The organism is Rhodococcus sp. NPDC055024 (assembly GCF_053608585.1).
The window spans coordinates 1-55,984 of record NZ_JBSGVT010000025.1; the positions used below are offsets into that span (position 1 = coordinate 1).

Here is a 55,984-nt window from a genome sequence, read left to right on the forward strand (position 1 = left end):
CACCCTCGCAGGTGGGAGTCGGTGTCCGTGTCGCTCTGACCTGGACAAAGTTACGCGAAGATCAACACAACACCAAATCGCCAGGTCAGAGCACTGCGGTCGGTAAACTTCACGGAACCCAGTACCTCTCGGCCAGTTCTTCGACGATCGGATCGCCTTCTTCGGCCTGATCCAAGGCTTCGAGGTCGTCGTTGATCGAAACCAACCGGGGATCGTCACCCTCAGCTTCCTGAATCGGGTGCCGACCGTCCTCGGCGAGTTGCCGCAGCAGCTTCTCCTTGACGCGAGCTTTCAACGAATCAGCCATACCGCCAGCATGTGCCCCGCCGGCCCAGTTGTCGAGGCCTACTCGTCGTCCTTCTTGCCGAAGACACGTCGTGCCGTCGGAATCAGAATGATCAGCGCGCCGAGCAGAACGATGAGCGAAAAAACCTGCATTGCCATGTCGACCTCTTACCGTCACGCCGGCGCGAGCCAGCTCCCCCACGGGGTGTTTCGAACAACCGTAAATGCAACGAGAACTCCGAGCACCACGATCGTCACGGTCGGCCGAAGCACGATCATGCGATCCCGCGTGCCTTTCCAGCGGCGCACCGTCCAACCGATCCACGCGATCACCAATACCGCGACAAACGGCGCGATCAAGATATTGCTGGACACTGCGGCACCAAGATCCAGATTAGTCAGGTCGTTGACCGCACGAAGGCCACCACACGCCGGGCACCACAATCCCGTCAACGCGTACATCGGACAAACGCCGTAACTACCCGCGCTGTGGGGATCGCGGAAATGGAGAACCGCGGCGGCCGTCACGGCCACGGCAGCGACACCGACGGGTGCGGCCAGCGCGCGTCGTCGACTTGCCACCGCTTCCAACTCCATGGCACCCACTCTAAGAGACCCCGGCACCGACTAGCTCGCGCGAACGACTACCGATCGAACCACCATGTCGTGCCAGCACTGGTGCTTCGAGTCCCAGAGCGGCCAGAGATAGTTGAGGAAGCAGGCGCCACCCAGGATCGCCATCAAGATCCAACGAAGCAGCGCCACCACCGGTCCGAGAGGTACACCGTCGGACTCCCGAATCACAGAAATCCCCAGCCACTTCTTGCCGAGCGTCTGTCCGGTGTTTCCTTGCCTGAAGACGAGATTCCACACTTCGATCAAGAAGATGGCCAGTATGCCGACGACCATGACGATCACGCCGACCGGATTGCCGCCCTCAGCGCTCATGCTGCCGTCGTCGTATGTGGTCACTTCGGATCCCGAGAACGCGATCACCGCCCCGATGATCGCGAGGATGACCCCCGGAAGCGGAACGACAAAGCCGTCGAGGATTGACGCGAGAACACGAGAGATCCACGTTGCGTACGGATAGGCGGGCGTCGGTGACTGATAACCCTGCGGCGGCATGGGCGGCATCTGCCCGTACGGCGGCGGATTCTGCGGTGGTTGGCCCGATCCCCAGTTCTGATCCGACATCGAAGTCTCCCCTGCTCAGGCATGTGTTCGCCAGAATCAGGATAAACCGCACATACGTAAGAATTGGGGACAAACGACAAGAGCCCCACATCCGGATTCCGGGTGTGGGGCTCTTGGCCGAGCTGCCTGAGAGAATCGAACTCTCGACCTTTTCATTACGAGTGAAATGCTCTACCGACTGAGCTAAGGCAGCGTGCCTTTCGGCGGTGGCGAGTCTATCTGGTCAACCCCCGGATCGCGAAAACGGGGGTCTGAAAGCGGCTCCGATGGAGGCAACCATCGCGTCGAGCGCCCACTGCAACTTGACGTTGAAGTCGACAGCCTCACGGCATTCGAGCACGGCTTCGATGCACTTGAGCAACCCCTCCGGGGACGTTCGGGCAGCCAACTCGGCGGCCTGACGAGCCATGTCGGGATGGGTCGCCGTCGACGTCGACCCCAGTGAACAGGAAAGTGCGTCCCGGTACATGCCGGCCAGGTCGATCAGCGTCCGGTCGAGGAGATCGCGGCGGGCCCGCGTGTCACGCGATTTCTGACGCGCTTCGAGGTCTTTGATCAGACCAGCCGATCCGCGCAGAGTTCCGGCCGTTCCCTTGCCGGTACCACCGCCGCCCAGCGAGACCTTGAGCTCTTCGAGTTCCTGTTCCTTGAGTTCGGCGTAGAACGCCTTGGTGTCGGCCTCGATCGACTTCACCAAGTTCTCGGCCGCCTTGTAGGCCGTCGACGCACCGATCGCGTCGGCAGCTAGCCGCAACGAACGCTGACGCTCGTCCCGCGCACTCTCGTCGGTAGCAAGACGCCGAGCCCGACCGACATGTCCACCGCTGATCGATGCCGCGATTCTCGCCCGCTCCGGATCCAGGCCGTCGCGGTCGATCAGCACCTGAGCGATCGATTCGACGGACGGCGTCACCAACGGCATGTGCCGGCACCGCGAGCGCAAGGTGACAGACATGTCTTCCGGATCGGTCGTCGGCGCACAGAGCAGGATGACCGTGCGGTCCGGTGGCTCCTCGACAACCTTCAGGAGTGCGTTGGCCGCGCCCTCGGTCAAACGATCGGCATCCTCGACCACGATGACCTGCCACCGCCCCGTCGTCGGCCGACGCGAAGCGATGTTGACTATCTCGCGCATGCCTTTGACGCTGATGCTCAGGCCGTCGGGGATGATCCGTCGTACGTCACCATGGGTTCCACCCATCGTCGTCGTACACGCATGGCACTCACCGCACCCCGGTGCACCCTCGGAGGTGCATTGCAGGGCTGCGGCGAAGCAGAGAGCAGCAACCGAACGGCCTGAGCCAGGTGGCCCCGTGAACAGCCACGCGTGAGTCATCTCCGAGCCGCTTGAATCGCCGCGAGCCGACAGTGCAGCATCACGCAGACTTTTCTCGACGTCGTGCTGACCCACCAGCCGACCGAACACACCTCGTTCGGCCACTTCAGTACTCATGCAAAAACCCTAACCGTCGGCACCGACGAAGCCTTACGAGTCCTTCTTCGCCGGAGCCTTCTTGGCAGCAGCCTTCTTTGCCGGAGCTTTTTTCGCAGCAGTCTTCTTGGCAGCGGCTTTCTTAGCCGGAGCCTTCTTGGCAGCCGCCTTCTTCTTGACCGGGCCGCGGGCCCGACGATCAGCCAGCAACTCCGACGCACGAGCATCGGAAATGGATTCGACGTCGTCGTCCTTGCGAAGGCTGGCGTTGGTCTCGCCGTCGGTGACGTACGGACCGAAACGGCCGTCCTTGATCACCATCGGCTTCTCGCTGACCGGATCGACACCCAACTCACGCAGCGGAGGCGTTGCCGACGCCTGACGCCCACGACGCTTCGGCTCGGCGTAGATCTTGAGCGCCTCGTCGAGCGTGACGGTGAACATCTGCTCTTCGTTGGCGAGCGAACGCGAGTCGGTGCCCTTCTTCAGGTACGGACCGTAACGGCCGTTCTGCGCAGTGATCTCTTCCTTTGACTCGGGGTCGACACCCACGACACGAGGAAGCGACAACAGACGAAGGGCATCTTCCAAGGTGATCGTCGCCAAGTCCATGGACTTGAGCAGCGACCCCGTCCGCGGCTTGGGGCCTGCGACCTTCTTGGCAGCCTTCTTCGCCGGCGCCTTCTTGGCCGCGGCCTTCTTCACCGCAGTCTTGGTACTGCCCGAACTGATTTCTTCCGGCTCGGGAGCGGAGACGGGAACAATGTCCGGTTCCGGCTCTGCCGGTGGCTCGGGCAGGATTTCGGTCACGTATGGACCGAAGCGGCCTTCCTTCGCGACGATCTCGTGGCCCGTCAGTGGGTCGACGCCCAGCTTGCGGCCCTCTTGAGGCGTCGAGAACAGCTTCTCGGCGTACTCGGGAGTGAGCTCGTCCGGCGGCAGGTCATCGGGAAGATTGGCCCGCTGCGAGATCAAATCGCCTTCGGGATCATCCGGATTCTGAACCATGCGCTCGAGGTACGGGCCGAAACGGCCGACGCGCACGTGAACCTCGCGGCCCTCGGCGTCGTCGAAGAGACGGATGGAGTTGACCTCGCGGGCGTCGATCTCCTCGAGGTTGACGCCGACCATCTTCTTCAGCCCGCCCTCGCGGGCGACCGAACCTTCTGCGCCTGTCTCGCCGCCGAAGTAGAAGCTGCTCAGCCAGTTGCCGCGCTGCTCACGACCGCCGGCGATCGCGTCGAGATCGTCTTCCATTCCTGCCGTGAAGTCGAAGTCGACCAGTCGGCCGAAGTGCACCTCGAGCAGTCCGATGACGGCAAACGCCACCCAGGACGGAACCAGGGCGCTGCCACGCTTGTAGACGTATCCGCGATCGAGAATGGTCTTGATGATCGACGAGTAGGTCGAAGGACGGCCGATGCCGAGTTCTTCGAGTGTCTTGATCAGGCTGGCTTCTGTGTAGCGAGCAGGCGGGTTGGTGCTGTGTCCGTCCGGATCGAGCTTGGTGGCCGTGACTTCCTGACCCTTGACCAGCACCGGAAGTCTGGATTCGGCGTCGTCGGACTGACCGCCGGCCTCTTCGTCGACGCTCTCGACGTAAGCCTTGAGGAAGCCGGCGAACACGATGGTGCGACCCGAAGCGGAGAACGTGCAGTCCTCGCCGGTGCCTGCCGTGCCGGAGATGCGAAGCGTGAGCGTCGTACCGCGGGCGTCGGCCATCTGCGAGGCGACGGTGCGCTGCCAGATGAGTTCGTACAGCTTGAACTCGTCGGAGTCGAGCTTGGAGTGCAACTGACCCGGGGTCTGGAACACGTCACCAGCGGGGCGGATCGCCTCGTGAGCTTCCTGCGCGTTCTTGACCTTGCGGGTGTACTGACGCGGGGTCGGATGAACGTATTCAGGACCGTACAACTCGGTGGCCTGCGCTCGAGCGGCAGCGATCGCCGACTCCGAGAGCGTCGTCGAGTCGGTACGCATATAAGTGATGTAGCCGTTTTCGTACAAACGCTGCGCGATACGCATGGCGCGCTCGGACGTGAAACGAAGCTTGCGTCCGGCTTCCTGCTGGAGCGTCGACGTCATGAACGGCGGGTACGGCTTGCGGGTGTACGGCTTGTCCTCGGCGGACGACACCGTGAGGTCGACGCCCTGCAACGCTTCCGCGAGACGACGCGCATAGGCCTCGTCGAGCACGGTGACCGCGCTGCCCTTGAGCTTTCCGTCAGCTCCGAAATCGCGGCCGGAAGCGACACGCGAACCGTCGACGGAGACGAGGCGTGCGCCGAAACTGCGCGGACTGGCCTCGGCACCGGCGTCGAGCGTCGCGGAAATGTCCCAGTACGACGCCGACTTGAACGCCATGCGCTCGCGTTCGCGCTGGACGATGACGCGAGTGGCAACCGACTGGACGCGGCCGGCCGAGAGCTTCGGCATGACCTTCTTCCAGAGAACCGGGCTGACCTCGTAACCGTAGAGACGGTCGAGGATGCGGCGGGTTTCCTGAGCATCGACGAGGTCGGTGTCGAGTTCGCGGGTGTCTTCGGCGGCAGCACGGATTGCCGGCTCGGTGATCTCGTGGAAGACCATTCGACGAACCGGAATCTTGGGCTTGAGGGTCTCGAGGAGATGCCAGGCGATTGCCTCGCCCTCGCGGTCGGGGTCAGTCGCGAGGAAGAGCTCGTCGGCGTCCTTCAACAGAGACTTGAGTTCGGCGACCTTGCCCTTCTTTTCCGGGCTCACGACATAGAGCGGCTCGAAGTCGTGATCGACGTTGACGCCGAGGCGGGCCCAGGACTCGCCCTTGTACTTGGCCGGAACGTCTGCTGCGCCGCGCGGCAGGTCGCGAATGTGACCGACCGATGCCTCGACGACGTAGTCCTTACCGAGGTAGGGAGCGATTTTGCGCGCCTTGGTCGGTGACTCGACGATCACGAGGCGACGAGGGTTACCGGACGCTCCCTGACCGCTGCCGTTGTCCGCTTTAGCCACCTGCTGCCCGAGCCTTCCTTTGGACGTTCACTGCCGTCGGCAGTTCTTCAGAACTAGACGTGTGGAGCAAGTTATACCCCGTGTCTCTCTTTACAGAGTGACATACCCGCAAGACATTCGTGCAGATCAGTACAGTATGGGCTCCGTCGGACACGGGGCATCGATACCGTCAGACGTGCGGCCAGGCGACCGAAGTGTCGACGTGTTTCGGCGCCTCACCGAGGTATTCGACGAGCTTTGTCAGTCTCTTCTTTCCCGACACCCGGAGTCCCGGACCCGGTGTCCGGTTACCCAGTTGGGTCGGCGCGATACCCACTCGCATCAAGGCCTGAGCGAGCGGAGCGTGCGTCTCCTTGGCATGAGGGTCGAGGCCGAACACGAACCGCTCGCCGCCTTCTTCGAGCCGGCCCGCCGCGACGGCCCAGACGCGGAGTTGACGAGAATTGGGAACCCACCCGACCGGCACCGCCTTGACAGCACCTTTGGTCCATTGAACGGACAGAGGAAGAAGGGCGGGCGTCGACTGAGTGCGGACGAGCGGGCTGCCCTCGTCACTGCGCGTCACCTCGGCCCCGAGTCCGCACTGCGCGATCAACTCGGCCACGGCCTGCGCTCTCCAGTCCCGATCCACGACGATCGAGATCCGGGCACGATCCTCCGAGGTCACGACCTGGCCCGGTCCGGCCAGCATTCCGGCAAGGTCCGTCACGGCAGGTGGAATCGACTCGGCAGAGAAAAAGGACAGTTGGCTCACAGAGTGAAACGTAAGCCACGAAGGTAGTGACGGCATAGACGACCGGCCGTGGTCGAACAGCTACGTGTATTCACTCCGGATGGAGAAGACTCTTGCTTGCACCGAAAAGATTTGTCCCCCACCGCACAGATGCGATGGGGGACAAATACTGTCCGAACTATTCGCTCAGCGAGTGAGCGGAAAAATCAGACCGCGCGAACGCCGGTAGCCTGGGGACCCTTGGTGCCCTGGCCGACCTCGAACTCCACACGCTGGTTCTCCTCGAGGGTACGGAAGCCGTTGCCCTGAATTTCGGAGTAGTGAACGAAGACGTCTGCGGAACCGTCTTCGGGAGCGATGAAGCCGAAGCCCTTTTCAGCGTTGAACCACTTCACAGTGCCCTGTGCCATGCTTTTCCTTCTCTTTCTAACACCGGATTCGGTGAACAGCCCTTACAGTCCACCGGGCCGGTTCCGACCGCTGTACGTCTTTATTTCCCCCTCAGGAAAGGCAGAGCACCGCGCCCGCAACAACGATCCTGCGAGCGTGCACTTTCTCAAGCCTACGAACACAGAAGCTGCGACCGATTGTCAGTCAACCATGTTCTCCGCGTGCACAACAGTCGAAAAAGAAACTAAAAACGTCAAAAATTCGCTACGAGAAAAACAGCCCGCGATCGCGGTTTCCCGCGTGCGCGCCGACCACCCGGTTTCACCAAGACCGTTGACGGCTGCGTATCATCAAAACTGCAGGTAGCGACAGTTTCCGATTGCCGCCACACCCCAACGCCGAGCCCGGAGAGTCACGTGAACGCACCTTCCCCGATCCCCGCCCCGGGAGGGAAGCCTGGCGAGACCTACGGGCAGATGCTGCTCGATCGCGTCGTCGCCGGGGTCAGTGGAAGCGAAAAACCACTGATGTTCACCGCGCAGTTACCTGCTCGCGTAGCCGAGTTCACCGAATGGCCGGAGTGGGTGCACCCCAGCGTCGTACGCGCGCTCGCCGAACACAGCGTCCGGTCCCCGTGGATCCACCAGAGCGAAGCTGCCGGACTCGCATACGACGGAAAACACGTGGTCGTGGCCACCGGTACCGCGTCGGGTAAGTCTCTGGCATACCAACTCCCGGTGCTGACGGCCATGGCGACCGATCCGCTCGCAACTGCCCTCTACCTCTCCCCCACCAAAGCGCTGGGCTCGGATCAACTGCGAGCAGTGCTGTCCCTCACCGACTTCGACGTCGACCTTCGCAGCACCAATGCCAGTGCGTACGACGGCGACACCTCGCAAGAACTCCGCACCTGGGCGCGCGAGAACTCGCGCTGGCTCTTCACCAACCCCGACATGATCCACATTTCACTGCTCCGGACCCATCAGCGATGGGCGCACTTCTTCCGCAACCTGAAATACGTGATCATCGACGAATGCCACTCCTACAGGGGAGTCTTCGGATCGAACGTCGCGCTCGTGATCCGGCGACTGCGAAGGATTGCAGCCCGTTACGGCGCCGAACCCACCTTCATCCTGGCCAGCGCAACCACCGCAGATCCCGGCGCGGCAGCCTCGCGACTGATCGGCGCCCACTGCACCGAGGTCACGGAAGACGGATCGCCGCACGGCCCACGTACCGTCGCACTGTGGGAACCGCCGCTGCTCGAAGCATTGACCGGCGAAAACGGTAGCCCGGTACGACGTCCGGCGGGTGCGGAAGCTGCGCGGATCATGGCCGACCTCATGATCGAGGGCGCCCGCACTCTCACCTTCGTTCGCTCCCGCCGCGGCGCCGAGCTGACCGCGATGGCCACCAAACGTCTACTCGCCGAGGTGGACCCGGACCTCGCCGAGAGAGTCGCGTCGTATCGCGCCGGATATCTGGCCGAGGACCGACGCGAACTTGAAGCTGCACTCGCCGACGGCACACTGCTGGGCGCAGCCACCACCAACGCACTGGAGCTCGGCGTCGACATCGCAGGCCTCGACGCCGTTGTCGTGGCAGGCTTCCCGGGCACCGTCGCGTCGTTCTGGCAGCAGGCCGGTCGCTCCGGGCGACGCGGTGAGGGTTCACTCGTCGTGTTGATCGCCCGCGACGATCCACTCGACACCTACCTCGTTCATCATCCGTCGGCAGTACTGGACAAACCCGTCGAGGCGACGGTGACAGATCCCGGAAATCCGTACGTTCTAGGACCACAACTTCTCTGCGCTGCAATGGAACTCCCACTTTCCGACGCCGAGGTGGACGCATTCGGGGCTCTCGAAGTTCTGACCAGACTGTCCGAGGAAGGCAAGATCCGGCGCCGAAAGCACGGGTGGTTCGTCACCGCTGATTCGAACCCCCACGGCTCTTTGGACATTCGCGGCGGCATCGGAACGCAGGTGGCCATTGTCGACGGTGAATCCGGCCGGATGCTCGGCACTGTCGACGCGGGCCGCGCCCCGGCCACAGTTCATCCCGGCGCCGTCCACATCCATCAAGGCGAAACCTACGTCGTCGACGAACTGGACCTCGACGTCGGACTCGCACTGGTACACACCGAGAATCCCGACTGGACCACCTCGGCTCGCGAAACCACCGAAATCACGATCACCGAACAACTCGAGCACAAGAACTACGGCGACATCGCCGTCGCTCTCGTCCAGGTCGAGGTGACACATCAAGTCGTCGGGTACCTACGGCGGTTGACTTCGGGTGAAGTCCTCGACTCGATCGAACTCGACATGCCCGCACACACTTTGCCCACCAGGGCAGTGATGTACACGGTCACGCCGGAACTACTCGAATCCATCGGGGTGCCGCCCGAACGGTTCCCCGGATCACTGCATGCCGCCGAACATGCAGCGATCGGACTACTGCCGCTGGTGGCGATCTGCGACCGCGGAGACATCGGCGGAGTATCGACCGCGATGCACGCGGACACCGGACTCCCGACGGTCTTCGTATACGACGGTCATGCCGGCGGCGCCGGGTTCGCCGACCGGGGGCACAGCGAACTGTCCCGATGGCTCACCGCGACGCGGGACGCCATTCTGTCCTGCGAATGCGCTCACGGCTGCCCGTCCTGCGTCTATTCACCCAAGTGCGGCAACGGAAACGATCCGCTCGACAAGGACGGCGCGGTGAAGGTTCTGACCGCCGTCATCGACACGATCAGCTGAGACACGAACGGCTGGGACACGATCAGCTGACCGGACCCGCACGAGCGTAAGCCTGCGCATCACCGATCCCGAAGCCCGACAACAACACCGGTGCGCGTATCTCGACGACGACATCCCACCCCTGGACATCGCACTCCTCGAGCACCGTACGCATCCGCTCCGCGATCACCGCCGACATCTCGCACGCCGCCTCGTCACCGCCGTCCAAGGCGCCCGCACCGCCGAGGGCCGAAAGATCAGCCGCCGACTGCGCTGTGTGCCTGGCCACCACCGCCGACCCGACATGCAGTATCCCGCCGGTCACCAGCACGATCGCCGCCAGAACGCAGCACGCCAGAACCGTGGCAACACCTTCGTCGTCACGTAGGTTCACCCCTCCTCCACTCCCGACTCCACAGCTGCCACCGCCTCGGAAGAAATGTCGATCAACGGCAGCAACGCACTCTCGGCGCTGACAACGGCCATCGCAAAGCCGTCCACGATCTCCACCGAGACAGATGCACCGTCGGGTGCGATCCGGCGGGCCGTGGTGACCGCAGACTCACGATCACCACGTGCCACCAGACGTGCAGCCTCACGAGCGGCGTCAACACACCGAACCTGCATCGACACCGCCAGGACTCCGCCGATACACAGCACGACCACGGTGACGATCGAAGCCAGGGCAATCGCGGCCTCGACCGTCACGGCGCCGTCGTCGGCTTGCCGAATACCTCTCGTGGACAACATCACACAGCCGTCTTGAGCGCCTTGTCGATGATGCCCGTCAGCGCGGAGACGATGGAATCGCCGGTGACCACGGTGCACAGGACGGCTCCGAACGCCGCGGCCGCGATGGTGCCGATCGCATACTCCGCGGTGGACATGCCGTCGTCCTCGGCAACCAACAGGGCAAATCTGGCCGACACCGACCTCAACGTCTTCGAAATCATTTCTCCCCCTTAAATCGAAACCTGTGGCAGCACTTCTGCCGCAGGAGCTTTCACACGGATCCGGCTCACAGCAGGCCGTTGCCGAGCACAGTCGTGGCAAGCCCGATCACCACCGGGACGATGCCCAAGGCGATGAAGGCGGGCAGGAAACACAGCCCGAGTGGGCCGCTGATCAACACTCCCGCCCGTTCGGCAGCGGCAGCCGCCAGATCCTCGGCCTCACCGCGACTACGCTCGGCGAGCTCGGTCATGGACGAGGACAACGACGAACCCGAACGCGCCGAACGCCGGGCCATCCTGGCCAGTGCTTCTGTATCCGGATCGAGAGCGGCTTCGCTCCACGCGGCGTCGGGATCGGCGCCGAGCGCAAGAAGGTCGGCGACGCGGCGAAGCGAATCGGCCATCGGTTTCGGCGCGGTCGACGCCATCGCAGTGATCGCGGCCGAGACGGGAAGCCCAGCGCGTAGGCAAGCTCCGAGAAGATCGAGACTTGCTGCTACCGCCAGTGGATCCGGCTTGTCCGCTACCGAAGCCTCGGATTCCGTCGTCGTGCTCGCGAGGAATATCCCTGCCACCCTGGCCGATGCACCGCCACGAGTGGGAACGACCACGAGCGCCAATGCGATCATCGCCGCCGACACCCAGTTCACGACGTCACCTTCGCCGTTATCCGATCGGTCCAGAGCAAACCAGCTGAGACACAAGCGGTTCCGATCACGAGGAGCATGCCGCCGAGCCCACCTCCGAACAGCACGCGCAACGGCGACGCACCCATCAACTGCCCGAGACCGATCCCCAGCAGCGGGAGAAAGGCCAACACCGCAGCGGTCGCCCGAGCGCCCGCCAACCCGGCCTCGGTGCGTTGACGAAAGCGTCTACGTCCCAACATGTCCGTCCGGACGGCGCCGAGTAGTTCCGCCAGAGCCAGCCCGTGTTGGTCGGCGACCCGCCAGACGGATCCGATGCGGGAGAACTCACGCTCGATACCGGAATCCGGTACCACGAAGGCCGCTGCGGCAGAACCGCCGAGACGCGCCCTCGCCCCAGCGGACCGGAACACCGCGCTCACTTCGCCGGTACATTCTTCGCCTGCAACAGAACTGGCCGCTGCAGGATGTGCGCCGACGCTCAACTCTGCGATCAGCACCTCCAAACCGGCGAGCAGCATCTTCTGTGAGAGGTCCCGGTTTTCGGCCGCCTTCGCGCGTCGGCCACGAAAGATCAGGGTCCCGGCGAGGACGACCGCCGCGCACCCGGCCGGAAGACCTCCGAGAACCCATGCGGCCGAGATCGCGAGAAATGCGGCGACGAACTCCCATGGAATCTGCCGGGAGGGCTTGTGGATACTCGGGTTGTACGTTGCGAGCCGAGCTCGTGAATCCCGCACCGGCGCAATCGAGACCGCCAACGCGAACGTCAAGAGCGAAACTGTCACGTCCCGACCTCCCGATTGCGAAGCCGGAACATCCGCTCGAGCTGCTCACGACCCGAACCGCCGTCCGGCCACGCCGGCATGATTCGTACGTATCCGTCCGCACCGCGGTCGATGACACCGATCTGTTCGAGTCGCCTCGATCCGTCGGCCAACCTGTGCACGTGCAGGATCACTTGAACCGCCGCGGCAAGTTGACTGTGCAACGCGTGGCGATCCATACCGCCGAGCGCAGCCAACGCCTCGAGCCTGGCCGGCACCTCTTCGGGCGAATTGGCGTGGACGGTGCCGGCCCCGCCGTCGTGGCCGGTGTTCATCGCCGTGAGCAGATCCGTCACCTCTGCGCCGCGAACCTCACCGACGACGATGCGATCGGGACGCATCCGCAGAGCCTGCCGAACCAGATCGCGAACCGTCACCTCTCCGACGCCCTCGACGTTGGGAGCTCTGGCCACGAGGCGGACGACGTGCGGATGCGGCGGCGCGAGTTCGGCCGCGTCCTCGACGCAGACGATTCGCTCGCGCGGGTCGACGGCACCGAGCATCGCGGACAACAACGTGGTCTTTCCCGCGCCGGTTCCGCCGATCACCAGAAAAGCCAAGCGAGAAGAGATGATGCGATTCAGGAGTTCGCGCGCATCCGGTTCCACGGCGCCGTGAGCGCACAGCGCGTCGAGGCCCTGTGTCGCCGGCCGCAGCACTCGCAGTGACACGCAGGTTCCGCCCTGGGCAACCGGTGCCAGTACGGCGTGCAGCCGCACCCCGAAGTGCCCGTCGCCGACGCCCCGCAGACGCCCGTCGACCCACGGTTGGGCGTCGTCAAGGCGTCGACCTGCCGACAGCGCCAACCGTTGCGCCAGTCGACGCACAGCTGCCTCGTCGGTGAACCGCACCGCTGACCTTTCGAGGCCGACCCCGCGGTCCACCCAGACCTGATCCGGCGCAGTCACCAGTACGTCGGCGACACCGGGTTCGTGAAGCAGGGGTTCGAGCGGCCCTGCGCCAGTCAGTTCCGTCTGGAGCACCCTGACGACCTCCAACAGGTCGGTGTCCGCCAGAACGCCGGAGGACTCGGCTCGTACGGCATCGGCAACGGTGGCTGCCGTCGGTTCGGCGACCGACGACGCCGTCAATCGCTCGCGAACGCGGTCGAGCAGTTCGGCCGTGACCAACGCACTCATGCCGCAGCCCTGCGCGGGCGTGCGACGGATTCGACGGCGTCGAGTACCGCTGTTGCCGCCAGACTCAACGGACAACCGCGGGCCAATTCGAGGCCACCGCGCTCGAGCATCGGCGCCAGCGAACGGTGGCCACGCATGACGGCCGTCAGGGGCAGGCCGAGCATGTCCGCCACATCGGCGCCGCGTAGCCCTCCCGGCGCCGGCCCACGCACGACGAGTCCGACGTTGGAGTTGTGTCGCATCACCCAGGCCCCGACCTTCTCGGCAGCGACACACGCGGCCACGGTGGCAGGAACCACGACGAGGACAAAATCCGAGATCTCCAGGACAGCCTGGCCGACTTCGCTGGGGTGACGCGGCAGGTCGCAGACCACGAGTCCACCGGATCTGCGACCTGCATCCAGCACAGCACGAACAGCGGTGACCGTCGGACCGTCGATCTCACGCCGACTGCTCGCCAGAACCCTCAAGAACTTTCCCTTTGCCGGCAACGCATCACGCAGCGCGTCCGGCGCCAGCCGCCCGCCCTCGACGGTCAGTGCACCCCAGCGCAATCCGGGGGCCGTCTCGATACCCAACAGGACGTCGGCGCCGGAACCGAGTGCGTCGACGTCCACCAGCAGCGTCGGGACGTGACGCGCCGCCGACGTCAACGCGACGGCCGCCGCTGTTGCCGAAGCTCCGCCGCCGCCACAACCACCCACCACGCTCACGACGGTGCCGTCACCCCCTACGTCGACGTGGTCGGCCAGAACTGCGACCAACGCGTTCTCCTCTTCGGGCAGAGACAGGACGCTGTCGGCTCCGATCGCTGTGGCGCTCTTCCAATCGTCGACGGTCGGTGTGCCGTCGCATACGAGGAACACTCGCGTTCGCCTCGGGGAACGAGCCAGCGCATCTCGCGCGGCCGACGCGTCCAATACGATCGCCGAAGCGCGGTTCCACTGTTGCCGGGACACGGGATGCTCAGCTTCGTCCAGACGGCGGTCCACCGCGGCAGCGACGCGTCGCACACTCGCGAGGACCTTCGCGTCGTCGACGAGAACCAGGATGCAAGCGCCGGTTTCCCGAGAATTGATCGTCGTGTTCATGACTGCAGAGCCTGAACGAGCACGGGCACCGGAAACAGTGCGGTGAACGACCCTGTGGACAACTACGAAGTTGTGGAGAAACGGGCCGCAGACAGAGGACGACCCCCGCCAATGGGGGGAGGAGGCGGGGGCCGTCTGAGTTCAGCCCCGGGGGGTCGGGCTGAACTAGTTCGAACGAATCGAACAGCAACGATCTTACACCCGACATCGGCGAGAAACGCAAGCCTGAGCTGCACTGAACTGCTGTTTTTCGCCGAAAGAGGATGCTTGCCGAGGAGCACACGAACCGCCTGTCGGACTATCCTCATTCCTGTGACCGACAAGCCTGCGAACGGACTGAATACCGGGCGGACAGCCGCTTTCTTCGATTTGGACAAAACGATCATCGCGAAGTCGAGCACCCTGGCGTTCAGCAAGCCATTCTTCGCCCAGGGTCTGATCAATCGACGCTCGGTTCTCAAGAGCAGCTATGCACAATTCCTGTTTCTACTGTCCGGCGCCGATCACGATCAGATGGAGCGCATGCGCGAGCACCTGACGGCGATGTGTGCGGGTTGGGACGTGAAGCAGGTGAAGGCCATCGTCGCGGAGACTCTGCACGACATCGTCGATCCACTCGTCTTCGCCGAGGCGGCCGATCTGATCGCAGATCACAAGCTGCGCGGACACGACGTCATCGTGGTGTCGGCTTCGGGTGAAGAGATCGTCGCACCGATCGCCCGCGCCCTCGGCGCCACCCATTCCGTCGCGACGTCGATGAGGGAAGAAGACGGCCACTACACCGGCGAGGTCGACTTCTACTGCTACGGTCCGGGCAAGGTCGAGGCGATGGAAAAACTTGCCGCGGAGTACGGCTACGACCTCGCCGCCAGTTACGCCTACTCCGACTCGGTGACCGATTTGCCCATGCTCGAGGCGGTCGGACATCCCACCGCGGTCAACCCCGATCGTGCATTGCGCAAGGAAGCAGCCGTAAACGGTTGGCCCATACTGACTTTCTCGAATCCGGTCTCACTTCGTGCGCGATTGTCGGCCCAATCCACGACGACGGTGGCCACTACTGCCGCGGTGGGAATCGCAGCTGTGGTGGCCGGTGCCATGACCTTCGGGCTACTACGCCGGAAACGCTGAAATCCAAGGCCCACAAACAAAAATTGGTACTTGCTGTGAGCCCGGACACAGGGTACAAAGGAGTTACGGAAGAACGGAAGGCCAGGAACGGCTCGGAAGAGAAGGACCGTTTCCCCAACTGAAATTCCTAGCACGGGCACTAGGGCACCCACGCGGAGCACAAGCCACTATAAGGGCAGAAGCGTTGTGGGCCTGCGAGATTCGTTCAATTTGAGCGAGGACCCCGCACAGGTTGCGGGGACGACCTCAGAAAGTGCGATCCCTCGCCGAGGCCACCCACACAACCCACCGAGCACGCTTGGTAACGAGTAGTCCGTGCTGACGGGCGGCGAAGTCGATTTATCGGCAGCGCCGCCCGTTCGTTATGTTCCGACAGGGGCAATTGTCCGGACTACCCGGTAGCTGCGTCGGCAATCGAAGTCGCTTCTCGCGCACCGGCTTCGAGCGCACCGCAGCACAGGATCACCCAGCTGCCGACGCCCGCCGGATTTCCCGAAGCGAATCCCGCCGCGCCGTCCGTGTACGCCTGCGGCCGCCGAAGCCAACTGACCTCGGGGACCCCGAGATTGTGCGGATCCAACCCCGACGAGACCGCAACCAGACGCGAGGCCGCGCGGGCGACGATGCCGTCAGCCGTGCCGAAGGGGCTCAGCGCCAAGAGTTCTCCGTGTACGACGGCTGCCAGAACCGGTGCCGGTGCAGTGGTTCCGCCGGTGACGAGTTGGGCGAGAGCGTCCAAGCGCTCCCCCACGCCGCGGTCCGACCGTGGCCGTCCCAATTGATCCGCGTCCTCGACGAGGTCTGCCGCGGCCAACAGGTGCAGCCGGGCCAAAGCCTGCAGTGGGGCGCGCTTCCACGTCGACTCCATGAGCGGAAGGCTGTCGCCGTCCAGAGCCTGAGCTACTCGCAGAGCACCCGCGAGAATCGGGTCACCGGCCATGCCCTCGGCCGGCAATTCGGTGGTGCCTCCGGCCAACGAAGCGGAGGCTCGCGCAGCGCGAACCGCGGCTTCGGCGGCAGTGGTGGGCCAACCGCGACGGTTGGTCTTGTGCCGATGAACCTCACCCAGAGCGTCGCGCGCATGATCGGCGGCGGCGCGTACGCCTGGAAGATCGACGAGGGGCTGCAAGGGGTCCGTCACGATCAACGACGGTACCCTTGCAGCCCCTCTGCGGACTTGCCTACCTACCTGTTGCGTCAGCTTCCCAGCTTGATGGACCCACCGGGAATCGCGTCGAGCAACTTGCGTGTGTAGTCCTGCTGCGGATTGCCGAACACGTCGTCGATCGGCGCCGATTCGACGATCGAGCCACGCGACATCACCAACACGTTGTCCGCGATCTGACGAACCACGGCCAGGTCGTGCGTGATGAAGAGGTACGTCAACCCGAACTCTGCCTGCAGGTCATTCAGCAGGGTCAAGATCTGATCCTGAACGAGCACGTCGAGAGCGGAGACCGCCTCGTCGCAGATCACGACCTCCGGTTGCAGTGCCAGCGCGCGCGCAATTGCGACGCGCTGACGCTGTCCGCCGGAGAGCTCGTTCGGGAACCGTCGCATGACCGACTGAGGCAGACCTACCTTGTCGAGAAGTTCCCGGACGCGAGCCTCACGCTCGGCCTTGGTCCCGACCTTGTGGGTACGCAGCGGCTCCTCGATCGTGCGGTAGATCGAGTACATCGGGTCGAGCGTGCCGTAGGGGTTCTGGAAGATCGGCTGTACTCGGCGACGGAACGCAAAGGTTTCCTTCGCGCCGAGTTTCGCCACGTCCTGACCGTCGAAGACCACGTTTCCTGCCGTGGGCTCGAGCAGGCCGAGGACCATCTGCGCGACCGTCGACTTACCGGAACCCGATTCACCGACGATCGCCGTTGTGGTTCCGCGGCGGACCTTGAAGGACACGTCGTTCACGGCTGTGAAGTCGGTGGTCTTGCGGAAACCCTTGCGCAGCTTGAACACCTTGGTCAGATGATCGACGACAAGAACGTCGTCGGTCGCCTTTCCGAAGGACTCTGCCGTACTTTCCTCGGCCTTGACCGCTTCGGCGACCTCTTCCGCCTGTTCCCGAATCTCGGCGCGCGCTACCGAAGAACTGAGTCGCTTCGACGCCAAAGACGGCGCAGCAGCAACCAGCTTCTGCGTGTACGGATGCTGCGGGCGCTTCAGAATCTCCAGTGCCGGACCGGATTCGACGATGCGCCCCTTGCTCATCACGATCAGATGCTCGGCGCGCTCAGCGGCCAAGCCCAGATCGTGAGTGATGAGCAGAACGGCGGTGCCGAGTTCCGTAGTCAGACCGTCGAGATGATCGAGGATCTGACGCTGGACGGTGACGTCGAGCGCCGACGTCGGCTCGTCCGCGATCAGCAGCTTCGGACGAGCGGACAACCCGATCGCGATGAGTGCACGCTGACGCATACCGCCCGAGAACTCGTGCGGGTACTGCCCCAACCTGCTCTCGGCTTCGGCGAGGCCGGCCTCCTCGAGTAGTTCGGCGGCCCGAACCTTGGCAGCTTTGCCCTTGGCGATCCCGTTGGCGGCCAGTGCTTCCTCGATCTGAAAGCCCACTTTCCACACGGGATTCAGATTCGACATCGGGTCCTGCGGAACCAAACCGATCTGGCTGCCCCGGATGTGGACGAAGTCCTTCTCCGAAAGCTTCGAGATGTCCTTGCCGTCGAAGATGATCTCGCCTGCCGTCACCTTGCCGGTACCGGGAAGCAGATTGATGATCGAGTGGGCGGTGGTGGACTTACCCGAGCCCGATTCGCCGACGATGGCGACCGTCTGCCCCGGGTACACCGTCAGGCTGACGCCTCGAACTGCCGGAACCGGACCGGAATTGGACTGGAACGACACCTCGAGATCACGAATCTCGAGCAACGGAGTTTCCTCCGAGGTGAGAGTTTCCTTGGTGGTCATCGTGCTCACCGCTTCCGAGACTTGGGATCGAGAGCGTCGCGCAGAGCGTCACCCATCATGATGAATCCGAGGACGGTGATCGCCAAAGCCGTTGCCGGGTAGAACAGAATGGTCGATCCCTGACGCAGCGTCACCTGAGCGTTGCTGATGTCGCCGCCCCACGAAACCTCGGTGGACGGAAGTCCGATACCGAGGAAGGACAGCGTCGCCTCGGCGACGATGTACGTGCCGAGCGAGATGGTGGCGACAACGATAATGGGCGCCAACGAGTTCGGGATGACGTGGCGGATCAGTGTCTTGAGCTTCGAGACACCCAACGCTTCCGAAGCCATGACGTAATCGTTGTTCTTCGCCGAGATCACCGCGCCACGGGCAATTCGCGCCATCTGCGGCCAACCGAAGAGTGCCAGGACGCCGACGACGGTCCAGATGGTGCGATCGGTGAACAGCTGCATCAGAACGATGGCAGCGAGGATCAGCGGGATACCGAAGAAGATGTCGGCGACGCGGGAGAGAATCGAATCGGTCCAGCCGCCGTAGAACCCGGAAAGCGCGCCGAAGATCACTCCGATCACCAGCACCGACGCCGTGACGCCGACGCCCACGAGTACGGACGCGCGAGCACCGTAGATGGTGCGCGAGTAGACGTCACAACCCTGGCGGTCGAACCCGAACCAGTGGCCGGAGGTCGGTCCCTGCATGCTGTAGGTGAGGTCGCAGAACCGCGGATCGGTACTCGTGAACAAGCCCGGAAACGCTGCGATGACGATGACCGCGACGATGATGATCGTCGAGATGATGAACAGGGGACGCTTGCGCAGATCGCGCCACGCGTCGGTCCACATACTCGTCGGCGCCTGGTCGAGTTTGACGGCGTCCGTCTCCCCCGGTGCCGCAACTTCGGGCGGTGCCACGAAATGACTTTGCCGGACGGCGCGTCCGGTCTTCACGGTCTCAGACATAGCGGATCCTCGGATCGAGCGCGGCGTACAAGAGGTCGACGAGCAGATTTGCGATCAGGTAGATCACGATGAGAATGGTGACGAACGAAACCACCGTCGGCGCCTCACCTCTGGTGACAGCCTGGTAGATCGTGCCGCCGACGCCGTTGATGTTGAAGATGCCCTCGGTGACGATGGCGCCGCCCATCAACGTAGCGAGGTCGGCACCCAGGAACGTGACCACGGGGATCAGTGAGTTGCGCAACACGTGCACGCGCACCACTCGCCCGCGGGAAAGTCCCTTGGCGGTGGCGGTGCGCACGTAGTCGGCACTCAGGTTCTCCGCCACGGATGTTCGGGTCAGTCGCAGTACGTATGCAAACGAGACCGAACCCAGAACCAGGGCGGGGAGCAGGAGATTCTTGAAGCTGGTGTTGCCACCGACCGTCGGCGGGACGATGCCCCATTTGACGCCGATGAAGAACTGAGCCAGGAAGCCGATCACGAAGATCGGGATGGCGATGAGAACGAGGCTGAACAGCAGGACGGTGCTGTCGAAGAATCCGCCCTTACGCAGGCCGGCGATGAGGCCGAAGCCGACACCGAAGACCGTCTCGACGATCAGTGCCATGAAGGCAAGTTTCATCGTGATCGGAAATGCCTGTGCCAGAACTTCACTGACAGGTCGTCCGGAGAACGACGTGCCGAAGTCCAGCGTGAAGATGCCCTTCAAGTACAGCAGGTACTGCTGATAGAAGGGGAGATCGAGGTGGTAGCGCTCCCGAAGCTGTGCTGCCACAGCCGGACTGAGCGCCTTGTCGCCCGCCAACGCGGCAATCGGATCACCGGGAAGCAGGAAGACCATGGCGTAGATCAGAAGAGTGGCCCCGAGAAAAACCGGGATCATTTGAAGCACTCGGCGACCGATGTACCAGAGCATCGGATCACCTCCTTGTCGATGATCGTGTACGTCAGCGGACAGTCCGGTGTGAACACGAGTTCGGGACGGCAGGCAGGGCGCCTGCCGCCCCGAACTCACGTTTCAGATGCGGATCGTTCTACGCGTCAGTTCTTTTCGATGTCTTCGTAGACCGGAATGCCATTCCAGCTGATGGTCACGTTGGAGACGTTCTCCGACCATCCACTGGCTGCGTTGCGGTACCACGTCGGAATTGCAGGCAGGTCCTTGAGCAGCACTTCCTGAGCCTGATCGAGCAGTTCCTGAGCCTTCGCCTTGTCCGTCTGACCGGCCGATTCGCGCAGGAGGCGGTCGAACTCGGGGTTGGAGTACTCACCGTCGTTGGAGCTGCCGCCGGTCTGGTAGTTCTGCGCCAGGAAGCCGTACTGCTGCGGGTAGTCGCCCTGCCAGCCGGAGCGGAACGCGCTCTGGATGGTGCGGTCGGTGGCTTCGGTGCGGATCTGCGCAAAGGTGGCGTACTGCTTGCCCTTTGCATCGATGCCGAGCGTGTTGCGGATGCTGTTCGCCGTGGCGTCGACCCATTCCTGGTGTCCGCCGTCCGAGTTGTATCCGATCTCGAAGCTGCCGGACCACGGCGCGATGGCGTCGGCCTTGGCCCAAGCGGCCTTGGCTGCCTCGGGGTCGAACTTCAGGTTGCCGTTACCGGTCAGCGAGTCGTTCCAACCCTCGATTGCGGGGCTGGTGAAGTCGAGAGCAGGCGTCCTGGTCTTGTTGAAGATCTGCTGCGTGATCTGATCGCGGTTGATCGCCATCGAGATCGCCTGACGGCGGAGCATGCCTTCTTCACCGCTGAAGTGCGCCAGGCGCCCCGGGATCGTGAACGTCTCGATGGTTGCCGACGGCTGGTTGACCGTGCGACCGGCAAGATCGGACTCGAAGGTCGTGACCGCGCTCGGCGGGACCTGGTCGAGGACGTCGACGTTGTTGGCGAGGAGATCGGTGTACGCCGTGTCGAGGCTGTTGTACATGATGAAGTCGACGCCGGCGTTCTTCGGCTTGCGGTTGCCGTTGTAGTCCGGGTTCACGACCGTGTCGATGCGGACGTTGTGCTGCCACGCGCCGGTGCCGTCGAGCTTGTACGGGCCGTTGCCGACCGGGTTCTCGCCGAATGCGGCCATGTCCTTGAACGCGACCTCGGGCAGCGGGTAGTACGCCGTGAATCCGAGGCGGTCGGGGAACGCCGACTCGGGCTGCTTGAGTTCGATGGTGAAGGTGGAGTCGTCCACAACCTTCAGACCCGACATCGTCTGAGCCGTCGGAACCTCGGCGGCAACTTCGTCGTAGCCCTTGATCGGATCGAAGAACGATGCCTGGATCTGAGCGTTGGTGGAGAGGGCTCCGAAGTTCCACGCGTCGACGAACGACTTCGCGGTGACGGGGGTGCCGTCCGTGAAGGTCCAACCGTCCTTGAGCTTGACGGTGAAGTTCTGACCGTCGGTGCTCTCGATGGACTCGGCGACCTCGTTCTCCGTGCCGCCGTCGGCGGTGTACGAAACGAGACCGGCGAACAGGGAGTCGAGGACGCGGCCGCCCTGGTTCTCACTCGTGTTCGTGGGGATGAGCGGGTTCTGGGGCTCGCCCGCCCAGGCGTTGACGACGCCGCTGGACGATCCGCCCGACGAATCGCCGGACGAACATGCCGTGATCAGCACTGCCGTCATTCCGAGCGCGACCGCGCCGGTCGCTATGCGTGAGATACGCAAAGGAATTCCTTCCACATCTAAGTGACCCCGAGCATGCTCGCGGCCTGCCGACAGCCGTAACTGCCGGCGTCGTGTCGCCTACAACTGAAAGTGAACGTGACTTCGAGTTGCGGTCGAATAATGGTTTGACAATAGACACATCGAACCCGAAGCGCGCACCGCACCCATTGTTGGAAAATTGGGGGTAATTGAATTCGCACACATTCGTTCGTCGGCAGAAGTGACCACCCGTCGCATCGTTTCGACCGATCGTCGCAGGACAACGGGTTGCAACGTGATGCAACGGTGCGTTTGCGCGAGCTTGTGACTACCCTCACACGGAGTCAGAAAAGTGTCGATCAAAGTGGAAAGAAGGCCGTCAGCCATGACAAGCGCAGCCGAAACAGACGTCCCCCAGGCATATCCGCCGAGCGCAGAGTTCGCTGCGGCCGCCAACGCGGGACCGGAGTTGCAGGCTGCCGCAGATACCGACCGCCTCGCTTTCTGGGCGAATCAGGCTGAGCGCCTTCACTGGCACGAGAAATGGACCGACGTCCTCGACTGGACCGACGCCCCCGTCGCCAAGTGGTTCGTCGGCGGAAAACTCAACGTCGCCTACAACTGCGTCGACCGCCACGTCCTCGCCGGCAACGGCGACCGCGTCGCCATCCACTTCGAAGGCGAACCGGGCGATTCCCGCGATCTGACCTATAACGACCTCCTCGCCGAAGTCAGCCGCGCCGCAAACACTTTCACCGACCTCGGCCTCGTCGCCGGTGACCGCGTCGCGATCTACATGCCGATGATCCCCGAAGCGATCGTCACCATGCTCGCCTGCGCCCGCCTCGGCCTGACCCACTCCGTCGTCTTCGCCGGATTCTCCGCCACCGCCCTGCGCTCACGCATCGACGACGCCCAGGCCAAGCTCGTCGTCACCGTCGACGGTCAGTGGCGACGCGGCGCAGCAGCACCCATCAAGACCGCGGTCGACGAATCCGTCGCCGGCGCCGAATCCGTGCAGAACGTGTTGGTGGTCAACCGAACCGGGATCGACGTCGACTGGACCGACGGCCGCGACCTGTGGTGGCACGAGACCGTCGCACAGGCCTCACCCGAACATCAGGCGCAGGCTTTCGACGCCGAACATCCCCTGTTCATCCTCTACACCTCCGGCACCACCGGTAAGCCCAAGGGCATCATCCACACATCCGGCGGCTACCTCACCCAAGCCTCCTACACACACCACAACGTCTTCGATCACAAAGCCGGACAAGACGTTTACTGGTGCACCGCAGACATCGGCTGGGTCACCGGACACTCCTACATCGTCTACGGCCCCCTCTCCAACGGCGTCACCCAGGTCGTCTACGAAGGCACCCCCAACTCCCCCGACGAGCACCGCCACTTCAACATCATCGAGAAGTACGGCGTCTCCATCTACTACACCGCACCCACCCTCGTGCGCACCTTCATGAAGTGGGGCCGCGAGATCCCCGACGCCCACGACCTGTCTTCCATCCGCCTCCTCGGCTCCGTCGGCGAACCCATCAACCCCGAAGCGTGGCGCTGGTTCCGCGACGTCATCGGCGGCAACAAAGCGCCCATCGTCGACACCTGGTGGCAGACCGAGACCGGCGCGATCATGATCTCCCCGCTGCCCGGTATCACCGCCACCAAGCCCGGATCCGCCATGGCGCCGCTCCCCGGCATCTCAGCCAAGATCGTCGACGACGACGCCAAGCCCCTCGGCCCCGGAGGCAACGGCTACCTCGTCCTCGACGAGCCGTGGCCCGCGATGCTCCGCGGCATCTGGGGCGACATGGACCGATACCGTGACACCTACTGGTCCCGCTACGCCGAAGAAGGCTGGTACTTCGCCGGTGACGGCGCCAAGTACGACGACGACGGCGCACTCTGGGTCCTCGGCCGCGTCGACGACGTCATGAATGTCTCCGGCCACCGCATCTCCACCTCCGAAGTGGAATCGGCACTGGTCAACCACCACGGCGTCGCAGAAGCTGCAGTCGTCGGCGCCGCAGACGAGACCACCGGACAGGGCATCGTCGCCTTCGTCATCCTGCGCGAAGGCGTCGAGAACACCGGCGACGTCCTGATCGCCGAGCTCAAGGCTCAGGTCTCCACCGACATCAGCCCCATCGCCAAGCCCCGTCAGATCACGATCGTGCCGGAACTGCCCAAAACCCGATCCGGCAAGATCATGCGCCGTCTCCTGCGCGACGTCGCCGAAGGCCGAGACCTCGGAGACACCTCAACCCTGGTCGACCCCAAGGTGTTCGACGCGATACGCGGCAAGTAGGGCCTTCGGCCCCTGTGCGCCTTTTTGGTAGTGGGAACTACCAAAAAGGCGCACAGGGGCGGAGCCCCTCTCGCAACTTCACTTCCTCTTTCGACGTCAGCCAGGACTCCTCGGCCACGCGAATATCTGCAGCAACCCGCTTGTGCAAGGACTTTCCGCGCGAGGAGAGAAACACGCGCACCTTCCGGCGGTCGTCCTCACCGACTTCGCGATAGATGAGCGCCAGCGAGACCAACTTGTCCGCGACTCGCGTCAGCGTCGGAGCCGGCGTTCCCGTTCGATCGCGCAGCTCAGCCATCGTCAGCCCCTCGGTCGAGGCCAAGGCTTCGAGCGTCATCCAGTGATCGAGAGTGAGATTCTCTGCCGCCAGCGTCTTCTCCGCCGCTGCCGCGGCCATTCGAGCTGCTCGGACCAGCGCGGTCGTCAGCGACGCATCAAGAATTCCGGAGTCACTTTTTCCCACTGATCGCTCCCCCGCTGTTGCGCAGTTCACACTTCTCGGGCAATACTTTCAAATGAAATGATAGTAACCCAGGCCAGGCCGCTGACTCCCGATTCCGGCGGCGACGCATGAGCGCTACCGGCGCGCTCGAACGCGCGCGCAGCGCGGTGTGGCGCCTGGGCATGGTGGTTCCCCTCCAGGGACCGGCCGGACTGTTCGGTCCGTCGTGCGAAGCAATCAGCGAGCTGGCCGCCCGCGACCTCAACAACTCCGGCGGCGTACTGGGACGCGAAGTCCAGATCGAAGTGATCGACGGCGGCGCTTCGCCGAGCGCCGTCGCTGCCCGCGTGCAACAACTACTCGATTCCGGCGACATCGACGCCGTCAGCGGCTGGCACATCTCCTCGGTCCGCCACGCCCTTGCGCCCGTGGTCGCCGACCGCATCCCGTACTCGTACACCTCACTCTACGAAGGCGGCGAAGTCCGACCGGGTATCTACTGCTCGGGCGAGACACCACGGCAGCAGATCGCGCCGGCACTGAAGTGGCTGCGCGACAACGTCGGAGCACGTAAGTGGTTTGTCGTGGGCGACGACTACATCTGGCCGCACAGCTCACTCGGGGCCGTCCGACAGTTCGCGACTGAACTCGACCTCACCCTGGTCGGTGGTTCGTTTGTCGACCTGGGGCGCGGCAACATGAAACAGTTGGTCGAGACCGTCTCGAACTCCGGGTGCGACGGCGTGATCATGCTCCTCGTCGGGCAGGACGCCGTCGATTTCAACCGTGCCTTCGCCCGCCGCGGGCTCGACGAGTCGATGATTCGGTTCAGCCCGTTGATGGAAGAGAACATGCTGCTCGCGAGCGGGCCTAGGGCAACCCGAAACCTGTTTGCCTCCGCCGCATACTTCCGTTCGATGGTCGACGGCAACTCCATGGACCTGCTCGGACGCTACGTTGCACTGCACGGCGCGCACGCGCCAGCACTGAACAACGCTGCCGAGTCGTGTTACGAAGGGATACATACCCTTTCGGCCCTGGCTCGACGCGCCGACAGCACACATCCGCACGACCTGGACGCCGTCGTCGAAGGCGCCGCGTACAACGGACCTCGCGGAACCGTCGAGTTTCGTGATCGTGTTGCACGGCAGAAGATTCAGCTTGCCGTTGCGGACGGACTCGACTTCTCGATCATCGCCACCCTCTGAAATCTTTCCCTGAGATTCACCTCTTGACTTCTGTGGCGCGCATCACTTAGTTTCATTTGGAATCATTTCATTTGAAAGTAACCCGTCCCGAAAGTAACCGGAGGTGCCCGATGGGCAGTGTTGGTTTGCTTTACGTGGGAGCCGTCCTCTTCGTCAACGGACTGATGCTGCTCGGCACAGTTCCCGTTCGATCCGCCTCGGTCCTCAACCTCTTCGTCGGCGCTCTTCAGTGCGTCGTCCCCACCGTCATGTTGATTCAGGCACAGGGAGATTCGAGTGCCGTCCTGGCAGCCTCGGGGCTCTACCTGTTCGGATTCACCTACCTCTACGTGGGCATCAGCAATCTCGCCGGCTTCGAACCGGAAGGAATCGGATGGTTCTCGCTGTTCGTCGCGTGCGCGGCACTGGTGTATTCCTTCCTCTCGTTCACGGTGAGCAACGATCCGGTATTCGGCGTCATCTGGCTCGCGTGGGCAGCACTCTGGACACTGTTCTTCCTGGTGCTCGGCTTGGGCCGGGAAAATCTCGGCCGCTTCACCGGTTGGGCCGCAGTCCTTCTGAGCCAGCCCACCTGCACGGTTCCCGCCTTTCTGATCCTGACCGACAACTTCCACACCACGCCTGCCGTCGCGGCCGGCTGGGCCGGAGCACTTCTGGTTCTCCTGGGTCTGGCCAAGATCCTCGCCGCCCCCAAAGCCGCAGTACCCCAATCCCGTCCAGTCTTCAACTGATCCACACAACCAAGGAGTGAAAGACAATGCGACACGGTGACATCTCCTCGAGCAACGACACAGTCGGCGTAGCAGTGGTCAATTACAAGATGCCCCGCCTGCACGATCGCGCGGGCGTCCTCGAGAACGCGCGCAAGATCGCCGACATGATGATCGGCATGAAGACCGGTCTCCCCGGAATGGATCTCGTGGTCTTCCCCGAATACTCCACGCAGGGAATCATGTACGACGAAGAGGAGATGTACGCGACAGCGGCCACCATCCCCGGTGACGAGACCGCGATCTTCTCCGCTGCATGCCGCGAAGCCGACACGTGGGGAATCTTCTCCATCACCGGCGAACAGCACGAAGATCACCCGAACAAGCCGCCGTACAACACGTTGATCCTCATCGACAACAAGGGCGAGATTGTTCAGAAGTACCGAAAGATTTTGCCCTGGTGCCCCATCGAAGGGTGGTACCCCGGTGACACCACCTACGTTTCCGAAGGTCCCAAGGGGTTGAAGATCTCGCTGATCATCTGCGACGACGGTAACTACCCGGAGATCTGGCGCGACTGCGCGATGAAGGGCGCAGAACTGATCGTCCGCTGCCAGGGATACATGTACCCCGCCAAGGACCAGCAGGTGATGATGTCGAAGGCGATGGCCTGGGCCAACAATTGTTATGTGGCAGTTGCCAATGCGGCCGGATTCGACGGCGTCTACTCCTACTTCGGACACTCGGCCATCATCGGATTCGACGGTCGAACGCTGGGCGAAACCGGTGAGGAAGAATACGGAATCCAGTACGCGCAGCTGTCCGTCTCGGCAATTCGTGATGCGCGCGAGAACGATCAGTCCCAGAACCACATCTTCAAGCTCCTCCACCGCGGCTACTCCGGCGTCCATGCAGCCGGTGACGGCGACAAGGGCGTCGCGGACTGCCCGTTCGAGTTTTACAAGCTGTGGGTCACCGACGCCCAGAAGGCTCAGGAACGCGTCGAGGCCATCACCCGAGACACTGTGGGTGTAGCGGATTGCCGCGTCGGAAACCTGCCGGTCGAGAAGACAATCGAAGCGTAAGGATCTCGCCGTGCCGTATATCACCGACATGCTCCATGACCGGAACAGTGCAGCAGCACCACCACCGGCCGAGGAACGAACCGAGCCCGCACCGGTAGGAGCCTTCGACGCACAGAAGCTCTCGAAGGCCCTCGGTTCCAAGATCGTCGGACAACAGGCCGCCGTCGACGCTGTGGTTCGCGCAATTTCGATCGCGCATGTCGGTGCCACGGATCCGACGCGGCCGCTCGCCAACATCCTTCTGGTCGGCCCCACCGGCGTCGGCAAGACGGAGTTGGTGCGGCGGGTGGCCGCGGAACTACGGTCAGGGCCCGACGATCTGTGCCGCATCGATATGAATGCTCTAGCACAAGAGCACTATGCGGCATCGTTCTCCGGGGCTCCGCCTGGATATGCCGGCAGCAAGGAGTCCTTCACACTGTTCGACAAGAACACCGTCGAGGGCGATCCGTACACCCCCGGAATCGTCCTGTTCGACGAAGTGGAGAAGGCCGACCCCACCGTGCTGCGTGCGCTCCTGCAGGTCCTCGACAACGGCGAGCTCCGGTTGGCGAACGGTCAGCAGAAGATCTCGTTCCGCAACAGCTACGTGTTCCTGACGTCGAATCTCGGTTCGGCTGCGGTGGCGGAACGTCGACGGTCCCGGCTACGACAGATCGCGGATCGCCTCCGGATCGATCGACCGCGCCACGGTCACCACCTGGTGCAGCGCGCGTTGGAGAAGTTCTTCGACCCCGAGTTCTTCAACCGCATCGACGAAACCGTGATCCTCGACGAGTTCGACGAACGGACGGCGGAGCAGGTCACTCGGCTCGAAATCGGACTGATCACAGCTCGGCTGGCCAGGAGAGGCGTCGACGTGGAGGTGGACGACAGCGCCGTCGCTCTACTGCAACGACGCGGATTCGATCCGGTGTACGGAGCGCGCGGGCTGCGCCGGACCATCCGGAACGTCCTGACTGACCCGGTGGCCGGCGCCGTTCTCGACCTGCGACCGGTCGGGACGCAGCCACTCGTCTTGCAGGCCCGGGCAGTTGGTGATCAGATACAGGTAAAGAAAGCCCCATGAGTGCTCGCTCACGTTGCGGATCGAATCCGCAACGTGGGCGACACATTTCAAACATGTCCGCGTAACGCCACCTCCCTAGGTTTGGCGCCTGCACCACAAAGTGCACATGCACAGGCACCCAGGGGAAGTGACGTCATGACAGCAGTGAACGAGCAGGTGTCCGCAGTCGCGCCGGACAGCGCGAATCCCGGCCAGAACACCGCACTGAAGGAGACGCTGGAGGACTACACCCTCCGTTTTGCGCCGCGCAGCTACCGCAAATGGGGAACCGGAGTCGTCGCGACGTCCGCACTCGGCGGAATCGCATATCTCGCAGACTTCTCGATCGGCGCCAACATCGGCATCTCGTACGGCACCGGCAACGCGCTTCTGGGCATCGCAGTGTTTGCCGTCGTCATCATGGCCACGGGCTTCCCACTCGCCTACTACGCTGCGCGATACAACATCGACCTCGATTTGATCACGCGCGGAAGCGGTTTCGGATACTACGGCTCGGTTGTCACCAACGTCATCTTCGCGACGTTCACGTTCATCTTCTTCGCCCTCGAGGGTTCCATCATGGCCCAGGGTTTGAAACTGGGGCTCGGAATCCCACTCTCGATCGGGTACGCGGTCTCGACGCTGATGGTCATCCCACTGGTCATCTACGGAATGAAGGCTCTGGCGAAGCTCCAGGTGTGGACGACGCCCTTGTGGCTCGTCATGATGGTTCTGCCGTTTCTGTATCTGCTGTTCAAACACCCTGATTCAGTGAGCGCATTCTTCGCCTTCGGCGGTGAGGACGGCGCAAACGGCAAGGGCGTCAACTTCGGTTCGGTGATGTTGGCCGCGGGCGTCTGCCTGTCACTGATCGCGCAGATCGCCGAGCAGATCGACTACTTGCGCTTCATGCCGCCCAAGACGCCGGAGAACACCCGTCGTTGGTGGGCTGCAGTAATTCTCGCCGGCCCCGGCTGGGTCATCTTCGGTGCGTTCAAGCAGATCGTCGGACTGTTCCTCGCCGTGTACATCATCGCGAACGTCGTCGACGGCTCCTCGATCGCCAACCAGCCCGTGCACCAGTTCCTCGAGATCTACCAGGACATGATGTCGCACTGGCTCGCCATGACACTGGCCGTGATCCTCGTGGTCATCAGCCAGATCAAGATCAACGTCACCAACGCGTACTCCGGCTCACTGGCCTGGACCAACTCGTTCACCCGCGTCACCAAGACCTACCCGGGGCGCATGGTCTTCGTTCTGGTCAACCTGGCGATCGCACTGATCTTGATGGAAGCCAACATGTTCGACTTCCTCAACACGATCCTCGGGTTCTACGCCAACTGCGGTATCGCCTGGGTCGTGGTCGTCGCCTCGGACATCGCGATCAACAAGTACTGGTTGAAGCTCTCCCCGAAGGTCCCCGAGTTCCGACGCGGGATGCTCTACGACGTCAATCCCGTCGGCTTCGTGTCGATGCTGCTGGCTGCGGGAGTGTCGATCCTGGTGTTCTTCGGCGCTCTCGGTTCGGCGATCAAGCCGTTCTCCCCGATCGTCGCCATCGTCATCGCGCTGGTGATGCCGCCGGTCCTGGCCGTCGCCACCAAGGGCAAGTACTACCTACGACGCACTGACGACGGCATCGATCTGCCGATGTTCGACGAGTACGGAAACCCTTCCGGCGAAACGCTTTTGTGCTGCGTCAGCGGAATCGAGTTCGAGCGTCCCGACATGCTCGCGTCGAACGTTCCCGGCCCGCACGGTGAAAAGCAGTACATCAGCTCCCTGGCATTGAGCACCGACAAGACCGGTGAGCACGTCCTGCCGGCTCAGCTTCCCTGACAACTGCTGTGCGCCTTTATTAACCGCCGGCGGTTAATAAAGGCGCACAGCAGGGCTACGCCCCTACATCATCCAGCGACTCGCCCTTCGTCTCACGCATGACCAGCAGCGCGACAAACGTCAGTGTCGCCGCTACGAGAAGGTAGATGCCGACCCAGCCGACGCCGTAGTTCTTCGCGAGGTAGACGGCGATGAACGGCGCCACCGCAGCGCCCAGGATGCTGGCGGTGTTGTACGCGATTCCCGAGCCCGTGTAGCGGACGTTGGTCGGGAAAAGTTCCGGGAGAACGGCACTCATCGGGCCGAAGGTCAGGCCCATGAGTAGCATGCCCACGATGAGGAACGCCAACATGCGGCCGTCGTTCATTCCATCCGGTTCGAGGAACACCCCGAAGGTCAAGCCGAACACCATGATAAGGCCGGTGATGATCAGGAGCGTGATCCGGCGCCCGTAACGGTCGGCGAGCCAACCCGAGACCGGCACGGCGGCAGCGAAGAACACGACTGCGATCAGCTGCAGGACAAGGAAATCGGTGTACTTGAAGCCGGCACCGGTTCCGCCGTCGGCCGCCGTCTTACCGGTTCCGTGACTGAGCACCCAGGTGGTCATGATGTAGAAGAGCGTGTACGTCGCGAGCATCACGAACGTACCGATGATCAGCTGGCGCCAACTGGTCTTGAACACCTCGGCGACCGGGGTCTTGACCTTCTCGCCGCGCTCGACCGCACGCGCGAACACCGGGGTTTCTTCGAGCTTGAGCCGTACGTACAGGCCGATCATCACCATGATTGCGCTGAGCAGGAACGGAATTCGCCAACCCCAGCTCAGGAAAGCACCCTCGAGGTCCGGGCTGGAATTGTCGTGGTTCATGAACAGCGTGATGATCAGGAACAGGCCGTTGGCCATGAAGAAGCCGATGGGGGCGCCGAGTTGCGGCCACATCGCCGCCCAGGCCCGCTTGCCTTCCTTGGCCGTCTCGGTCGCGAGTAGAGCAGCACCCGACCATTCACCGCCGAGTCCGAGACCTTGGCAGAAACGCATGAGCGCCAACAACGCCGGGGCCAATAGACCGATCTGGTGATAGGTGGGCAGCAGACCGATGAGGAAGGTCGCGATGCCCATCGTCAGCAACGAGCCGACCAGCGTTGCCTTGCGTCCGACGCGGTCCCCGAAGTGTCCGAAGAGAATCGAGCCGAGGGGGCGGGCGACAAACGCGAGTCCGAAGGTCGCCAACGATGCGAGAAGCGCGGTGGTGTCGTTACCCTTCGGGAAGAACAGGTGCGGAAACACCGATACTGCAGCGGTTGCATAGATGTAAAAGTCGTAGAACTCGATGGACGTACCCACCATGCTGGCAACCACGATTCGGCTGCGTGGCACTCCGGCGACGGTATCTACTCCACCGTCCTCGGGCTTGGGTGGGTTCTCACTGACTGACGTGCTCAAAGCATGCTCCTGCGCCGATTTTCGGAAGGTGTCCAATTGGTGGGATGCTGTCCCAATCAGTAGGAATTGAACACCCGCGGGGTTTTCCTGCGCAAATCCGACTCCGCGAATTCGGCTCAGCGGGCAATCCGCGATAAAATCTCGTAAAGGTGAGCCGGGAAGTCTGGTCGGCACGTGCATTCGATGCGTCACAACGTCGAGCACGTTCATGTCTGTTGCATCCGAATTCGGTTGCACGAACAAAGGTCGTCCCCACGCGTGATCTCCACTCTGCGTTCCGAACTGTCCCGCTATCTCCGCACCGAAACGGTGGGCGGATCGATACTCCTGATCGCCGCTGCCGTCGCTCTGATCTGGGTGAACTCGCCTTTCGGTGAGAGCTACATCGCACTACGCGACTTCCAGATCGGCCCGTCCGCACTCCATCTCGATCTCAGCCTGGGCACGTGGGCGCAAGACGGACTACTTGCCGTCTTCTTCTTCGTCGCCGGTCTCGAACTCAAACGCGAACTGGTGGTCGGCGAACTCGCGGACCGTAAAGCCGCGATGCTGCCGATCATCGCGGCGTGCGGCGGCGTCCTGGTCCCCGCGATCATCGCGGCGTCCATCGGCTTCGGCACGCCCGGCATGGACAAGGGCTGGGCCATTCCCGTCGCGACGGACATCGCTTTTGCCCTCGGCGTGCTCGCCCTCACCGGCTCGAAGATCCCAGCGAGCGCCCGACTTTTCCTGCTCAGCCTGGCCGTCGTCGACGATCTGCTCGCGATCATCCTCATCGCCGTACTGTTCACCGGTTCCCTCGCGATGCTGTGGCTGCTGACCGCGGCCGCAGCCCTGGCTGCCTACGCCTACGCCCAACACAAACGCATTACGACGCCGTTCCTCTACGTCCCGCTGGCACTACTGACCTGGTACGCGATGCACGAAGCGGGGATACACGCCACACTCGCCGGCGTCGCGCTCGGCCTACTCACCCGGGTCAGGCGTGATCCGGACGAGGAGTACGCGCCGGGCAGCCGTCTCGAGCACCGCATTCAGCCGTACTCCGCAGGCTTCTGCGTCCCCGTCTTCGCACTGTTCGCCTCCGGTGTTCCGATCAACGCCGCGGTACTCGGCGACATTTTCACCGACCCAGTGGGGCAATCGGTTGTCGTCGGTCTGCTGGTCGGCAAAACCGTCGGAATCTTCGGGATTTCCCTGCTCGCGATCAAATTGGGGATAGCTACCAAACCCAAGACACTGGAATTGAGAGACATGTTTGCCCTCTCAGTTCTCGGTGGCATCGGGTTCACCGTTAGCCTGCTTGTAGCAGACCTCGCATTGGACGGGGTCGGCGATGGCAGCGAGGCCGAGATAGCGAAGGCCGCAGTTCTCGTGACATCGTTGGTGGCATCGCTGATCGGATCAGCGCTGCTGTGGCGACGTGGACGGGTTCATGCGGCTCGAGACGACGCTTCCACCGCCATTGCCACGGACGCGAGAGAACTACCTGGAGAGGTCGACAAGTGAGCTTGACCAACGGAGAGAGCCAGCGCTTCACCGGAGATGGAGTACCGAACACGGTTTCTTCCATCCCTCTCACCGATGTGGACGCCCGCACGCCGGGCGAGGCCACCATCGGGGCCCTCGTCAAGGATGCGACCGCACAGGTCTCCACCCTCGTGCGCGCCGAGGTTGAACTCGCCAAGGCCGAGGTCACGGGCGAGGTCAAGAAGGGCCTGCAGGGCAGTGTCTTCTTCATCCTGGCCTTCACAGTTCTGCTGTTCAGCTCGTTCTTCTTCTTTTTCTTCCTGGCCGAACTGCTCGACACCTGGGTGCCGCGCTGGCTGGCGTTCCTCATCGTCTTCCTGATCATGGTGGTGACCACCGCGATTCTGGCGCTGCTCGGTTATCTGCGCGTGCGCAAGCTGAGGGCTCCGGAGAAGACGATCGAATCGCTCAAGCAGGCCAGGAACGTCATCCCCGGCAGCCATGACGACGCAAAGCCGTCCGTCGATTTCAACGCGCGCCGGTAGCGAGTCTGATCGAAAGTGGCAGCCCCAGATCCATCCACCGTCAGGTTCGACGGCCCCTGGATTCACCGGGACATTCACGCCAACGGCATCCGGTTTCACGTCGTCGAGGTAGGCGACGCGGAGCCGGATGCTCCGTTGGTGGTCCTGTTGCACGGATTCGCCGATTTCTGGTGGTCCTGGCGCCATCAGCTGACGGCGCTGTCCGAGCAGGGCTTCCGCGTCGTCGCGATGGATCTTCGTGGGTACGGCGATTCCGACAAGCCCCCTCGCGGCTACGACGGTTGGACTCTCGCCGGTGACGTAGCCGGCCTCATTCGTGCGATGGGTTACGGCAAGGCCACGCTGATCGGTCATGCCGACGGAGGTCTGGTGTGCTGGGCGACCGCCCTCCTGCATCCACGCCTGGTGAAGTCGATCGCGCTTGTCTCGTCACCACACCCGATGGCGCTCAAGCAAGCCGTCGTCCGCGACCCCTATCAGCGCCGGGCACTGTTGCCCTCGTTCCTGGCCTACCAGGTACCGCTGCGCCCGGAGCGACGGCTGACGGCAGACAAGGGCGCCGAGGTGGAGCGCCTCGTTCGCTCGAGGTCCGGCCCCACCTGGCCGCAGCAACCCGAGTTCGCGGACGTCATGAGCAAGATGCGATCCGCGATCCGGATCCCGGGCGTCGCGCATTCCACGTTGGAGTACCAGCGCTGGGCCTTCCGCAGCCAGCTCCGCCCCGAGGGGCGTCGCTTCATGAAGTTGATGGATCAGGTGCTTCGCATCCCGATTCTCCAGATCCACGGCGAACTGGACCCGTACGTCCTGACGCGCACCGTGCGCCGCGACAGGCACTGGGCACCTACCGAGAAACTCCACACCATCGCAGGCGTCGGCCATTACGCACATCAGGAAGCCCCGGAGCGCGTCAACAGCACGCTCCTGCACTTCCTGACCGACGAGCCTTCCTGACCGCTACAGAATGCAGGCGCCGGTCGGCACGGGCGTCGAGGCCGACGCGGCCGCGTTCAACTGACGCGAGACCTCCTGCGCGGTGAGGACAAATCCGGTGTCGCTGTCGTCGACGGCAGCGCCGAACACGACGCCGAGGACCCGTCCCTGATCGTCGACCATCGGTCCACCCGAGTTGCCCTGCCTGATGGATCCGCGAACGGTGTAGACCTCACGCTGGGTGGTTCCGGCCTTGTAGATGTCCGGCCCGTTCAGGTTCAGAACCTCACGAACGCGGGCTGCGCTGGCCGTGTACGGGCCACCGCCTGGGTAGCCGAGTACCAACGCGTTGTCGCCGGTCTGAGCCTGCTCCGGAGCAAACGGCAGCACCGGCGCATCCAATCCGGGAACCGCCAGAATTGCGATGTCGACGGCGGAGTCGAAGAGAACCACCTGCGCGGGCAGTGCGCCCTCCATGGTGTCCACCGTGATGCTCTCGGTTCCGGCCACCACGTGTGCGTTGGTCATGACGCGTTCGGGAGCGACGATGAATCCGGATCCCTCGAGCGCGCGCTGGCAACTCGGTGCGACACCGTTGATACGGAGGACGCTCGGACGCAACTGCGCCGCCAACGGACTGGCCAGAACGCTCGCGTCGGGCGCTTCGACCTCGGTGATGGGTGTGCGCCCGAACGGGCCGATGACATCCGGCAGACCGGAGGTGTCGAGCAATGCCGAAAACTCGGTCGGGATGCGACGCAGCCACTGCGGCGCCACTTCGTCGACACTGGCGAGTACATCCGAACCACGAACAGCGGCGGCAATGTTCGGCTGCGACGAAGAAGTGAGCGGAATCGCAAGCAACCATGCCGCGACCACGACGGCCACCGCCTGTAGACCCGCGCCGATGACGCTGTCGACGGATCGCGCAGTCGGACTGTGCATTCCGCTGCGCGCTGCGCGTCCGAGCACCATGCCGGCGACCTCGCCGATGATGACCAACACCACGATCAGCGAGATGCCCGCGAGGATGCGAAGTTTGCCTTCGGTGACGTGCACGAGCAGGTGCGGCGCCAACAGAATTCCGGCCACGGCACCGAGGATCACGCCGACAAACGCCAGCGCCGACGCCACCGCACCCTGACGCCATCCGGACGTGGCCGCGATGAGAGCGACCAGAACGATGGCGATGTCCACCCAACGGGAACCTGTCATCGCGGTACCGCCGAATCCTCGACACCTTCACCGAACTCGGACAGCGCTGTGTCCAGGTCTCTCACGTCCTCGTAGTTCCACGGAATCTCCCAGCCGGACACCGTGAACAGCGCCGCGAGGATTCCTGCTGTGAACCCCCAGACCAGCATGCCCTCGGCGCGGAACGCCGGGCCCTGGTATCCGAGGGGATGGCGAACCTGAAACCGGTTGTCCGGGTCGAGCAACGTACGCAGTGGCACCCTGGCCACCCGTCCGACCTCGCCCTCGTCCTGAATGCCCACCGTCGTCGGCTGCTCCCAGTAGCCGAGCACCGGCGTCACGTCGAAACCTGACGGCGGGATGAAGATCTCCGGCAGCACGGTGAGCGGCTGAACACCGCTCGGATCGAGTCCGGTCTCCTCCTGCGCTTCACGCAGCGCCGTGCCGATGGGACCGTCGTCGCCGGGGTCGGCTGCGCCGCCGGGGAATGCGACCTGTCCGCTGTGCTGACGCATCGTCGACGCCCGCTGGGTCAGCAAGACGTCTGCGCCATCAGGCAAGCCGCCGACGGCGAGAGGATCGGCCTCACGCGGGCCGCCGAAGAGCACCAGCACCGCGGCCGGACGCGTCACGGTGCCGCGCGGGGCACGACGCTCAAGGACCGGGTTGATCCGGTGGGGATCGGTGGGCTGCGTGCTGGCGACAGCACGCAACCACTCGGGAACCGGTGTGCTCATACGACGACTCCCAGATATTGCGCCGCAGCGGCGGCGATTTCGTCCGCACTGCGGAAAGGTTGTGGCAAGACCTTGGCGACTGTTCCATCCGCGCGCACGAGCACCGACACCGGCAGCACCGGCGGTGCGCCCACCGCGATCCGCACCTTGCCGTCACCGTCCTGGACGCCGGGCAAACGCACCGAGTAGTCGATGAGTCGCGTCAAAGCGTTCTCCTGATTCGGATCGGAATGCACCGTCAGAACGTTGATGCTGCCGTCGGCGCGCTCCGCGAATTCCTGAAGGTACGGAAGCTCTTCGGCGCACGGCGCACACCAGTACGCCCACAGGTTGAGCAGAGTCGGCTTTCCGCCCACCGCTGCGGCAAGGTCGACGGGCGCTCCGTCGGAGACGCAGTCGAGGGTGATTCCGGCGAGAGCCGAGCCGGCAGGCGCTTCGCCGGTCGGAAGCGGGCAGGGGGCCAGAGCCGCCTGGCTACGGAGTTGATCGAGCGATTCCGACGACGGCGTGAACGTCGGCGGCTGATACGCGGACGAGGACGGACCCGTCGACGTAGGCGTCGTGTCGTCCCCACCGCGGGGCCAGATCGCCACGACGAGAGCGGCGACGACCACGAGCGCAGCGAGAGACCATCTTCCGGCACTTGTCATCGGCGATCACAACCCTGCCAGGGCGAGCAGGTGGTCGGTCTCGGGGCCTTTCACCAGGGCCGCGGCCTCGGTTTTGTCGGTCGGGCCGAGACCGTACGACGGGCAGTCCTTGGCCAGAACGCACACTCCGCACGCCGGCTTGCGCGCGTGGCAGACCCGTCGGCCGTGGAAGATCACGCGATGTGAAAGCAGCGTCCATTCCTTACGTTCGATCAGTGCCCCGACGGCGTGTTCCACTTTGACGGCGTCTTCTTCCTCGGTCCATTTCCACCGCCGCACGAGCCGACCGAAGTGGGTGTCGACGGTGATTCCCGGAATGTCGAAGGCATTGCCCAGCACGACGTTCGCGGTCTTGCGTCCGATGCCGGGGAGTTTCACCAGATCTTCGAGCTTGTTCGGGACCTGACCGTCGTGGCGTTCGAGTAGCGCCTGACCTAGTCCGATCAACGACGTCGTCTTGTTCCGGTAGAAGCCGGTGGAGCGGATGTACTCCTCGAGTTCGGTCCGATCGGCTTCCGCGTATGCCTTGGCGTCGGGATAACGCGCGAACAGTGCAGGCGTGACCATGTTGACGCGGACGTCGGTGCACTGCGCCGACAGGATTGTCGCTACTGCCAACTCCAACGGTGTCGTGAAGTCGAGTTCGCAATACACGTGCGGAAATGCCACGGCGAGCTCACGATTCATCCGACGCGCCCGGCGCACCAATCCGAGGTGTGATTCTTCTTTCCGCGCACCCCCCGAACGCGGTTTCTTCCGCTGCTCTGAACTGCCTGTCGGGGTGGTCTGCACTCAGACAACTGTACGGATACGACATGAGTGGAGACTCCGTCGTGTCGATTCTGAGACCTTCGACGTGTTTACTTCCCCCTATGCAAGGACTCGCAGTAATTCTCTTTCCGCTACTGCTGATGCTCTTTGCCCTGGCGATGGAACGAGTCGAAGGGCGATTGCGTCGGCTCTCGGTTCAAGAGCACGAAGTAGAAGACTTCCTCGATCAGGCAAGTCACGACGACGTCGCCCGCCTGGCAAGCGATGGGTTTCCTCATGCTTTCGCTCGCTTCCACCGGAAGCGGAAGGGCCGTCAGTCGGAGGCTCCCGAAAGCGCCAGCCTGGGCGAAATCCGGACACAACGGGCAAGTTGACGGCCATACAAAGTAGTCATTGCGGCGGATTCCGGAAGAATTTTCGGCTCTTACGTGGCATCAATCACTCGTCGCGAGCTATCGGGACGTAGACTTCGATGCCGTACCTGTTGCATTGAACACAGATTGCATTGGACACAGTGTCTCACTCATGAGGGCTGAGCCTGTGTACGACGGTTTGTGCGCAGCGCGGGTACAAAGATAGATAGCGCAAAAATGACACCACAAACGAACAAATCCCAACAAGGAGCGCACGTGGACGACGTCCTGGCAAGAGCCGGCATCTTCCAAGGAGTCGAGCCCTCAGCGGTAGCGGCGCTGACAAAGCAGCTGCAGCCCGTCGACTTCCCCCGTGGACATGTCATCTTCAACGAAGGTGAGCCCGGTGACCGCCTGTACATCATCGTGTCCGGCAAGGTGAAGATCGGTCGACGCTCACCCGACGGTCGCGAGAACCTGCTGACGATCATGGGCCCGTCCGACATGTTCGGCGAACTGTCCATCTTCGACCCCGGCCCCCGCACCTCGACGGCTACGACCGTCACCGAGGTTCGCGCCGTGAGCATGGACCGCGACGCTCTCAAGGCATGGATCCAGCAGCGCCCCGAGATCGCCGAGCAGCTGCTGCGCGTTCTCGCCCGCCGACTGCGTCGTACCAACAACACCCTGGCCGACCTGATCTTCACGGACGTTCCCGGCCGTGTCGCCAAGGCGCTCCTGCAGCTCGCGCAGCGCTTCGGCACTCAGGAAGGTGGCGCCCTGCGCGTCACCCACGACCTCACGCAGGAAGAGATCGCCCAGCTCGTCGGCGCTTCCCGCGAGACCGTCAACAAGGCACTCGCCGATTTCGCACACCGCGGATGGCTTCGCCTCGAAGGCAAGAGCGTCCTGATCTCGGATTCCGAGCGTCTGGCCCGTCGCGCACGCTAGTTCTTCCTGTTCTACTTTTTCGGCCGCTCCCACTTCGGTGGGGGCGGCCGAAGTCGTTCCCTGGACTCCTGTTGTACCTATCGGTAAAGTTTGTACCGATAGGTACACGTCTATTGGAGAGGCCGCACCATGACCGTCCGAGCACCCATTCCGCCCTTCACCCACCAAACCGCCACCCAGAAGGTTCGACTTGCCGAGGACGGATGGAACTCGCGCGATCCACAGAAGGTATCGCTGGCTTACACGCCGGACAGTTGGTGGCGTAATCGGTCGACATTCGTCACCGGCCGATCCGAAATCGTCGAACTTCTGACCGAGAAGTGGACCCGCGAGCTGGACTACCGGTTGATCAAAGAGTTGTGGGCGCACAGCGGCGACCGCATCGCCGTGCGATTCGCGTACGAGTGGCACGATCACGACGGGCAGTGGTTCCGCTCCTACGGCAACGAGAACTGGGAATTCGACGCCGACGGCCTCATGCATCACCGTCATGCCAGCATCAACGACGTCCCCATCGAAGAGTCGGAGCGAAAGTTCTTCTGGGATTCGACCGGACCACGCCCGCACGCTCATCCGGGCCTGAGCGAGCTGGGTCTGTGATGAAAGAATGAGCACATGGCCAGACAGGTAGCTGAACGCTCCGACACGATCCCCGCGCTCGCGAACGTGTTCCGAACCTACGGGTTCGACGGAGCGAGCCTGGCCGTCATCACCGAACACACCGGATTGGGCAAAGGCAGTCTCTACAACTTCTTTCCGCGGGGAAAGGAAGAGATGGCCGAGGCGGTGCTCGACGAGATCGACGGATGGTTTCGCACCGAGGTCTTCGAACCGCTTCGAGCAGAGTCGGTTCCACCGAGGCAGCGCATCCAGAGCATGTTCGCCACCGTGAGCGACTACTTTCGGTCAGGGCAACGCATTTGCCTGTTCGGCGCATTTGCACTCGGCGAAGAACGAAACCGCTTCGGCGCCAGGGTGCGAACCTACTTCGACGAATGGACCGTCGCTCTCGAAGCGGCACTCGCCGGCACCGAAAATTCCACCGACCTTGCCGAAGAAGCCGTGGCCGGGATCCAAGGCGCGATAGTGATGTCGCGAGCACTGGGCGACGACGCCGTGTACACACGAGTGACGACGCGACTCGAAGATCGACTGGTCCAAGCCCTCTCGCCGTAACGCATACCGCACGACCACAAAGGCATTTGTGCCGCAGCATCGAGCTGGCATGCTCGAAAAGGCAGGCACAAGAGGAAAGGAACCCATGCCCTCGTCCGAGACGGTGATCGCATCCACAACTTCGGGGAAGGTCCGCGGCCGAAAGCGTGACGGGTCCTACTACTTCGGTGCGATTCCCTACGCCCGCGCACAGCGTTTCCAGAAACCGCGGCCGGTGGAACCGTTCTCCGACGTGTTCGACGCCACAGCTTTCGGAACGGTTTTCCCCCAACCACCTTCACGTCTCGAACGGATCATGGGACCGCCGCTCCCCGAACCGGAGCAGAGCGAGGACAGCTTTACCGTCACGGTGACAACCCCCTCGCTGACCGGCCGCCGCCCAGTGATGGTGTGGCTGCACGGCGGCGGCTACTCCAGTGGCGGCGGCGCCCTCCCCTGGTACGACGGCAGCGCTTTGTCAGTCGAAGGCGACGTCGTCGTGGTGTCGGTCAACTATCGCGTCGGCGTGCTCGGATACCTTCTCCTCGACGGCGTCAGTGAAGGCAATCTCGGGGTGCACGACCAAATCGCAGCGCTCGACTGGGTGCGCGAGAACATCGAGGCATTCGGCGGCGACCCAGACTCGGTCACCGTTTTCGGCCAGTCCGCCGGCGCTCATTCCATCGTGAACCTGTTGAGCAGTAACAACTCTCGAACTCATTTCCATCGAGCGATCTTGCAGAGCACCCCACGACCGGACCTCAACTTCACGCAGGCTGCGGCAATCGAGAACGGCGAGACGTTTGCCCGACTGCTCGACGGAGATCCTCGAACCGCGCCGCTCCCCCGTGTGCTCGACGCATTCCGCGGCACGGCAATCGAGTTCAGTCGACGGTCCCCCAATGTCGTTCAACCGCCTTTTGCGCCGATCTCCGGGCTTGAACCGGTGACCCGAACTTTCGATGCAGCGCCGGACGTCATCGTGGGCTACACCCGCGACGAGGGATCCGCGTTCCTGCGCAACGTGGTGGGCGCACCCGATCCCGAACGTATCGCCGAAGAAGCACTGACACAGAACATGTTTGCCGAACCAGCGATGGCGCTGGCCGACGCCTTCACCGAAGCCGGTGCGTCGGTGTACACGTATCGCTTCGACTGGACACCGTCCTACGACGTCTTCGGAGCCACCCACTGCATCGAACTGCCCTTCGTGTTGGGAACCGAACAGTCCTGGCAGGGCTCGCCGATGCTGGGCAGCAGCAACTGGCCGAGCATCGACGCGCTGGGCCGTCGTGTGCGCAGGCACTGGACGTCGTTTGCGCACACGGGAAGTCCGGACAGCAGCGAATCGTGGGAGAAGTACACAACGGCCCAACCGATCGGAATCACCTTCTCCTGAGCAACTTCGGGCGCCTACCCACCAGGAGAAATCCCGACTAGGATTGCTCTATGGACATGCCCAAGCTCCTCGACGGGCGACTCAAACTCCGCCATCTCCTGCTCGTCGACGCATTGAGCCGTCAGGGCAGCGTGGTCGGTGCCGCTGCCGCACTTCACATCACGCAACCCGTCGCGACACGAAGCCTGCATGACATCGAGTCCATCCTCGGTGTCTCGCTCTTCGACCGCGGCCCGCGCGGAATCACTCCGACCATTTTCGGTGAGGCATTCACCACTCATGCTCGGGCCGTGATCGCGCAGCTGACCGAAGCGGGGCGGCACGTCGTCGAGCTTGCCGACGCCAATCGCGGAACCGTCATCGTGGGAACACATCTCGCCGGATCCAACGTGCTGCTTCCGGGCGCCATCGCGCGACTGAAGGTCCAGCACCCCCTGCTCACGGTCATCGTTCGCGAAGGCACACCCGAGCAGTTGCTCACCGATCTGGAAGCCGGTCGGATCGACCTGATCGTCGGCCGTCTCACCTCACCTACCGACGACACCGCGATCAGGCGAAACCTCTACGCGGAGTCGGTCGAACTCGTCACCCGCGTGGATCATCCACTCGCCCACCGCGAGGACATCCAACTCGAAGAACTGCGCGGCTTCCCCTGGATCCTGCCCGGTGTCGAGACAGTGCTTCGCCGCGAGCTCGAGGAGTTCTTCGCCCGCAACGGCCTGCCGTTGCCCGAAAATCGCGTCGAGGCAACCTCTTTCCTCACCGTGCGTCAGCTGCTGGTCGAGACCGACATGATCGCGGTACTACCGAGTCTCATCCCCCGAGACGACGCACGTTTGACCACGCTGTCCATCACGCTCGATCCGATCGGGCACAGCGTCGGCATCACCTCGTCGGCGACTCGAACGTCGAGCCCGTCCGCGCAGGCGTTGATCGCGACGCTGAAGTCCTTTGCAGACGAGCTCATGCGACCGTGAAACGCGGACCGGCCCGCTCCCCTCCCAGGGAACGGGCCGATTCGGAACAATCTCGCACTCAGACGTTTTCGGAGACGCGAATCTCTTCGTGCTCCAAGCCCCGCGACGAATCGGGGACAAGCTTGAACAGTGCGATGGCGCCGACCAGGCTGATCGTGCATATCGAGGCGAGGTACCAGGTGACGCCCACCGAAGACCCGGTGGCGTCCAGCAGTGCGGTGGCGATCATCGGCGCCAGTCCGCCGCCGAGGATCGCACCACTCTGGAGGATCAGAGACGAACCGGAGTAGCGGACCTTGGCCGGGAACGTGTCGGCGATGATGCTGCCCTGAACGCAATGGGTGACCGGAACGATGAGACCCATACCCAGAAACGCGATGACAGCGATCACTTTGTTCTCGGTGTTCAGTAGCGGGAAGAACACGATGCACCACAACAGGATTGCAGCTGATCCGCCGATGAACATGTGTCGACGCCCGTACTTGTCGGCGATCTTGGTCCAGAACGGTATGGAGAGGAACCAGAGGACAGCCGCCGCAGTCACGCTGAGCACGAGGAACTGCTTGTCGTAGCCCAGATGTTGAGTTCCGTACGACAGAGTGAACACCATGAAGGCGTACGCCACGGCGGAGTTCGCCAAGCACGCGGCCAGCGTCAGCGACAGACGCGGGAAGCCGACCTTGAGCGATTCACGCAGCGGGAAGCTGACTATTTCGCCCTTCTCCATGATCCCGGCGAATGACGGTGACTCGGTGACGCGCAAGCGAATCACCAGACCGATCGCCACCAGAACGAAGCTGAGCAGGAACGGGATTCGCCATCCCCACGAGGCAAACGCGGAGTCCGACATCACGGCATTGGTCGTGAGGAAGATGCCGTTGGCCAGAACAAGTCCGGCCGGTGTGCCCATCTGCGGGAAACCTGCGTACAGATTCTTCTGCCCGGCCGGTGCATGCTCCATCGACATGAGCGTCGCGCCGGCGCCTTCACCACCCAGACCGATGCCCTGAACGACGCGCATGGCCACCAGAAGGACAGGCGCCCAGAATCCGATGGAGTCGTAGTTCGGGATGAGGCCGATGAGCGTCGAACCGACGCCCATCATCACCAGGGAGACCACAAGTGTGGCCTTGCGCCCGATCCGGTCGCCGAAGTGCCCGAACACGAGTCCGCCCACCGGCCGCGCGATGAATCCGACGGCGAAGGTGCTGAAGGCAGCCAGCGTGCCGGCAGTGGGGCTCAGGCTCGGGAAGAATTGTTTGTTGAAGATCAGCGCGGCAGCTGTGCCGTAGAGGAAGAAGTCGTACCATTCGAGAGTTGTGCCGGCCAGAGTTGCCATGGCAACTCGGCTACGGGCAGCTTTCTCCGGCAACGGCTTTCCGTCACTCGTTGTGCTGTTGGATATCTTGTCTGACATCGCGGAACCTATCGATTGGATGGGGCAGGCGGACGATGAAATCTGTAGTCACCGACCCCGTCTTCGGGATTGTCGGCATCACGAGCGTCGTCGATCGTTGTGTTTGGAATTGTGCTCGCTCGAGACATGACTCACAAATGCCGAATTCACCGTCCGCCATACCGGAAAGGGTATAGCCGGGGTCTCAGACGAGACCCAGGAAACGTTCGGCATTCCCCCGCGAGATCAGTTGGCGCGCAGCGTCGTCCAAGAACTCACTCTTGCGAACCACCTCACCGACCGGACGCTCCCCCAAGGGATACGGGTAATCACTACCCACCATCACGCGGTCCACCCCCACCATGTCCACCAGCAGTCGCAGCGCACGCTCGTCGAAGACGACGGAATCCACGTAGAACCTTCCCAGGTAGTGCGAAGGCGGGAACTGCGACGTACCGATGATGTCGTTGCGGCCGTGCCAGGCGTTTTCCATCCGGCCCAACCAGAACGCGAAAGATCCACCACCGTGCGCAAATCCGATCTTGAGACGATCGTCGATCTTGTCGAACACCCCACCGAGAATCAGCGCGAGTATCGACAGGTGCGTTTCGGCCGGCATAGCAGTGAGCCACTGCGCCATCCAGCGATCGAGGCGCGGAGAGTTGGCCATGTCCCACGGGTGCACGAATACCGGCACGTCCAGCGACGCGCAGTGCTGCAGGAACGTCACCACGCCCTCGCTGTCGAGGTCCAGATCGCCGACATGATTGCCGATCTCGACACCGCGGTGCCCGTTCGCGATGCACCGCTCGAGCTCACGGCACGCTGCGTCGGTGTCTTGCAGAGGCACCTGGCAGAACGGAATCAACCGATCCTTCGCCGGCTCCACGATCTCGAGTGCGAGGTCGTTGAAAATCCGTGCAATGCGACTTGCCTGCTCACCGCTCCGGCCGTAGTTGAAGAACGCCGGAGTGGGCGAGACGACCTGCGTCTGCACGCCGTCGGCATCCATGTCCCGAAGCCGCACCTCGGCGTCCCAGGCATCGGACTGGATGCGGCGGAACTCCTTGGTGCCCATCATGATCATGGCTTCGGTTTCCGACTCGACCTTCAGCCACGGTGCCTGCGGTCCCGCGTCTTCGGTCAGATCCGGCCACCCGTTGGGCACGTAGTGGGTGTGGATGTCGATCAGGTTGCTCATCGCTCAGCCCTTGCCGGGATGGAGCGTGCCGCACTTGTCACACGTGCGGGCTTTTTCGCTCTCGTAGAACTTGACGAACACCGGCGGCAGGTCGGCCACGATGTCACGCACCTGAAGTTCGACCTCGTGAATCTTGTGATCGCATTCGAGGCAGTACCACTGGAACTTCTCGAGCGTGCCTTCCTTGCGGACTCGTTCGATGACCAGGCCGATCGAACCCGCGGTGGGACGCTGCGGCGAATGCGGAATGTCTCCCGGCAGCAACCAGGTTTCACCCTCACGAATGTCGACGCGCTGAGGACCGTCCTCGGTCATGACGTTGACGTGGATGTCGCCTTCGAGCTGGTAGAACCACTCCTCGTACGGATCGAGGTGGTAGTCGGTCCGCTGGTTGGGGCCGCCGACGACCTGCACGATGAAGTCGTCTCCCAGCGCCATCGTCTGATTGTTGACGGGCGGCTGCAGGAGGTGGCGGTTGTCGTCGATCCACTTCTTGAAGTCGATGACGGGAGGAATCGTGGTCATGATGCATTCTCCGTATCTTCGGACGCTGAGCGCTTGGCGGCGGGCACGTACGCCACACCGGAAATTTCGATGAGCAGGTGCGGGTGGGGCAGTTGGTGGACAGCCACAGTCGTTCTCGTCGGACCGTTTTCGTCGAACAGTTCGGCATACACCTCGTTGTATCCACCGAAGTCGTTCATCGACACCAGGTACGAGGTGACCTGAACCAGATCACTCAGTTCTCCGCCCACTTCGGCAAGGATCGCCGCGATGTTCTCGATGACGGCACGGGTCTGCGCCCGAATGTCGAGCGCCGTGGTCCCCATCTCGTCGACCTCGACGCCGACAAACGTGTTGTCGGGCCGACGCGAACTGGTGCCGGAGACGTAGACGAAGTCGCCAACCACCTTGACGTGCGGGAACTTTCCGCGCGGCTTCGCCAGCTTCTCGATGACCTGCGCCCCACTCATCGCTTCACACCTTTCACCGTGACGGTTCCGAGGCCGTCGATGCTGCACTGCGCGACGCCCTCGTCGAGTCGCACAGCTGCTGTGGCGGCGCCGGCCAGAATTACCTGCCCAGCGCGCAACGGAATTCGGCGTCGGCGAGCGATGTCGAGCAGTGCGTGCAGAGCTCGCACCGGGTCGCCGAGAATGGCTGCTGTGGTACCGACTACCGTCTCGCCGCCGACTTCCATACGCACGGAACGGTCCTCGACGTTCTGCAGCGGCAGCCAACGCCCGATCACGTACCCGGCGGCGCTGGTGTTGTCAGCGACGACGTCGGTGTAGGTGAAGCGGAAGTCGCGGTAGCGCGAGTCGATGATCTCCATTGCGGGAGCAAGTGCGTCGACGCAGGTTTCGATGTCGACGTTCGGATCGTCGAGATCGACGTCCTTCGACAGGCGGTATGCCACTTCGGGTTCGATCTTGGGATGAATGAACGTCGTCAGGTCGACTTCGCCGCCGTTGCTCACGCACATCGCGTCGGTCAACTGACCGACGATCACCTCGGAGACACCCATCTGCGCCATCTTCGCTTTGCTGGTGAAGCCGAGCTTGATGCCCACGATCGATTCACCACGGCTGGTGCGTCGTTCGAGGAGTTCGTTCTGGATCCGGTAGGCCTCGTCGATGTCGATGGTGTGATCGTCGGCGAGGCTGGGGGTGTCGGTGCGACTCTGCGCAGCGTCGTCGAGGCGACGGGCGAGCGCGGATACGGTGTCTTCTGGGGCTGTCATCACGCCTCGCTCATTTCTGGAGAACTTTTGCGGTTTCGATGTTCACAGTTGCACACACACGTTTGTCGGTTCGGTGTAGAAGTGCAGTGAGGACTCGCCGCCCTCACGTCCGATGCCGGACAGGCCCATGCCGCCGAAGGGAGATCGCAGCTCACGGGTGAACCACGTGTTGACCCAGGAGATTCCGACGTTCATCTTCTGCGCGACGCGGTGTCCGCGGCGCAAGTCGTTGGTCCACACGGAGGCAGCCAGGCCGTACTCGGTGTCGTTTGCCAGGGCGATCGCTTCGGCTTCGGTGTCGAACGGAATCAGTGCTGCGACGGGTCCGAAGATCTCCTCTCGCACCGCGCGATCCTTGTTGGTCAAGCCCGTCCACAGGGTGGGTTCGATCCAGGATCCGCCCGACAGTTCCTGTCCGAGATCCGGAATACCGCCGCCGGTCAGCACTTTCGCGCCTTCCTGGTCGGCGATCTCGAAGTAGTCGAGTACCTTCTTCCGGTGCGCCTGCGAGATGAGCGGACCGGTCGTCGTCGCAGCGAGCGTCGGGTCGCCCAGACGCAATCCTGCTGCCCGCTCGACGAGTCCACCGGCAATGTCGTCGAAAATGCTGCGGTGCACGTACACCCGCTCGGTGCACAGGCAGACCTGGCCGGTGTTGGTGAACACCGACTTGGTCAGACCCGTCAGCGCTTCGTCGATGTCGACGTCGTCGAACACGATCGCGGCATTCTTGCCGCCGAGCTCGAACGAGACCGGACGGACCCGCGGGGCAACGGTTTTCATGACATGGGAACCGGTTGCCGAAGATCCGGTGAAGGTGACGCCGTCGATACCGGGGTGCGTGGTGAGGAATTCGCCGGCCGAGTTCGCGCCGAATCCATGGACGACGTTGTAGACGCCGGCAGGCAGGCCGACCTCTTCGAGCACCTCGGCCAGCAACGACGCAGTCGCCGGGGTTTCCTCGGAAGGTTTGACCACCACGGAGTTTCCGCACGCGAGCGCGGGCGCAACCTTCCAGGTCAGGAGAAGCAGCGGCAGGTTCCACGGAACGATGACAGCGACCACGCCGAGCGGCTTGCGGATCGCGTAGTTCAGCGCCTGCTTGCCACCCGCGAGATCGGTGACAAACGATTCCTGTCCGGCAGCGGCGACGATGTCGGCGAACGTGCGGAAGTTCGTCAGGGCGCGCGCGACGTCGAGTTCTCGTGCCTGCGTGATCGGCTTACCGGTGTCCGCCATTTCTGCGGCGACGAACTCTTCGAATCGTTCCTCGATCCGGTCGGCGGCCCGCCTCAGCAGAGCCGTCCGCTCCCGGACCGGCGTATCGGCCCAACCGTTGTCCAGAGCGCGTCTGGCGGAAGTCACGGCCCGATCGACCAGGGCCTTGTCGGCCTCGTGGACCCGGGCGAGAACACGGCCCGTTGCTGGGTCGACCTGATCGAAGCTCGACGACTCGTCGGGTTCGACATAGGAGCCGTCCACGTAATTGCGGATCCATCCGTCGCATTGTGAGGTCATGGACTAACTATTGGCCCGTGACCCATATCAAACAAATGCAAAAACTGCCGCCAGCTATACCTCGATCGGCATAGGTGGCGGCAGTTCAGCCAGGCAACTCAGCGACGCAGATACGCCAACTGCACGTTGACGGATTTTTCCGCCACCGGCCACAGCTTCGGGTCCACGTCTGAGTAGACGTGTTCGACGACGTCGCGAACCGAGGCCGACTCCCCCAACGTCGACAGAGCATCTCGCACCTGATCCAGACGCTCCTCGCGGTGAGCCAGGTACTGCTGCGAAATCGCCTGCAGATCGGGGAGGTCAGGACCGTGCCCGGGCAGAACCGTCAATCCTTCACCGAGCGCGGCCAGCGACCGCAGCGAGGTGAGGTAATCCCCCAGATCGCCGTCGGAATCGTCGAGAACTGCCGTGCCGCGGCCGAGAATGGTGTCGCCCGTCAGCACGCTCGCATCGTTCTCGACGACGATCGACACCGAGTCAGCGGTGTGCCCCGGAGTCGCGAGGATCCGCAACTTCAGGCCCGCTACCTCGATCACTTCACCGTCGACAAGCGCCGAAGCGCCCCCACGCAGAAATGTGGGGTCGACGGAACGCACTGGAGCCGAAGTCAATTCGTGGAAACGGTCCACCCCGCCGGTGTGGTCGTAGTGCCGGTGCGTGATCAAGGTCAGCGCTACCGGACCCACACCAGCGACCCGTTGCAGGTGTTCCTCGTCGTTGTCGCCTGGATCGACGACAACACACTCGACGCTGCCGGGAGCATGCAGAATCCAGGTGTTCGTACCGTCCAGCGTCATCATGCCCGGATTGTTCTCGAGCAAGACCGAGGCGATGTCGGTGACGCGGCGAAGCTGCGCGTAGGCGGGATGGACCGTCGACATCAGCGAACTTCGACGATCAGTTCCACCTCGACGGGTGAACCGAGGGGAAGTTCTGCCACTCCGACAGCCGAACGAGCGTGGATGCCGGCGTCGCCGAGCACCTCGCCGAGGAATTCGGATGCGCCGTTGATCACGCCGGGCTGACCGGTGAATCCTTCGGCGGATGCCACGAAGCCGACGACCTTCACGACGCGGACGACGTTGTCGATGCCGACCAGCGCGTCGATGGCAGCGAGGGCGTTGAGCGCGCAGGTACGTGCCGCGGCCTTGGCGTCCTCATCCGACACGCCCGCGCCGAGCTTGCCGGTCAGCGCCAACTTTCCGTCGACGAACGGGAGCTGACCCGACGTGTACACATGGTTGCCACTGCGAACCGCGGGAACGTACGCAGCGACGGGTGCCGCGACGGCGGGAAGTGCGATGCCCAGTTCGGCGAGACGCTCCGACCAGGTCTGTGTTGCCTCTGCCATGTGATTCAGCCCTTCGGACGCTTCATGTACGCGACGTGCTGCTCGCCCGACGCGCTCGGCAGGACTGCGACGAGTTCCCAGCCGTCGACACCCCAGTTGTCGAGAATTGCCTTCGGATTGTGGACCAGCAACGGAGTCACGGTGTATTCCCAGGAAGTTATTTCGCTCATGCGCTGAGCCTATCCCGCGTACATCTTCGGCCCCAGACTTATAGGCTCGCGGTGTGGTTGCATCCCAAGATGAGCTGAGCAGGACCTGGCCCGAGTCTGCGACGAAGGCCCGCCTGCACTTTGTGTCGGGTAAAGGCGGAACCGGTAAGTCCACGGTTGCCGCCGCGTTGGCGCTCGCGTTGGCCGAAGGAGGCAAGCGCGTTCTCCTCGTGGAGGTCGAGGGCCGTCAGGGAATCGCGCAACTCTTCGACGTACCGCCGCTTCCACCGCAGGAGACCAAGGTCGCGGCTGCCGAGGGTGGCGGTGAAGTGATGGCTCTTGCCGTCGACATCGAGACCGCGTTCCTCGAATACCTCGAGATGTTCTACAACCTCGGCTTCGCCGGCCGAGCGATGCGAAAGTTCGGCGCCATCGAATTCGCCACGACCATCGCTCCCGGTCTTCGCGACGTTCTGCTCACCGGCAAGATCAAGGAGTGCGTCATCCGCACCGATCGAACCGGCAAGCGCGTGTACGACGCCGTTGTCGTCGACGCTCCCCCGACGGGACGAATCGGCAGCTTCCTCGACGTCACCAAGGCGATGGCCGATCTCGCCAAGGGCGGCCCGGTGCATTCCCAGAGCGAAGGCGTCGTTCGCCTGCTGCACTCGCCGGAAACCGTCGTACATCTGGTTGCGCTTCTCGAAGCGCTGCCCGTTCAGGAAACTGCCGACGCCGCCGCAGAACTTGCGCGCAACGACCTCAACCTCGGTGCCATCATCGTCAATCGCGCCAGCCCGAGGTTCTTGCCCGAAGATCAACTCGCTGGTGCCGCGGCCGGCAATATCGACGCCGCTTCGATCCGGTCGACGCTCTCCGACGTCGGCATCGATCTGTCCGACGACGACTTCGCGGGCCTGCTCACCGAGACGATCGAACATGCTTCGGTGCTCGAAGCTCAAGAATCCAGTGCGGAGAAGCTCCGCGAGATCGACGGCGCGCGGGTACAACTTCCCGCACTCGCCGACGGCGTCGATCTCGGTGGGCTGTACGAGCTGGCCGAATACCTCACGGAACAGGGCGTGTGATGACCGAGACCACTGAGAACGTGACGGTCGGCAGTTCCAGGACCGGCCGACGCGCAGCGCCTGCCCTCGATATTTCGGCGATCATCAAGGACCCGACGGCACGGATCGTGGTGTGTTGCGGCGCAGGTGGCGTCGGCAAGACCACGACGGCTGCGTCGCTGGCATTGCGTGCGGCCGAAGAGGGCCGACGCGTAGTCGTCCTCACCATCGATCCGGCCCGGCGCCTCGCGCAGGCCTTGGGTGTTGCCGAACTCGACAACACTCCGCAGCCGGTGAAGCTGGGGCCCGAGGCCACGGGTGAACTGCACGCGATGATGCTGAACATGCGTCGAACCTTCGACGAAATGGTCATCGAGCATTCCAGCCCTGAGAAGGCCGAGCAGATCCTGGCGAATCCCTTCTACCAAACCGTTGCCACATCGTTCTCCGGAACGCAGGAGTACATGGCGATGGAGAAGTTGGGGCAGTTGGCGTCGAACGACGCGTGGGATCTGGTGATCGTCGATACCCCGCCGTCACGCAATGCACTCGACTTCCTCGACGCTCCGCAGAGGCTCGGCAACTTCCTCGACGGACGGATGATCCGGTTGCTCTCCGCACCCGGCCGAGGCCTGACCCGGCTCGTGGCCGGCGCGATGGGATTGGCTCTGAAGGGCGTCTCGACCATCGTGGGAAGCCAAATGCTCTCGGATGCATCGGCATTCGTGCAGTCACTCGACTCGATGTTCGGCGGTTTCCGCGAACGCGCGACGAAGACCTACGAATTGCTACGTCAGCCGGGGACTCACTTCCTGGTGATCGCAGCGGCCGAACCCGACGCTCTCCGTGAAGCGGCATTCTTTGTCGATCGTCTTGCCGGCGACTCGATGCCGTTGGCCGGGTTGGTTCTCAACCGCACACACCCGACATTGACGGCATTGCCTGCCGATCATGCGGTGACTGCCGCCGACAAACTGGAAGCAAAGGAAAGTGCGACCGAGGCCGAGGCCCTCACCGCAGCTGTTCTCCGTATCCATGCCCATCGGGCAGTGATCGCGAAGCGAGAAATCGCCTTGCTGAGCCGATTCACCGCAGCTCACCCGAGGGTGCCGCTGATCGGTGTTCCGTCGCTACCGTTCGAGGTCTCGGACCTCGAGGCGCTGCGTGCGGTGGGAGATCAGCTCACTCGCAAGGGCTGATCCCCCGATCGGCCGGGGTCAGACTGCTGAGTGATGCTGGCGCTGGTCTTCGAAGAACTCGGACCAGGAATCGACGTCGGGGTGCTGCTTGAGCAGTGCGCGGCGCTGACGTTCCGTCATTCCGCCCCACACACCGAACTCGACACGATTGTCGAGAGCGTCGGCTCCGCACTGCATGAGTACCGGGCAGTGACGGCAGATGGTGGCCGCCTTGCGCTGCGCGGCGCCACGAACAAAAAGTTGGTCGGGGTCGACCTCGCGGCATCGTGCCTGAGTTACCCAGGCAATTCGTGCCTCGGCCTGCTCGATGTCCAAACGGCTACTCGGGGTGGCTGTGTACATTCTGGGTCCCCTCTACAAAGTCTGACCGTCGCCATGGGGCGAGCAGCGCACCATCTCAGCAGTCCCGCGGTAGCACGTGAAAGCTGAGACACATTCGTGATCGAGTGTTACGTCGATCACACTGATCACAATTTAGGTAAAGAACGGCCCTAACGCAAGACGGTCGGGGGCATTTTTTGGTACGGCAGTACAAAGCGCGTGTTCAGAAGGTTTTGAACACCCGCAAAACACTGAAACCGGTTCCAATGGGTGGGCACACGTACTCTGTAGATCGTGTCGATTGCAAAAACAGTGGCGAAGCTCGCCGGAAGCTCCGCATTGGCGGGTGTCCTGGTCGCAGGGGTGATGTTCCCAGTGGCGGGCGGATTCGGATTCGCGTCCAACCGCGCTGCCGATACCGTCGACAACGTCTCGGCCGAACTGGTCGAAGGCACGGTCCCCGCGGTGTCCACCATGGTCGATTCCGCCGGCAACCCCATTGCCTGGCTCTACGACCAACGACGCTTCGAAGTCCCGAGCGAGAAGATCTCCAACAACATGAAGTTGGCGATCGTCTCCATCGAGGACCGACGGTTCCCCGACCACAAGGGCGTCGACTGGCAGGGAACGCTGCGCGCCTTCCTCACCAACACGACAACCGGTGAAGTGCAGCAGGGCGCGTCGACACTCGATCAGCAGTACGTGAAGAACTACCAGCTGTTGGTCGTCGCCAAGACGGATGCCGAGCGTCGCGCTGCCATCGAGACCACCCCGGCCCGAAAGATCCGCGAGATCCGGATGGCACTGACACTGGACAAGGAACTCACGAAAGACGAGATCCTCACCCGATACCTGAACCTCGTCCCGTTCGGCAACGGATCCTTCGGCATTCAGGACGCGGCTCAGACCTACTTCGGCGTCGACGCCGCAGATCTGACCGTTCCGCAGTCCGCGATGCTGGCCGGCATGGTGCAGTCCAGCTCCGCGCTGAACCCGTACACGAACGTCGAGGGCGTGACCGAGCGTCGTAACACCGTGCTCGACACAATGATCACGAACATTCCGGATCGCGCCGACGAGTTCCGGGCTGCGAAGGAAGAGCCCCTCGGCGTCCTGGAAACTCCCAATAACTTGCCGCGCGGCTGCATCGCCGCAGGCGATCGTGGTTTCTTCTGCGACTACGCACTGAAGTACCTCTCGGACGCCGGGATCACACGCGACCAGATCAACGACGGTGGTTACCTCATCAAGACCACTCTCGACCCGCAGGTTCAGGCATCCACCAAGGCCGGCCTGAATGCGAACGCGAGCGCCAACCTCGACGGCATCGCCAACGTCATGAACGTGATCAGGCCCGGTCAGGATTCACACAAGGTCATCGCGATGGCCAGCAGTCGCACGTACGGACTCAACGCGGACGCCGACGAAACCGTCCAGGCGCAGCCGTACTCCCTGGCCGGCGACGGTGCGGGCTCCGTCTTCAAGATCTTCACGACGGCTGCGGCGATGGAAAAGGGTCTCGGCATCAACGCGACCCTCGACGTACCCAAGCGCTTCGAAGCCAAGGGCATGGGTAGCGGCGGCGCCGCAGGTTGCCCGGTCTCGACGTACTGCGTGGAGAACGCCGGCAACTACCCGCCGACGCTGTCCGTGACCGACGCGCTGGCTCAGTCCCCCAACACCGCTTTCGTCAAGCTCATCGAGGCAACCGGTGTCACGCCGACGGTCGACATGGCTGTCCGTCTCGGCATGCGCTCGTACGCCGATCCCAACACCTCGGGCTTCGACGAGCGCAGCATGGCCGACTTCCAGAAGGAACAGAACCTCGGTTCGTTCACCCTCGGCCCCACCTGGATCAACCCGCTCGAACTCTCCAACGTCGCAGCCACTCTCGCCTCGCACGGCAAGTGGTGCCCGCCGAGTCCCATCGATTCGGTCTTCGACCGCTACGGCAAGCCGGTGGCTGTCACCGAGCAGGGCTGTGAGCAGGTTGTCGAGCCCGGCTTGGCAGACACCCTCGCCAACGCGATGAGCCGTGACGACGTCGGCGCCGGTACGTCTGCCGGTGCCGCGAGCAGCGCCGGATGGAGCCTGCCGATGTCGGGCAAGACGGGTACCACCGAGACTCACAAGTCCTCGGCGTTCCTCGGCTTCACCAACAACCTCGCTGCTGCGGTCTACATCTTCGGCGACTCCCCGACGCCCGGCGAGATTTGCTCGAGCCCGCTGCGCCCCTGCTACAGCGGCAACTTGTACGGCGGTACCGAACCGGCGAGATCCTGGTTCGCGGCAATGAACCCGGTCGCCAACAACTTCGGGCCCACCTCGCTGCCCCCGATCGACGAAAAGTACGCACGGGGATCACAGAACGGCCAGGTTCCCGAGGTTGTCGGCCTGAGCCAGTCGGCAGCGACGTCCCGGCTTCAGGCGTCCGGCTTCACCGTCAATTCCGTGACGACGGCATCCGGAGCGCGCGCGGGAACGGTCACCGGAGTTTCGCCGTCCGGGTCCGCGATCCCGGGTTCGACCGTCACGATCTACATCAGCGACGGTTCCGTGAGGGCTCCGGCCGCACCCGCATCCCCCGCGGCCCCGGCACCGGGCGCAACTCCCCCGGATGCGACTCCGCCCGGAGGTGAACCCGCACCGCCTGCGGGGACCCCGCCGAACTGACGGCCCTGAAACAAGAACGGCCGCGATCTCCGAGTGATTCGGAG

The 55,984-nt window shown here is 63.2% G+C and carries 55 protein-coding genes and 1 tRNA gene; 20 read left to right on the plus strand and 36 right to left on the minus strand.

Going from position 1 to position 55,984, the window contains the following annotated elements; translation table 11 throughout:
- Positions 1-109: 109 nt before the first annotated feature.
- The 8 genes from ACWF6P_RS30490 to cspE form a co-directional block, all read right to left on the minus strand.
- Positions 110-307: a hypothetical protein gene (locus ACWF6P_RS30490; RefSeq protein ID WP_452623535.1), complete on the minus strand. Its 198-nt coding sequence runs from the start codon at positions 305-307 to the stop codon at positions 110-112.
- A 152-nt stretch (positions 308-459) separates the two neighbouring features.
- Complete coding sequence (locus ACWF6P_RS30495; RefSeq protein WP_452623536.1) at positions 460-882, minus strand: DUF2752 domain-containing protein; 423 nt, start codon at positions 880-882, stop codon at positions 460-462.
- 30 nt (positions 883-912) lie between these two features.
- Entirely contained in the window at positions 913-1,482 is a 570-nt protein-coding gene (locus tag ACWF6P_RS30500) for an RDD family protein (RefSeq protein ID WP_452623537.1), read from the minus strand.
- Between the two features lie 120 nt (positions 1,483-1,602).
- A tRNA-Thr gene (locus ACWF6P_RS30505) sits at positions 1,603-1,675 on the minus strand.
- Between the two features lie 30 nt (positions 1,676-1,705).
- Positions 1,706-2,935: a DNA polymerase III subunit delta' gene (locus tag ACWF6P_RS30510; RefSeq protein ID WP_378445759.1), complete on the minus strand. Its 1,230-nt coding sequence runs from the start codon at positions 2,933-2,935 to the stop codon at positions 1,706-1,708.
- Positions 2,936-2,968: 33 nt separating this feature from the next.
- Positions 2,969-5,905, minus strand: a complete 2,937-nt coding sequence (gene topA / locus ACWF6P_RS30515; protein ID WP_019746651.1) for a type I DNA topoisomerase — start codon at positions 5,903-5,905, stop codon at positions 2,969-2,971.
- 169 nt (positions 5,906-6,074) lie between these two features.
- Positions 6,075-6,659 (minus strand): hypothetical protein, encoded by a 585-nt coding sequence (locus ACWF6P_RS30520; RefSeq protein ID WP_317553427.1) that lies wholly within the window; start codon positions 6,657-6,659, stop codon positions 6,075-6,077.
- A gap of 185 nt (positions 6,660-6,844) precedes the next feature.
- Positions 6,845-7,048, minus strand: a complete 204-nt coding sequence (gene cspE, locus ACWF6P_RS30525; RefSeq protein ID WP_003946117.1) for a transcription antiterminator/RNA stability regulator CspE — start codon at positions 7,046-7,048, stop codon at positions 6,845-6,847.
- A 456-nt stretch (positions 7,049-7,504) separates the two neighbouring features.
- On the opposite strand from cspE, the gene ACWF6P_RS30530 reads away from it, so the two are divergent.
- Complete coding sequence (locus tag ACWF6P_RS30530) at positions 7,505-9,793, plus strand: DEAD/DEAH box helicase (RefSeq protein ID WP_452623563.1); 2,289 nt, start codon at positions 7,505-7,507, stop codon at positions 9,791-9,793.
- Positions 9,794-9,815: 22 nt separating this feature from the next.
- On the opposite strand, the gene ACWF6P_RS30535 is transcribed toward ACWF6P_RS30530, so the two are convergent.
- The 7 genes from ACWF6P_RS30535 to ssd form a co-directional block, all read right to left on the minus strand.
- The gene (locus ACWF6P_RS30535) at positions 9,816-10,166 is read right to left on the minus strand and encodes an Rv3654c family TadE-like protein (protein ID WP_452623538.1); all 351 of its coding nucleotides are present in this window, start codon (positions 10,164-10,166) and stop codon (positions 9,816-9,818) included.
- Complete coding sequence (locus ACWF6P_RS30540; RefSeq protein ID WP_452623539.1) at positions 10,163-10,522, minus strand: TadE family type IV pilus minor pilin; 360 nt, start codon at positions 10,520-10,522, stop codon at positions 10,163-10,165. Before ACWF6P_RS30540 ends, ACWF6P_RS30535 begins: the two co-directional genes overlap by 4 nt.
- The gene (locus ACWF6P_RS30545) at positions 10,522-10,725 is read right to left on the minus strand and encodes a DUF4244 domain-containing protein (RefSeq protein ID WP_452623540.1); all 204 of its coding nucleotides are present in this window, start codon (positions 10,723-10,725) and stop codon (positions 10,522-10,524) included. Before ACWF6P_RS30545 ends, ACWF6P_RS30540 begins: the two co-directional genes overlap by 1 nt.
- Positions 10,726-10,790: 65 nt before the next feature.
- The gene (locus tag ACWF6P_RS30550; protein WP_452623541.1) at positions 10,791-11,375 is read right to left on the minus strand and encodes a type II secretion system F family protein; all 585 of its coding nucleotides are present in this window, start codon (positions 11,373-11,375) and stop codon (positions 10,791-10,793) included.
- The gene (locus tag ACWF6P_RS30555) at positions 11,372-12,160 is read right to left on the minus strand and encodes a type II secretion system F family protein (RefSeq protein WP_452623542.1); all 789 of its coding nucleotides are present in this window, start codon (positions 12,158-12,160) and stop codon (positions 11,372-11,374) included. Before ACWF6P_RS30555 ends, ACWF6P_RS30550 begins: the two co-directional genes overlap by 4 nt.
- Positions 12,157-13,338 (minus strand): TadA family conjugal transfer-associated ATPase, encoded by a 1,182-nt coding sequence (locus ACWF6P_RS30560; protein WP_452623543.1) that lies wholly within the window; start codon positions 13,336-13,338, stop codon positions 12,157-12,159. The genes ACWF6P_RS30555 and ACWF6P_RS30560 overlap by 4 nt, the downstream gene beginning before the upstream one ends.
- Positions 13,335-14,429 (minus strand): septum site-determining protein Ssd, encoded by a 1,095-nt coding sequence (gene ssd / locus ACWF6P_RS30565; protein ID WP_452623544.1) that lies wholly within the window; start codon positions 14,427-14,429, stop codon positions 13,335-13,337. Before ssd ends, ACWF6P_RS30560 begins: the two co-directional genes overlap by 4 nt.
- Positions 14,430-14,741: 312 nt before the next feature.
- Between ssd and ACWF6P_RS30570 the strand changes: the two genes are divergently transcribed.
- On the plus strand, positions 14,742-15,560 hold the full coding sequence (locus tag ACWF6P_RS30570; protein WP_452623545.1) for an HAD-IB family hydrolase: 819 nt from the start codon (positions 14,742-14,744) through the stop codon (positions 15,558-15,560).
- Between the two features lie 391 nt (positions 15,561-15,951).
- On the opposite strand, the gene ACWF6P_RS30575 is transcribed toward ACWF6P_RS30570, so the two are convergent.
- From ACWF6P_RS30575 to ACWF6P_RS30595, 5 genes are all read right to left on the minus strand, one after another.
- Positions 15,952-16,701: a Fic family protein gene (locus ACWF6P_RS30575; protein ID WP_378537110.1), complete on the minus strand. Its 750-nt coding sequence runs from the start codon at positions 16,699-16,701 to the stop codon at positions 15,952-15,954.
- Positions 16,702-16,757: 56 nt separating this feature from the next.
- Positions 16,758-18,482, minus strand: coding sequence for a dipeptide ABC transporter ATP-binding protein (locus ACWF6P_RS30580; RefSeq protein ID WP_099696931.1), 1,725 nt, complete (start codon positions 18,480-18,482; stop codon positions 16,758-16,760).
- Between the two features lie 5 nt (positions 18,483-18,487).
- Positions 18,488-19,444 (minus strand): ABC transporter permease, encoded by a 957-nt coding sequence (locus ACWF6P_RS30585; RefSeq protein ID WP_452623546.1) that lies wholly within the window; start codon positions 19,442-19,444, stop codon positions 18,488-18,490.
- Positions 19,437-20,363 carry an ABC transporter permease gene (locus ACWF6P_RS30590; protein ID WP_003946101.1) on the minus strand — a complete coding sequence of 309 codons (927 nt, stop codon included), beginning with the start codon at positions 20,361-20,363 and terminating at the stop codon, positions 19,437-19,439. Before ACWF6P_RS30590 ends, ACWF6P_RS30585 begins: the two co-directional genes overlap by 8 nt.
- 125 nt (positions 20,364-20,488) lie before the next feature.
- Positions 20,489-22,105, minus strand: coding sequence for a peptide ABC transporter substrate-binding protein (locus ACWF6P_RS30595; protein ID WP_452623547.1), 1,617 nt, complete (start codon positions 22,103-22,105; stop codon positions 20,489-20,491).
- Between the two features lie 364 nt (positions 22,106-22,469).
- Here ACWF6P_RS30595 and acs point away from each other — a divergent pair, with 364 nt between their 5' ends.
- Positions 22,470-24,401, plus strand: coding sequence for an acetate--CoA ligase (gene acs / locus ACWF6P_RS30600; protein ID WP_378445748.1), 1,932 nt, complete (start codon positions 22,470-22,472; stop codon positions 24,399-24,401).
- 37 nt (positions 24,402-24,438) lie between these two features.
- Here acs and ACWF6P_RS30605 read toward each other — a convergent pair whose 3' ends face one another.
- Complete coding sequence (locus tag ACWF6P_RS30605) at positions 24,439-24,864, minus strand: MarR family transcriptional regulator (protein WP_452623548.1); 426 nt, start codon at positions 24,862-24,864, stop codon at positions 24,439-24,441.
- A gap of 107 nt (positions 24,865-24,971) precedes the next feature.
- Between ACWF6P_RS30605 and ACWF6P_RS30610 the strand changes: the two genes are divergently transcribed.
- The 5 genes from ACWF6P_RS30610 (at position 24,972) to ACWF6P_RS30630 (ending at position 30,736) form a co-directional block, all read left to right on the plus strand.
- Positions 24,972-26,051: a substrate-binding domain-containing protein gene (locus tag ACWF6P_RS30610; RefSeq protein WP_452623549.1), complete on the plus strand. Its 1,080-nt coding sequence runs from the start codon at positions 24,972-24,974 to the stop codon at positions 26,049-26,051.
- A 110-nt stretch (positions 26,052-26,161) separates the two neighbouring features.
- Positions 26,162-26,782: an AmiS/UreI family transporter gene (locus ACWF6P_RS30615; protein WP_378445745.1), complete on the plus strand. Its 621-nt coding sequence runs from the start codon at positions 26,162-26,164 to the stop codon at positions 26,780-26,782.
- 26 nt (positions 26,783-26,808) lie between these two features.
- Complete coding sequence (locus ACWF6P_RS30620) at positions 26,809-27,846, plus strand: aliphatic amidase (protein WP_230816507.1); 1,038 nt, start codon at positions 26,809-26,811, stop codon at positions 27,844-27,846.
- 10 nt (positions 27,847-27,856) lie between these two features.
- Positions 27,857-28,915 (plus strand): AAA family ATPase, encoded by a 1,059-nt coding sequence (locus ACWF6P_RS30625; protein WP_452623550.1) that lies wholly within the window; start codon positions 27,857-27,859, stop codon positions 28,913-28,915.
- 135 nt (positions 28,916-29,050) lie between these two features.
- Positions 29,051-30,736 (plus strand): purine-cytosine permease family protein, encoded by a 1,686-nt coding sequence (locus ACWF6P_RS30630; RefSeq protein WP_452623551.1) that lies wholly within the window; start codon positions 29,051-29,053, stop codon positions 30,734-30,736.
- 55 nt (positions 30,737-30,791) lie between these two features.
- On the opposite strand, the gene ACWF6P_RS30635 is transcribed toward ACWF6P_RS30630, so the two are convergent.
- A complete protein-coding gene (locus ACWF6P_RS30635) occupies positions 30,792-32,183 on the minus strand; it encodes an MFS transporter (protein WP_378634256.1) in 1,392 nt (463 codons plus the stop codon).
- Positions 32,184-32,357: 174 nt separating this feature from the next.
- Here ACWF6P_RS30635 and nhaA point away from each other — a divergent pair, with 174 nt between their 5' ends.
- The 3 genes from nhaA to ACWF6P_RS30650 are packed head-to-tail and all read left to right on the plus strand — an operon-like array spanning position 32,358 to position 35,152.
- Positions 32,358-33,692 carry a Na+/H+ antiporter NhaA gene (gene nhaA / locus ACWF6P_RS30640; protein ID WP_452623552.1) on the plus strand — a complete coding sequence of 445 codons (1,335 nt, stop codon included), beginning with the start codon at positions 32,358-32,360 and terminating at the stop codon, positions 33,690-33,692.
- Positions 33,689-34,198 carry a phage holin family protein gene (locus tag ACWF6P_RS30645; protein WP_452623553.1) on the plus strand — a complete coding sequence of 170 codons (510 nt, stop codon included), beginning with the start codon at positions 33,689-33,691 and terminating at the stop codon, positions 34,196-34,198. Before nhaA ends, ACWF6P_RS30645 begins: the two co-directional genes overlap by 4 nt.
- Positions 34,199-34,213: 15 nt before the next feature.
- Entirely contained in the window at positions 34,214-35,152 is a 939-nt protein-coding gene (locus ACWF6P_RS30650; protein WP_452623554.1) for an alpha/beta fold hydrolase, read from the plus strand.
- 3 nt (positions 35,153-35,155) lie between these two features.
- Here the strand turns inward: ACWF6P_RS30650 and ACWF6P_RS30655 are convergent, their stop codons facing one another.
- The 4 genes from ACWF6P_RS30655 to nth are packed head-to-tail and all read right to left on the minus strand — an operon-like array spanning position 35,156 to position 38,504.
- A complete protein-coding gene (locus tag ACWF6P_RS30655) occupies positions 35,156-36,346 on the minus strand; it encodes a MarP family serine protease (RefSeq protein ID WP_283306660.1) in 1,191 nt (396 codons plus the stop codon).
- The gene (locus tag ACWF6P_RS30660; RefSeq protein WP_452623555.1) at positions 36,343-37,062 is read right to left on the minus strand and encodes an NUDIX hydrolase; all 720 of its coding nucleotides are present in this window, start codon (positions 37,060-37,062) and stop codon (positions 36,343-36,345) included. The genes ACWF6P_RS30655 and ACWF6P_RS30660 overlap by 4 nt, the downstream gene beginning before the upstream one ends.
- Positions 37,059-37,712, minus strand: coding sequence for a TlpA family protein disulfide reductase (locus ACWF6P_RS30665; RefSeq protein ID WP_452623556.1), 654 nt, complete (start codon positions 37,710-37,712; stop codon positions 37,059-37,061). The genes ACWF6P_RS30660 and ACWF6P_RS30665 overlap by 4 nt, the downstream gene beginning before the upstream one ends.
- Before the next feature lie 6 nt (positions 37,713-37,718).
- Entirely contained in the window at positions 37,719-38,504 is a 786-nt protein-coding gene (nth, locus tag ACWF6P_RS30670) for an endonuclease III (protein WP_003943471.1), read from the minus strand.
- 80 nt (positions 38,505-38,584) lie between these two features.
- On the opposite strand from nth, the gene ACWF6P_RS30675 reads away from it, so the two are divergent.
- The 6 genes from ACWF6P_RS30675 to ACWF6P_RS30700 all read left to right on the plus strand — a co-directional run bounded on the left by ACWF6P_RS30675 (position 38,585) and on the right by ACWF6P_RS30700 (position 43,318).
- Positions 38,585-38,857, plus strand: coding sequence for a hypothetical protein (locus ACWF6P_RS30675; protein WP_019746620.1), 273 nt, complete (start codon positions 38,585-38,587; stop codon positions 38,855-38,857).
- Between the two features lie 255 nt (positions 38,858-39,112).
- Entirely contained in the window at positions 39,113-39,787 is a 675-nt protein-coding gene (locus ACWF6P_RS30680; protein ID WP_003943506.1) for a Crp/Fnr family transcriptional regulator, read from the plus strand.
- A gap of 129 nt (positions 39,788-39,916) precedes the next feature.
- Complete coding sequence (locus tag ACWF6P_RS30685; RefSeq protein WP_378634230.1) at positions 39,917-40,387, plus strand: nuclear transport factor 2 family protein; 471 nt, start codon at positions 39,917-39,919, stop codon at positions 40,385-40,387.
- A gap of 15 nt (positions 40,388-40,402) precedes the next feature.
- On the plus strand, positions 40,403-40,963 hold the full coding sequence (locus tag ACWF6P_RS30690) for a TetR/AcrR family transcriptional regulator (RefSeq protein WP_378634226.1): 561 nt from the start codon (positions 40,403-40,405) through the stop codon (positions 40,961-40,963).
- An 85-nt stretch (positions 40,964-41,048) separates the two neighbouring features.
- Complete coding sequence (locus ACWF6P_RS30695) at positions 41,049-42,341, plus strand: carboxylesterase family protein (protein ID WP_452623557.1); 1,293 nt, start codon at positions 41,049-41,051, stop codon at positions 42,339-42,341.
- A 50-nt stretch (positions 42,342-42,391) separates the two neighbouring features.
- Positions 42,392-43,318 carry a LysR substrate-binding domain-containing protein gene (locus ACWF6P_RS30700; protein WP_230816521.1) on the plus strand — a complete coding sequence of 309 codons (927 nt, stop codon included), beginning with the start codon at positions 42,392-42,394 and terminating at the stop codon, positions 43,316-43,318.
- A gap of 58 nt (positions 43,319-43,376) precedes the next feature.
- On the opposite strand, the gene ACWF6P_RS30705 is transcribed toward ACWF6P_RS30700, so the two are convergent.
- The 9 genes from ACWF6P_RS30705 to ACWF6P_RS30745 form a co-directional block, all read right to left on the minus strand.
- On the minus strand, positions 43,377-44,735 hold the full coding sequence (locus ACWF6P_RS30705) for an MFS transporter (protein WP_452623558.1): 1,359 nt from the start codon (positions 44,733-44,735) through the stop codon (positions 43,377-43,379).
- 184 nt (positions 44,736-44,919) lie between these two features.
- On the minus strand, positions 44,920-45,915 hold the full coding sequence (locus ACWF6P_RS30710; protein ID WP_452623559.1) for an amidohydrolase family protein: 996 nt from the start codon (positions 45,913-45,915) through the stop codon (positions 44,920-44,922).
- Positions 45,916-45,918: 3 nt separating this feature from the next.
- On the minus strand, positions 45,919-46,440 hold the full coding sequence (locus tag ACWF6P_RS30715) for a 3-hydroxyanthranilate 3,4-dioxygenase (RefSeq protein ID WP_378634210.1): 522 nt from the start codon (positions 46,438-46,440) through the stop codon (positions 45,919-45,921).
- Positions 46,437-46,889, minus strand: coding sequence for a RidA family protein (locus tag ACWF6P_RS30720; RefSeq protein ID WP_138871577.1), 453 nt, complete (start codon positions 46,887-46,889; stop codon positions 46,437-46,439). The genes ACWF6P_RS30715 and ACWF6P_RS30720 overlap by 4 nt, the downstream gene beginning before the upstream one ends.
- Entirely contained in the window at positions 46,886-47,659 is a 774-nt protein-coding gene (locus ACWF6P_RS30725) for a 2-keto-4-pentenoate hydratase (RefSeq protein ID WP_378445731.1), read from the minus strand. The genes ACWF6P_RS30720 and ACWF6P_RS30725 overlap by 4 nt, the downstream gene beginning before the upstream one ends.
- A gap of 42 nt (positions 47,660-47,701) precedes the next feature.
- Complete coding sequence (locus tag ACWF6P_RS30730; protein WP_452623560.1) at positions 47,702-49,177, minus strand: 2-hydroxymuconic semialdehyde dehydrogenase; 1,476 nt, start codon at positions 49,175-49,177, stop codon at positions 47,702-47,704.
- Between the two features lie 98 nt (positions 49,178-49,275).
- Positions 49,276-50,061: an MBL fold metallo-hydrolase gene (locus ACWF6P_RS30735; protein WP_452623561.1), complete on the minus strand. Its 786-nt coding sequence runs from the start codon at positions 50,059-50,061 to the stop codon at positions 49,276-49,278.
- On the minus strand, positions 50,061-50,531 hold the full coding sequence (locus tag ACWF6P_RS30740; RefSeq protein ID WP_003943508.1) for a RidA family protein: 471 nt from the start codon (positions 50,529-50,531) through the stop codon (positions 50,061-50,063). Before ACWF6P_RS30740 ends, ACWF6P_RS30735 begins: the two co-directional genes overlap by 1 nt.
- A gap of 5 nt (positions 50,532-50,536) precedes the next feature.
- Positions 50,537-50,701, minus strand: a complete 165-nt coding sequence (locus ACWF6P_RS30745) for a hypothetical protein (protein WP_003943454.1) — start codon at positions 50,699-50,701, stop codon at positions 50,537-50,539.
- Positions 50,702-50,754: 53 nt separating this feature from the next.
- Here ACWF6P_RS30745 and ACWF6P_RS30750 point away from each other — a divergent pair, with 53 nt between their 5' ends.
- Positions 50,755-51,768, plus strand: coding sequence for an ArsA family ATPase (locus ACWF6P_RS30750; protein ID WP_317553458.1), 1,014 nt, complete (start codon positions 50,755-50,757; stop codon positions 51,766-51,768).
- A complete protein-coding gene (locus ACWF6P_RS30755; protein WP_452623562.1) occupies positions 51,768-52,946 on the plus strand; it encodes an ArsA family ATPase in 1,179 nt (392 codons plus the stop codon). Before ACWF6P_RS30750 ends, ACWF6P_RS30755 begins: the two co-directional genes overlap by 1 nt.
- A gap of 18 nt (positions 52,947-52,964) precedes the next feature.
- Here ACWF6P_RS30755 and ACWF6P_RS30760 read toward each other — a convergent pair whose 3' ends face one another.
- On the minus strand, positions 52,965-53,288 hold the full coding sequence (locus ACWF6P_RS30760) for a WhiB family transcriptional regulator (protein WP_007732375.1): 324 nt from the start codon (positions 53,286-53,288) through the stop codon (positions 52,965-52,967).
- Positions 53,289-53,579: 291 nt separating this feature from the next.
- Between ACWF6P_RS30760 and ACWF6P_RS30765 the strand changes: the two genes are divergently transcribed.
- Positions 53,580-55,940 carry a penicillin-binding protein gene (locus ACWF6P_RS30765; RefSeq protein WP_452623564.1) on the plus strand — a complete coding sequence of 787 codons (2,361 nt, stop codon included), beginning with the start codon at positions 53,580-53,582 and terminating at the stop codon, positions 55,938-55,940.
- Positions 55,941-55,984: the final 44 nt, after the last annotated feature.

Excerpts from the sequence above, each read along its gene's own strand:
- ACWF6P_RS30490 (WP_452623535.1), bottom strand. The coding sequence starts at position 307 with ATGGCTGATTCGTTGAAAGCTCGCGTCAAGGAGAAGCTGCTGCGGCAA.
- ACWF6P_RS30495 (WP_452623536.1), bottom strand. The coding sequence starts at position 882 with ATGGAGTTGGAAGCGGTGGCAAGTCGACGACGCGCGCTGGCCGCACCC.
- ACWF6P_RS30500 (WP_452623537.1), bottom strand. The coding sequence starts at position 1,482 with ATGTCGGATCAGAACTGGGGATCGGGCCAACCACCGCAGAATCCGCCG.
- ACWF6P_RS30510 (WP_378445759.1), bottom strand. The coding sequence starts at position 2,935 with ATGAGTACTGAAGTGGCCGAACGAGGTGTGTTCGGTCGGCTGGTGGGT.
- cspE (WP_003946117.1), bottom strand. The coding sequence starts at position 7,048 with ATGGCACAGGGCACTGTGAAGTGGTTCAACGCTGAAAAGGGCTTCGGC.
- ACWF6P_RS30530 (WP_452623563.1), top strand. The coding sequence starts at position 7,505 with ATGCTGCTCGATCGCGTCGTCGCCGGGGTCAGTGGAAGCGAAAAACCA.
- ACWF6P_RS30540 (WP_452623539.1), bottom strand. The coding sequence starts at position 10,522 with ATGTTGTCCACGAGAGGTATTCGGCAAGCCGACGACGGCGCCGTGACG.
- ACWF6P_RS30545 (WP_452623540.1), bottom strand. The coding sequence starts at position 10,725 with ATGATTTCGAAGACGTTGAGGTCGGTGTCGGCCAGATTTGCCCTGTTG.
- ACWF6P_RS30560 (WP_452623543.1), bottom strand. The coding sequence starts at position 13,338 with ATGAGTGCGTTGGTCACGGCCGAACTGCTCGACCGCGTTCGCGAGCGA.
- ssd (WP_452623544.1), bottom strand. The coding sequence starts at position 14,429 with ATGAACACGACGATCAATTCTCGGGAAACCGGCGCTTGCATCCTGGTT.
- ACWF6P_RS30580 (WP_099696931.1), bottom strand. The coding sequence starts at position 18,482 with ATGACCACCAAGGAAACTCTCACCTCGGAGGAAACTCCGTTGCTCGAG.
- ACWF6P_RS30585 (WP_452623546.1), bottom strand. The coding sequence starts at position 19,444 with ATGTCTGAGACCGTGAAGACCGGACGCGCCGTCCGGCAAAGTCATTTC.
- ACWF6P_RS30590 (WP_003946101.1), bottom strand. The coding sequence starts at position 20,363 with ATGCTCTGGTACATCGGTCGCCGAGTGCTTCAAATGATCCCGGTTTTT.
- acs (WP_378445748.1), top strand. The coding sequence starts at position 22,470 with ATGACAAGCGCAGCCGAAACAGACGTCCCCCAGGCATATCCGCCGAGC.
- ACWF6P_RS30610 (WP_452623549.1), top strand. The coding sequence starts at position 24,972 with ATGAGCGCTACCGGCGCGCTCGAACGCGCGCGCAGCGCGGTGTGGCGC.
- ACWF6P_RS30615 (WP_378445745.1), top strand. The coding sequence starts at position 26,162 with ATGGGCAGTGTTGGTTTGCTTTACGTGGGAGCCGTCCTCTTCGTCAAC.
- ACWF6P_RS30620 (WP_230816507.1), top strand. The coding sequence starts at position 26,809 with ATGCGACACGGTGACATCTCCTCGAGCAACGACACAGTCGGCGTAGCA.
- ACWF6P_RS30630 (WP_452623551.1), top strand. The coding sequence starts at position 29,051 with ATGACAGCAGTGAACGAGCAGGTGTCCGCAGTCGCGCCGGACAGCGCG.
- ACWF6P_RS30655 (WP_283306660.1), bottom strand. The coding sequence starts at position 36,346 with ATGACAGGTTCCCGTTGGGTGGACATCGCCATCGTTCTGGTCGCTCTC.
- ACWF6P_RS30660 (WP_452623555.1), bottom strand. The coding sequence starts at position 37,062 with ATGAGCACACCGGTTCCCGAGTGGTTGCGTGCTGTCGCCAGCACGCAG.
- ACWF6P_RS30665 (WP_452623556.1), bottom strand. The coding sequence starts at position 37,712 with ATGACAAGTGCCGGAAGATGGTCTCTCGCTGCGCTCGTGGTCGTCGCC.
- ACWF6P_RS30675 (WP_019746620.1), top strand. The coding sequence starts at position 38,585 with ATGCAAGGACTCGCAGTAATTCTCTTTCCGCTACTGCTGATGCTCTTT.
- ACWF6P_RS30685 (WP_378634230.1), top strand. The coding sequence starts at position 39,917 with ATGACCGTCCGAGCACCCATTCCGCCCTTCACCCACCAAACCGCCACC.
- ACWF6P_RS30690 (WP_378634226.1), top strand. The coding sequence starts at position 40,403 with ATGGCCAGACAGGTAGCTGAACGCTCCGACACGATCCCCGCGCTCGCG.
- ACWF6P_RS30695 (WP_452623557.1), top strand. The coding sequence starts at position 41,049 with ATGCCCTCGTCCGAGACGGTGATCGCATCCACAACTTCGGGGAAGGTC.
- ACWF6P_RS30700 (WP_230816521.1), top strand. The coding sequence starts at position 42,392 with ATGGACATGCCCAAGCTCCTCGACGGGCGACTCAAACTCCGCCATCTC.
- ACWF6P_RS30705 (WP_452623558.1), bottom strand. The coding sequence starts at position 44,735 with ATGTCAGACAAGATATCCAACAGCACAACGAGTGACGGAAAGCCGTTG.
- ACWF6P_RS30710 (WP_452623559.1), bottom strand. The coding sequence starts at position 45,915 with ATGAGCAACCTGATCGACATCCACACCCACTACGTGCCCAACGGGTGG.
- ACWF6P_RS30715 (WP_378634210.1), bottom strand. The coding sequence starts at position 46,440 with ATGACCACGATTCCTCCCGTCATCGACTTCAAGAAGTGGATCGACGAC.
- ACWF6P_RS30720 (WP_138871577.1), bottom strand. The coding sequence starts at position 46,889 with ATGAGTGGGGCGCAGGTCATCGAGAAGCTGGCGAAGCCGCGCGGAAAG.
- ACWF6P_RS30725 (WP_378445731.1), bottom strand. The coding sequence starts at position 47,659 with ATGACAGCCCCAGAAGACACCGTATCCGCGCTCGCCCGTCGCCTCGAC.
- ACWF6P_RS30730 (WP_452623560.1), bottom strand. The coding sequence starts at position 49,177 with ATGACCTCACAATGCGACGGATGGATCCGCAATTACGTGGACGGCTCC.
- ACWF6P_RS30735 (WP_452623561.1), bottom strand. The coding sequence starts at position 50,061 with ATGTCGACGGTCCATCCCGCCTACGCGCAGCTTCGCCGCGTCACCGAC.
- ACWF6P_RS30740 (WP_003943508.1), bottom strand. The coding sequence starts at position 50,531 with ATGGCAGAGGCAACACAGACCTGGTCGGAGCGTCTCGCCGAACTGGGC.
- ACWF6P_RS30745 (WP_003943454.1), bottom strand. The coding sequence starts at position 50,701 with ATGAGCGAAATAACTTCCTGGGAATACACCGTGACTCCGTTGCTGGTC.
- ACWF6P_RS30755 (WP_452623562.1), top strand. The coding sequence starts at position 51,768 with ATGACCGAGACCACTGAGAACGTGACGGTCGGCAGTTCCAGGACCGGC.
- ACWF6P_RS30760 (WP_007732375.1), bottom strand. The coding sequence starts at position 53,288 with ATGTACACAGCCACCCCGAGTAGCCGTTTGGACATCGAGCAGGCCGAG.